The sequence below is a fragment of the Bartonella sp. CM120XJJH genome (genome assembly GCF_042194715.1).
In the GTDB taxonomy this organism is placed as follows: domain Bacteria; phylum Pseudomonadota; class Alphaproteobacteria; order Rhizobiales; family Rhizobiaceae; genus Bartonella.
Map to the genome: position 1 here is coordinate 115344 of NZ_JBHINE010000001.1, position 57671 is coordinate 173014.

Sequence of the window (57671 nt, forward strand, 5' to 3'; positions counted from 1 at the left end):
TGAATAACGGTTGTAAAGGCAATTCTATCGCCATTGAAAATAAGGTTAGGATTGATAAAGTACCACCCTTGTCGTAAATGTTTAGCGATGATTTGAGCGCTTTCTAGTTCGGTTAAACCACATGCGAAAGTAGGAAGAGAAAGTGCTATTTTTTTCTTTATTGGCTTCGAGAAAGTCGTCTAAAGCTAGTTTATCTAATGGTACTAGATCTTTGCTTATTCCTTTTTCCTGCAACATCCAGACTAGTACTCCAAAAGCTTTTATTCCTGCTGTTTTTAATTCAAAAGTTAGAGCAATATTATTTGTGAATAGTTTTATAAACTCTTGCGAATCCACTCGTCGAAAAGTCGTTACATGAGTGCCTTGCATTTCACCAGTTGATTGATTGATTAAAACATTATCGTCACGTCCTAATCTTGATAATCGTATTCGTTGATTTTTTATAGGAACAGTCATTCCCTCAATAAATGGATTTTCTTCATATCGAATAGCTTTTATTTTTTTCATATAACGAATAGCCCTCCAAACAGAATACTCCAAAATATAACGCTATTGTGTTGCAAGTTCATGTGCTTGTTTTAAAGAAACATTTCTCAGTGTGCGCTTGAGCCTATTTCATAAGATTGCTTGTGAAATGGTATAAAGTACCTCTTATGAATGGTATAAAATCCATACTACCGTTATTAATAAAGGTATAAGTATTTATTAAGGATATAAGTTGGCATTATCATTCTATTTTCCAGCTTCTCATGTTGCCGACAATTTTTTCACTTGAAAATGTAGAGGTATTTTTATTTCTTATCTTGAGGGTTTTTATGCATACACCAATATCGCTTATGACACACAACAAGTGCTGTTGATTGATTCATCATAAATATAAAGAAAATTTGCAATAAGCAAATTACACCTTATCTTTTATTTAAGATATAATATAATAAATTATTATTATAAATCAAAGCATTAAGATGCATGCCAAAAAATATTTTTTGTAAAAATATTTATCAGAGTTATATGTCGTATTTTTCTATTTAGGTGGTTAAAAGAAAGAGGGATGTCATTTTACTTTCATCTGTTTTTTTGCATATTGAGATCATAGTCTTATATAAGCACTAACGTTGTGCATTTATAAACTCTTAAAGAAGTTAAGGTATTGGAGGAATATCACTTTAGTTTCTAAATATAGAAAAAACAGCAAAGCTTGCTTTAAAGCAAGCTACAACAGTAAAAAAGTTTTATAATAAATCCTCTCTTATTTTTTCAATGTTTTTTTCATGCTGAGTGTAGCTATAATTTGCAGCACAATTTATAATTGTCAGCCTATCCTGTTGTACCATAAAAGACTGACATTTGAGGTGCGATAACATAAGGCATGTAAGTTTTGACAAAGTATTTTGAAAGCACATGGTGAATATCTAGGGTAAGCCTTATATAATTGAATCACATAAGTTGTTATCAAGTGGAACGAACTCAATAAAAATCTGGATTGTTTACAGATCAGATTGGGTAGAATCTTTGTCCTTTAAGATGTGTGGAGAAAAAATTGTCAGTGTAGGGATAAACACGGATAAAGGTTGTATTAATCCAGATTCATCATCATAATCCGTGGCAATTTTTTCAAACCTTGATGCTCTCTCTTTTAGGATTCACAACACTTATGAATGTTTTAACACTTATTTGAGGAAGGGATTTTTGAAGTTTCATTGTTAGAGGCAATTACATTCAACAAAATAGCGAGTAAAGTTTTCATCTAAATTCAAGAAGTTTATTTTCAATAAACCATAAAATTCTCTGCCAATTCTTGGTTGAAGTAATACTGTTTCTTGGTAACAAGTCTTTTTTATAAATGGAGCATTACCTTCTATCCATTTTTTATTTCAAGTCTTATTTAAGGATCTAGAAATTAGGAGGTATGTTTTTTGAACTGGATATTATGAAGTTTTTTATAAAACCCATGTTCTTTTTCTAGCAATTCTTTTTGAGTACCTTGTTCAATCAGTTGTCCATTTTGTATGACCACAATTTTATGAGCACGAGCAATCGTTGAAAGGCGATGAGCAATAATGATCGTTGTGCGTCCTTTGGTAAGGTGATGAATGGCTTCATTAATTTGTGCTTCGGTGTGTGAATCGAGCGCACTCGTTGCTTCATCAAGAATCAGAATTTCACTATCGTGAATCATTGCTCTAGCGATAGCAAGTCGTTGTTTTTGCCCCCCTGAAAGATTACAGCCATTATCACCTATCTGTGTATCATAACCATTTGGCAAACTTATAATAAAGTCATGAGCATTTGCTGCTTTTGCTGCTTCGATAATTTCGTCATCACTAGCTCCTTCTTTTCCAAGCCCGATATTATATTTAACAGTTCCCTGAAAGAGAAAAGTATCCTGTCCTACATAGGCCATCAGATTTCTCAGAGAGCGAAATGTTGTGTAGCGGATGTCTTGATCATTAATCAATATGCGTCCTTTTGTGGGGTCATACAGGCGCATAATAAGGTTGATAAGGGTTGATTTTCCCGAACCGGATGGTCCCACCAATGCTGTCATTTTTCCGGCTTCTATTTCTAGGTTGATGTCTTTCAATACCATTTTCTTATCAGTGTAGGCAAAAGAAACATGTTCGAAACGAATAGTTCCTTGTGTTTTATTCAGATCTTTAGCTTCTTTATGTTCTATAACTGTAAGGGGACAATCAAGTATTTCAAACATCGTACGGATATTGACCAAGCCAGATTCAATTTTAACACGTACATTTGCTAGTCTTTTTGCGGGTTCATAAGCTAAAAGTAAAGCAACGATAAAGGACATAAATTCACCTTGAACACCTGCGCGTTGGGTTGCAAGATAACCGGAAAAACAAATAATACCTGCAATGGCAACACCTGTGAGTGTTTCCATAATCGGGTTGGTAATAGCTTCGAGTGTTGCAATATTGTTTGTTTGTTTTTCAACATCACAAATGGCTTTGTCCATCCGTTTTTTCATGACTTCTTCTAGTGAAAAGGCCTTGATGATTCGAATACCAACGGCCGTTTCCTGTACGATTTTGATAATTTCACCAAGTGAAAGGAGCTCTTTTTCCATCAGGCTGCGAACGCGTTTTAAAGCCATTCGAACGCCTAAAAAAGCTAGTGGTCCTACGATTAAAGTAATGGAGATTAACACAAAGTTTTGAATGAACATGACAAGCAACAGACCACTAACGGAAAGCAAATCACGTACAAAAGTTGTGATAATAGTATCAATTATATTACGTACGGCTGTCGCATTATGAGTGACACGAACAAGAAGATCAGATGAAGTGTTATTATGATAAAAAGAGACTCCTTGTTCCATAAGTCGTGCAAAAATTTTACGCTGTTGTTCAGCAATGATACTATTTCCTGCTTTGTTTAGAAAGTAAGTTTGGGAAAAAGTTGCAACTCCTTTGAGAATAAAGATAAAAGCAATGAAGCTAGAAATCAAAACAATCATAGGAAAATTTTGTGCATCAATAATCTGATTAACAACATCACGCATAATCCATGCACTGGTTGCCGTGGTACAAGAAATGATGATCATTGAGAAAATAGCCGCACTGTACCAACGCATATGTTTACGAAAATTTTCTCGCAAAAGGCGGATAATAAGATGTTTATCAAAAGAGGAAATTTGTTTTTTAGCCATGAAGTGCTTCTATATTCTCTCATTATTTTATGCAAGATTGGAACACTCTTAATTAAAAAGTCCCTTAATTTTTTTTACAAAAATAACCTTTTCTTTCAAGGTTCATTACATCGATTTCACGACGTAGAGAGTGAAGAATGTAGTGCAAAGTTTCTGTGACAGGTATAACGAAAATTCGTTGTTCATCATTATCTTTAGTTCAATAAAAAGCGCCGGCGAGTTTCACCATTGTATTTACCAATTCCCATATTGTGATAGCCTTTGGTACTTGAAATGGATCACAAAAAATATTTCTGCTTTTTTAATAATTTTTATGTATCATCTCCATTTGTGATGTATAAGCAAACAATTCTGCTGCATTGCATGATAAGAGAGCTTAAAATAAGCAGACCTTACGATGTTTAAGCTTTCTCATTTTATATGCAAAATAACGAATTCTTCTTATAAATCGATAAAGCATTATTAAACTCTTAAAAGAATTTATACACATTTATAAAACCTTAAAAGCACCACAAAAACTCTATGTGGTGCTTCTAAATAATACCATACGCTCATGTTGACGCGTTGCATGCAAATATTATTCCAATGCAAAACTATTTAGGTGCTATCACCATCATCATTTGCCGGCCTTCAAGCTTTGGCTCCAATTCAATTTTGGCAATTTCACTTGTATCTTCTTTCACACGCTGAAGCAGCTTTAATCCAAGATCTTGGTGAGCCATCTCACGACCACGAAAACGCAAAGTAATCTTTACTTTATCACCATGATCAATAAAGCGATGAACAGCCTTGAGTTTGACTCCATAATCATGGACGTCAACATTCGGGCGCATCTTAATCTCTTTGATTTCGATGACTTTTTGCTTCTTACGTGTTTCAGCAGCTTTTTTTTGGGTTTGATATTTTAATTTGCCCAAATCGATGATTTTACATACAGGCGGCTCCGCATTTGGTACAATTTCAACCAAATCAAGTCCCGCATCTGCAGCCATAGCAAGAGCTTCTTGTATCGCAACAACTCCCTGATGTTGTCCCTCATCATTGATAAGCTGAACATGAGGTACCCGAATATCCTGATTTGAACGTGGTCCGTCTTTTTGGGTAGGTGTCATTTTAAACGGTTTACGAATGGTTTATGCTCCTTAATTTTGATTCAACTACAGTTAATTTAATATACAATATATGCATCTAAAAACAACTATAATTCGTGTTATTTTCATTATTTGATTTATTACTTTTTGGAATGATTTAGATTATAAAAGTTTTTCTCTTAATTTAAAGAAATTGTTTTATGGAGGATAAAGAATCATGGATCAAAATATTCCTTGTCAGTTTTTTTCGTTTGAGAACACTCCACTTGCAGTACGCTATCGCAAGGGGCGCCAATCTCTAGGTTTGGTTTGGCTTCATGGCTATCAATCCGATATGTTGGGAAGTAAGGCAACGTTGGTTGACCAGTTTGCTCAGAAGAATGATTTGTCTTGTTTACGTTTTGATTACTCTGGACATGGAGAATCTGAAGGTGATTTTTTTCAAGGAACAATTTCGCGTTGGGTTAAGGAAAGTTTAGCGACTTTTGAAACTTATTGTGAGGGTCCACAAATTTTGATTGGTTCTTCTATGGGCGGGTGGATTGCGCTAAGGCTTGCTATGATACTAGCACAGAAAAATAAGAAGCTTGCTGGTATGATATTAATTGCTCCAGCACCTGATTTTACACAAACATTGGTGGAACCAAAATTAGGCCCAGAAGAATGGAAGATTTTGGAAGAAAAAGGCTATATTGAACGACCTGCTGTTGGTGATACAGAGCCAATGCCCTTTACAAAAACATTGATTGAAGATGGACGCGAAAATTGTGTTATGAAAGGATGCATTGATGTTGGGTGTCCAGTCCATATTCTACAAGGGATGGAAGATGAAGAGATACCCTATCAGCATACATTGACTTTACTTGATCATTTACCTCTCCATGATGTAACATTGACACTTGTTCGTGATGCAGATCATCGCTTTTCTCGTCCACAAGATTTAGATTGCCTTGAAACAGTATTGAGATCTTTTATTAATCAGATTAATGCAAAATAAGGGGTACATTTATTGATGAAGATAAAAATATATGAGCATTTCTAAACAGCATTTTATTTTTTCTGATCGCTCTGTACCTGTACGGGTGCGGGAAAATAAGTATGCGCGCCGTCTTACCTTACGTATTGATGCCAGCAGTCAAGAGATTTGTGTAACAACACCACCAGCGATAAGTCTCTGTACGATTCAAAGTTTTATTGAAAAGCATCGATCTTGGATTGAGGCACGTCTTGCTCGTATACAAATCTCTCATGAAAAGGCTTATCTCAAAGAGGGGGCAATGATCCCTTTATTAGGTGTTTCCCATACCATAAAGCATAGAGAAGGGCGTGGGGTAACAGAAATTATTACAGCAGATGCAGAACAAGAACCTCAAATTATTGTTTATGGTCTATTAGAATACCTCCCAAGACGCATTGCTGACGTTTTGAAAAAACAAGCAGCACTTATTATAACACCTTTGGTGGCACATTATGCCCATAAAGTAGAGCGTAAAGTCAAATCAATTTGTTATAAAGATACGAGAAGTCGTTGGGGATCTTGTTCAATAGATAAGCGTCTTTCTTTTTCTTGGCGCCTTGTTATGGCACCAAAAGAAGTTGTGGAATATGTTGTTGCTCATGAGGTTGCTCATCTTGTTGAAATGAATCACGGTCCAAGATTTTGGGCTCTTTGTGAAGAACTATGTCCTGATAGTAAAACGTATCGTGCTTGGTTGAAGGAAAATGCTCATAGATTGCAAGCAATTAATTTTGATTCATATAATTTAGAGGCGTAAAAAACTTTCAAATGAAGGTAATATTTAACGGAACTTTTTGTTGAGTGTTTTGTTGTGTGTGTACTTGCTCATGCATAATGAGGAAGCCATTGAAGCTCTCAGCACGATTGTTCTCCCCTGCTTGGTTTGCTGAGTGTCTTCAATGTTTTTACTTTATTTTTTTGTAATTCAGTGTAATAATTTTAAGTTCCGATGAATTATAACAAATGGGAAGGGCTCCTATGCCTGTTCTTACAGATCCACTTCAGCTGTTAAAGAGACTTATCCGTTGTCCTTCTGTTACACCTCATGAAGCAGGGGCTTTATCAACTTTGGAACAATTTTTGAAAAAAATGGGATTTCATGTCGAGCGCCCTATTTTTACGGATAAAAATACAGATAATGTTGAAAATCTTTATGCAAAAATGGGAAATGAAGGACCCCATCTTATGTTTGCAGGTCATACAGATGTCGTACCACCAGGTGCATTGGAAGATTGGACTTATTCACCTTTTGAAGCTGTCATAGATCAGGGGAAATTATATGGGCGGGGTGCTGTTGATATGAAGGGCGGAATCGCTTGTTTTATTGCGGCGCTAGCGCGAGTTCTTGAGAAACAACCCATTAAAGGAATGGTAAGTTTTTTGATTACTGGTGATGAAGAGGGACCTGCTGTTAATGGGACCGTCAAACTTCTCAAATGGGCAGAAAAAAAAGGAGAAAAATGGACTGCGGCTCTTGTGGGGGAACCAACAAGTGTAAAGACTGTTGGGGATGTCATCAAAATTGGTCGCCGCGGATCGATTTCCGGTGTTATTACCGTGAAGGGTCGCCAAGGTCATGTTGCTTTTCCAGAGCGGGCTGCTAATCCCTTGCCTTTGGCAAGTAAGCTTATTCAAGCATTGACACAAACTGCTTTAGATAAAGGGACAGAGAATTTTCAGCCTAGTAATCTAGAGTTAACAAGCATCGATACCGGTAATTTAGCGGTCAATGTTATCCCAGCGCAGACAACAGTTCATTTTAATATACGCTACAATGATCTTTGGACAAAAGAAACACTGATGAAGGAAATTGAAAAACGTCTTGCTTTGGCGCAATCAAAAAACAATGGTGAACAATATCCCTTTTATCAGCTTGAATGGATTCCAAGTTTAGGAGATGTTTTTTTGACCAAAAATGATAAACTCATTCAAACTTTATCCAACGCTATTAAAAGTGTAACAGGGAATATACCAGAATGTTCCACTTCTGGTGGTACTTCAGATGCGCGATTTATTAAGGATTATTGCCCAGTGGTCGAATTTGGCTTACCAGGGCAAACGATGCATATGGTAGATGAGTGTGTAGCCCTTGATGCAGTGGAAGCTCTTACTACTATTTATGAGCGTTTTATTATTGAATTTTTTGCATAAAGAAATGATTGCTGGTTCAAAAATACCTTTATCTTATTGTGCCATAAGATATTGCCATTTAAGGTGTGGTGATATAAGACTCGTAAGACTTAATATATTAAGTGGTTTTAGAGTAAGTGATGAATATTCTTAAGTTGGGATTCTTGCCTGTAGAATCTTTCGTTAAGTGAATTACATAATTGGAAAGCCAAGTGAGACCTGCTTGAAGAAGCAGAACTTTTTACAGACCATATTGGATTAAAAATATTCGTTCTTTCAAGTGTAGAAAGGAAGTCAATATGCAATCATATATGGAAAACAATGAATATTATATCATCATTGTGTGATGACAGGTTGAAGCCATAAAGACACACAAAAACATGCTGCTATTGTAAAAAGTTCGTACAACATAAATGCGCTCATTCACAGTTCATGTCTTAATATGGTTTCTGCACTCTCATAAAAGGTACTTCTTGTTTCAATTAGCCTCTCTTAGAATAAAGCCCATAGGAAACGCGTTTTAAGTTTGTTTTATTTCATATATTTTGCCTTGCTTTTTTGTCTCCAAGAACTTCCATTGCAAAATCATTACGAGATAGAAGGTGAGCTTATTTAATCAGCTTTAATATTGGTTATGATAAAGATACACAGAAATTCTTTTGTAGCATCACGTTGACTTCTTTAGCCAAGGATTGTCCTAGTATTATTCTCAATTTTTTAATAAAATAACCTTAAAGGACGCGTACAGACACTCATAAGCATGTACGCATACGAGTAAAATCATATGGGATTAATGTCGTTTCGCTCGCTAACAAAGAAATCTCGATTCATATCTGGTATATTTGCCATTTGAGTGCATTATTTGTGTAATAAAGCTCATGATGTTACTGTTCCCTATAAATCAACACAATCATACAGCCGCGTATCTCAAATAAATATTGGCTCAGTATTTTTGCGACAACAGCTTTTACATGCCAAAATAGGATAAAAGTATTGTGTATATCTATTTTTTGTAATCTCTGAAACAGACATACAACCACAAACTCATTGAGGGAAAATATAAAGGTATAAATATAAAAATTAGCGTGCTTTTTTACACTCTTTTTTTATTCGGTTTTACGGTTTTCAAAAGTATCTAGAGCAATATCTTTTTAAATAATCAGAGATCGATACATGGTTTTATGCTTATTTCTCTGGTTCTTTTAATGGTCCACGATTTTATAAAGAACAATACATTATCGTATGATATATTCACATACTTATTTTAAAGAAATTTTCTCAGGGTTTATCACATTCGTGCCACTACGGTGCTTATGAATAGTATAATATAAAATTTTCCGTGAAGTATACAAGATCTATAGTGCCTTACCATCTTTACGTTTATGAAAAAGAAAGTTAAATCACCATGCACTTTCTAGCTCAAAATATTGCAATAGCTTTTAACACTTAAGGGTGTTCATAAGAGGACTTTTTACTCCTTTTTTATAGTTTTTATCCACACGCTTCTCTATTTTTAAGGTGTAAGCAAATGGTGGTGACTAATTTACTATAAATAGTTTTGAAATGAGAGAATCTCAGGATATTCTAATCTCACCTTTGCTATGAAAAATGATGATTATGATTAAAACAAGTATGTTGTTATAAAAACTTTAGTTTGCGAGTTGGCTGATGATGTGATCAAGAACAATACGTCCTTTGGTTGTTGCTTTTAAGCGTTGGTTATCTACCATTTCTATCAATTCTTGGTGTTGTAAATCGATCAGTTTTTCCATTGGGATGCGTTTAGGGCTTAAGATTTCATAGCGTATAAGTTCTAAGCCTTCGCAAAGGCGTAATCCCATAAGGAGCATTTCATTTGCCTGTTGTTCAGTGGTTAAATGTTCCGTTTCAATACAGCCATGTCCTGTTGTTTCTACCAAATTAAGCCACTGTTCAGGATGCTTTTCATTTATTGTGACATAACGTTCGCGGTTTTCAAGGTGTGATGACAATGTTTTTGAACAGGAAGAGGAATGATTCGGTGCGTGCTCAATGAAACGTCCATGTGCTCCTGGACCAAAGCCTGCATATTGGTGATAACGCCAATAAAGAAGATTGTGTGCTGATTCAGCACCGGGCATTGCGTGGTTTGAGATTTCATAGGCAGGAAGTCCATGCAGTGTCGTTATTTCTTGGGTAAGATGATACAGATCTGCTGCTAGCTCTGATGGGGGAAGGATAAGTCTTCCTGCATCATGAAGCCGTTTAAAGGCAGTTCCTTCTTCGATTGTCAATTGATAAAGAGAAAGATGGTCCGCTGCCAAATCAATTGCTTGTACAAGTTCAGATTTCCATTGTTCAAGGGTTTGTTCGGGACGGGCATAAATGAGATCAAAGGATAAACGTGGAAAAATTTGTCGTGCTAAAGCAATGGCACAAAGAGCTTGTTCCACATTATGGAGTCGGCCAAGTTTGCGCAATGCTTTATCATTGAGCGCTTGTATCCCTAGAGATAAGCGATTAACACCTGCCGCACGGTATCCACGAAAGCGCTCTGCTTCCACACTGGATGGATTAGCTTCTAATGTAATCTCAACTTTATCATCGACTCCCCATTTTTTTGCAAGTGCTTGCAATAGGGCATCGACAGTTTGCGGCTCCATAAGAGAAGGGGTTCCTCCACCAATAAAAATACTTGTAATATGGCGTGGGCCTATTTTGTGGTATTGCGTTTCTATTTCGCGCTTAAAGGCGGTGACAAAACGTTGTTGATCAACACCATGGATGCGAACATGCGAATTAAAGTCACAATAAGGACATTTAGCTGCACAGAAGGGCCAATGAATGTAAATGCCAAAAGGTTCATTCATGAGAATGCTAAGAGGTTTTCTGCCAAAAGTTTGAAAGCACGTGCGCGATGTGAAAGAGGCGGAATATCATTACTTTTCCAGTTGTGTTTTTGCTCTGTTGACATTTCTCCAAAGGTATTTTCATATCCATCTGGTAAAAAAATAGGATCAAAACCAAAGCCTTTGTCTCCCCGTGGAGGCCAAATGAACGTTCCTTCAACGCGTCCGCGGAAGTAATCTGCATGAGCATCAGGCCATGCAATGCAAATGACGGATATAAAACGGCATTTTCGTTGGCTTTTTTCTCTCGCTCCGATTTTTTGGAGTTCGTTTTCTATTTTTTCCATAGCTTTGGGAAAATTACGTGTACCATCGGCTTGAATTGTCCAATCAGCGGTATAAACGCCTGGTGCACCCTCCAATGCATCTACCTCTAAGCCTGAATCATCAGAGAGGGCAGGAAGTCCTGTTTTTTTTGCTGCTGAAAAAGCTTTAATATAAGCATTTTCTTCAAATGTTTTTCCCGTTTCTTTTGGTTCTGGCAAGCCCAGTTCTTTTGCCGATTGTATTATTAAACCGAAAGGCTTAGTTAAAGTAGTGATTTCATGCAATTTGCCGGTGTTATGTGTAGCAATGACAAGTTTTTTATCTGCGATGCTTCTCATATAGATTTCTCCAAAAATGAAAGGGGAATTGTTTTTGTGCTAAAACCGGCTTAAATGCTCATATACGCATATTCTGCTTGATTTTACATGATATGATTATTTTACACGTTTTATGATATTTTATTCCAATAAAATTTTTTATCTTGTATGAAGATAACCTTGCAAAGATATGAAAGACATGTCTTTTTTTTATGATAGCATTTTTATGGTAAATTTCCAATTTCTTGTTTGCTCTAAAGGGTGAAATTTTCTATTTACAGCGGTTTTTGAACAATCCAGATTATCTTGGCAAGTTCCTACAGCAGACCACTTTACAGATCAACTCTTAATCTTAAATATTTCTCACACACTCTAACAAAAAATACCTCCTGCGTAATTTATCAATCGTCACTCTGAAGCTAGCATTTTACGGGTCAATAGGATAATATGTTTTTATACTACTTTAGACTATTTGACCAAACCTTGGCAAAACTTATATAAGAGATGAGGATTTTAAAAGTAGTGAAACAATTGTGATGAAGCACAAACCTATTGATAATGAACTAAAATATCTTGATGAACGTTCGCGTGATATTTTTCGCCATATTGTTGAAGCTTATCTTAATGATGGTGAACCTGTGGGGTCACGCAATCTTTCGCGGCTTTTACGACAGACATTATCGCCTGCGACGATTCGCAATGTGATGAGTGATCTTGAACATCTCGGTTTGATTTATGCACCACATGTTTCTGCGGGCAGAATGCCGACACAATCAGGTTTACGCTTTTTTGTGGATGCATTTATGGAAGCTGGTGATTTGCCAAACGAAGAGCGAGAAAATATTGAAATGCAAGTCAAAGAAGCAGGTCACGCACAATCGGTTGAACATTTTCTTGTTCAAGCAAGCCGAGTTCTTTCAGATCTTTCACGTGGGGCAGGGCTTGTTTTAGCAACAAAACAAGAAGGAACATTGAAACATATTGAATTTGTGCGCCTTGATAGGGAGCACGCTCTTGCCGTTTTGGTGACTCAACAAGGTGAAGTTGAAAATCGTATTGTTCATTTACCAGAAGGGGTTACCCATGCACAATTGACGGAAGCAACGAATTTTCTCAATGCCCATATCCAAGGGCGTACATTGAGTGAAGCTAAAGGGGAAATTGCCCGCTTATGCGCAGAAACACGGGCTGCACTTGATGATTTATCGCATCATCTTGTTGAAACGGGATTAGCTCTTTGGGGAGGGGAAGGTGCTGATCATAAAATACACCTCATTGTTCGCGGGCGTAGCAATTTACTTGAAGATGTGAAAGCAGAAGAAGATTTAGAACGGTTACGCCATTTGTTTGATGATCTTGAAACGCGTGAGAGTATGGCACAGCTTCTCGATTTAACGGATGAAGGTTCTGGGGTTCGAATTTTTATTGGTTCAGAAAATAAGTTATTTTCACTTTCTGGTTCTTCTTTAGTTGTAGCACCTTATCGTGATTCACAACAAAGAGTCATTGGTGCTTTAGGCGTTATTGGTCCTACACGGCTTAATTATGCAAGGATTGTGCCCATGGTTGATTATACAGCTCAACTTGTGTCACAGTTATTGCGTTAAAACGATGCAGGTAAGTATTTGTACTATAAAAGCTCATTGTATTATATACATCGATACCCCTTGATTTTTGTCTATAGAATTTCGATATCGAGGATAACGAATCTTATGAAGGAATAAAATTTTTATGTCTGATGAAAAAAACAAATTTACTGACGCTTCATTTGAAAATTGTGATTTAAAAAATCCAGCTGATCGTAATACACTTAAACAGGCAGCCGATGAATTTTTAAAAACACATAAAACAGAGGAACACGAAGACGTTGAAAAAGAAAGCAATGAGGTTAGTGATCTTTTAGTGTCTTTGCAGGATGAAAATAAAGAACTGAAAGATCAGCTTTTACGTCTTGTTGCAGATATGGAAAATCTTCGACGCCGTACTATGCGAGATGTGGCGGATGCAAAGGCTTACTCCATTGCTAATTTTGCACGGGATATGTTATCGGTTTCTGACAATCTCAATCGTGCTTTGGGAGCTATTCCAGAAGGGGCGCGGGAAAGTGATGCTGGTTTGAAATCATTAGCAGAAGGTGTTGAAATGACTGAACGTGCCATGATGGCAGCATTAGAACGTCATGGGGTGCAAAAAATCCATCCAGAGGGGCAAAAATTTGATCCTCATTTTCATCAAGCGATGTTTGAAATTCCTAACGCTGATGTTCCAGATAATACTGTTCAACAAGTTGTTCAGGCAGGTTATATTATCGGGGAAAGGGTACTTCGTCCAGCTATAGTGGGTGTAGCTAAAGGAGGAGCAAAAGAAGCTTCTGTTGAAACTGATTCGGCTTAAAACACATCAATAATAAATCTCTAACATAAAATGCAGTATTCTCTGCAATTACACATATATGAGGTCTTTTCTCAAAGAGTTTTTAAAGGGTGTGATAAACACCCTTTTATCTTTGAAGCGCCCAACTTCCTTTTACAAGATACACGGACTCACTTGAGGGAGATGACGATGAAAATAAAACAAAATGATCAACCTCAAAAGGAGGAACAAAAAAATCATCTTGAGAAGATAGATAAGAAGAAAGATCGTCAAGATTAATATCAAATATTCGTGCAAGAGTAATATGCGGAATAAATTGTCTTTCATCAGGTTTTAACTCTAATTTATTCCGGATATATTTCATCTTTTCATGTAAAAGATTAAGCTTTTCACAAGGTTCAATGCGAACCACAAGAGAATGAGGAGTCTTTTCTGAACCAAAAACTTCAAAACTCTTTATCTGTAGCGTAAAAGAAGGAAGTTCTATAGTGTTAAAGGTATGCATAATTTCATCTGCTAGGGAGCTTTCAACTTCGCCAAAAAAAGATAAGGTGACGTGAAAATTTTGCGGGTTGATCCATTGAGCTTTTGATAAGCCATTTTGCAACGATACAAGTTGTTGTGTTGTGTGTTGAGGAATCTGAAGGGCACTAAATAGACGACTCATGATATTATCTCCTTATAATGAAAGATGCTATCCCAAGCGCAATATAGATAATAAGGGCGGGCACATACCACAGAAAACAAGGCAATAGTATAGAAAAAGAATGTCTAAAAAATGCTTACTATAATTATGAGTGTACAAAGCTTATTCGTTTTAAGAAAAAGGTTATGATATCGATAAAAATCGTGTTTTCATGATCTGTATTACAATGATGTGCAATGAAAGATTACTTATGTATTATAAAGGCTACAAAGTGAGCAGAAAAATAAAAAAGTTGGTAGATTTTTGATGTGCGAAATTATTTTGACATTTATCTTGAGCTTAAAATAAAGCGTATTCTAATACAAAGTGAAGAGTTCTCTTTTTTGTAAAGATTTAATTATACGATTAAGTTGGGATAGTCATAACACGCAAAACTATTCAAATTGGTCAAATAATGTTAGGAAAGGAAGAAAAAAATCCAGTATAACAAAATTACTATAAGCTTTTACATTTATGATAATTATGCCAATCCATAATGGATATGAATACTGGTATAAAAGCGGGAAGAGAAATTAAAATTCAAAATAATGATGGAAAGTTCCTATTTTCTAAGAATCATCATCCTTGTTTATAGTGAGAAAGCGCTAGCTTTCCTCTCCAAAGTTGTTATTGATGAGCTTTTCAAGAGCATTAAGAGCATCTGTTGCTTCTGGTCCTGAAACACGAATGGTGAGATTGCAACCAGATGAAGCCGCTAGCATCATAAGTCCCATAATTGATGATCCGCCAACGATTTTTCCGTCCTTTTCAACTTCAACAGTAACATTAAAATTGTCAACAGTTTGTACAAATTTTGCAGAAGCACGCGCATGCAACCCACGTTTATTACAGATATTAAAATGACGACTTATACATGGGAGGGTATCTTTGGAAAACATGGGTATTTTATTATCCGCTATAAAATCATACTTGGTACATTAATATATTTACGCCCTGCTTCTTGTGCTATTCTTAACGCGTCTGATAATGAAATATCAGGACATTTGCGAATAGAAATCAGTTTAATAAGCATGGGCAAATTAACACCGGCAATCATTTCAACGCGTCCTTTTTCAATAGCAGGAATAGCTATATTTGATGGTGTCCCACCGAACACATCTGTTAATATGATGACGCCATGATCCGTATCTGTATCGGTTACTGCGGCTATAATATCACCTCGGCGCTGATCTATATCGTCATCGGGATAAACGCATATTGTTGCGAACTTTTCTTGTACTCCAACAACATGTTCCACGGCATGTAAAAATTCGACAGCCAGCTCACCGTGCGTTACAAGCACGAGTCCAATCATTTACGCAAACTCCTGTTAACTAATAAGATCCAACCATATTGGTGGGAAAGACATTGTACAAGGCTTTGTCTTGCTGCCAAGAAAAATTTGCAAAAAAAAGGCAAAAATTGTGATTTTTTTATCTTTAGAAAAAAATTAGACAGATTTTTGCCATATTTTTCTAAACAAAAATGCTTCAATAGCTTGACAAATGGCTGTACAATCGGCTTCACGAAGAGAGGGGAGTTTTAAAAGAGGAATGTGCAAATTTTCAAATTGAAAAGTTTTATTTGTGGAAAAACGTTCATATTCCGGACCAAGAAAAATAACACAATCGATAATTGTGTGCTTTTCGAATTCTATCATATAAAGACCAACGCCACGAATCTCGATACCGCCCTCTAAATTATCAGGAGTGTATCCGTGAAGCTTTCCATTTTCCGCACGCAACATTGTATAATCATCACTGATAAGCTTCGCTTCACGTTTTGACCACTCAGCGCGGTCAAGCAAAGAAAGGGTAAGGGTTGATTTTCCTGATCCTGATGGACCTATAATTAACAGCCCCTTGCCGCCCAGTTGAAGGCAATTTGCGTGGAGTATTTCACATTTTGTTTTCATGCCTTTTACTTTAGATAAAAGATTTATTTAGCGAGGGGAAGCATAATAGTAAAACGTGCACCAGTTTTACACTTCCCAAGTGTAGAATCAATAATATTTTCGGCTGTAATTGTTCCGTTATGAGCCTCGATGATTTGCCGACTAATAGAAAGGCCAAGTCCAGAGTTTTGTCCAAAAGCATCTTCGTTTGGTCGATCTGTATAAAAACGCTCAAAAATGCGTTCAATATTTTCTGAACGAATGCCTGGGCCATTATCTTCAATGGTTAAAATAAGGGTTGAAGCATGACTTTTCATAGTAATGCAAATTTTGCCACGATTTCGAGGAATAAAAGAACGTGCATTTTCAAGAAGATTTGAAATAACTTGCCCTAAACGGAGTTCATGCCCCAATACAAGATAGGCTTTTCCATGAGGACGTGGGACAATATTAAGGCTTATATCAATGGTTTGCGTATTACGATACACTTCCTGAACAGCATGAACAAGACTTTCCAAAAGTGGTTTCATATCAACAATCTCTGCGGTTTCTCGTGCAAGCTCTGCATCGAGACGCGATGCATCAGAAATATCTGTAATCAACCGATCAAGACGGCGCACATCATGTTGAATAATTTCAAGCAATTTCTCTTGTGCTTCTTCATTTTTAGCCAGAGGGAGCGTTTCAACAGCACTGCGTAGAGAGGTGAGAGGATTTTTTAATTCGTGGCTTACATCAGCAGCAAAGCGTTCAATGGCTTCAATACGCATATAAAGGGCATTGGTCATATCACGAATAGAAGTTGAAAGGTGACCAATTTCATCTTCACGCATTGAAAAATCAGGAATTTCTACACGCTGATTATTGCCATTACGCACTCGATTAGCTGAGGCAGATAATTTACTTAATGGATGGGCAATCGTATGGGCCAAAAAGAGAGAAAGAACCAAAAGTACGCTACCTACAACGGCAAAAACTTTAAAGATAACCAGTCTTTCGCCTTTTACAATGTTATCAATATCGGAACCCGTGGTTGAAAGAAGAAGAGCTCCAACCACTGCACGATAGCGTTGAACAGGAACGGCAACAGAAACAATTAATTGACCTTGTCTGTTGCGTCTTTTAGCCGTAGCAAGAGATCCGTTTAATGCGCGGTACACTTCTGGATAAGCAATACCACTGATTTTGGTTTGTTCTCTGTCAAGAGCAATACCTTTGCCATAAAATGCGCTTGAATACCATGAAGTAAGGCGATCCCACATGTTTTGTTCTGTTTTAAGTGGGGGTAAATCATAACTAAAAACTTCTCCACTAGAATAAAGAACGCGCGAATCAAGAAGGAGAGTAGCATCACGATCATAGATACGTGCTCTTGTCGTTTTAGGTGTGATGAGACGCCGTAAAAGAGGGGCAACTTGCTCAGGGTTAATAGGAAAATCCCAAGAATCGGTTGATTGAGGGGCGGGTGTAATGCTTTCACCAGTCTGTAACTCTAAGAGTTTTTGGGGGTCAATGAGGATAGAATTTGTATCTACTGTTGCAGAAGCAGCAATAGCCCCAGCAATAATTTTTCCTTGGGTACATAAACTTTTAATTTTTGCTTCAATTAAACCATCACGAAATTGGTTAAGGTATAAAATGCCTGTAACTAAAACGGCAAGAGCAGCAATGTTTAATATAACAATGCGACGTGTGAGGCTGGAAAAAAGCAATTGTCTAAAGAGACGTTGTGTTCGAAGATGCAAACGAGCAAACATAAGAAATGGTGTTGAGGATGTACCATTAACGGTTGTTTTTTGTAAAGCTTCCAGTTGAGAATTGTCTGTCATCGATTTGATTGCCGTTCAAATTTTTGCGACAAAGTAGTTTTAAACCTCGTGGAAACGATAACCTACACCATAAAGTGTTTCAATCATTGCAAAATCATCATCCACTTGTTTAAACTTTTTACGCAGACGTTTAATGTGACTATCAATGGTGCGATCATCTACGTAGACTTGATCACTATAGGCGGCATCCATTAAAGCATCACGACTTTTTACAACTCCTGGTCTTTGTGCTAAGGTTTGCAGAATCAAAAATTCCGTAACAGTTAAAATAACAGGTTTATCTTTCCATGTACAGGTGTGGCGTTCTTGATCCATCACAAGATCTCCACGTTTGAGAGAAGAGGTGGAAGAAGTTCCTGTAGAAAGCGGTTGGTTACGTGCATTAGAACGGCGCAAAATGGCTTTCACGCGTTCAATAAGAAGACGTTGGGAGAAAGGTTTAGTAATAAAATCATCAGCTCCCATTTTGAGACCAAATAATTCATCAATTTCATCATCTTTAGAGGTAAGAAAAATAACTGGAAGATCAGATTTTTGACGCAAACGACGCAAGAGTTCCATTCCATCCATTCGGGGCATTTTAATATCAAAAATAGCTAAGTGTGGAGGGTGAAGTGTGAGACCTTTAAGTGCAGATGCTCCATCTGTATAGCTTTCAACCCGATATCCTTCTGTCTCAAGCGCAAAAGATAAAGATGTCAAAATATTGCGATCATCATCAACAAGTACAATCGTTTGCGTGATTGTTGGTGTATCTTTCATGGTTTCTTAGACCTTTCTATTGCTGTGGTAGCAAATTACCCACACTTATTTATATGGGAGTTCATATTTTTTTTGCAAAACAAATATGATACAAATTGTAGTAAAGTAAAAAACCTTTTGTCATTACTGTAAAATCTTGTTTTGCTTTCATAATTTATAATGTTTCTACCTCTATTAAGATCCTTTCGTTTGAGAGAAAATTTTCATAAAGGCTTTTTTTATCAAAGTTTATTATTGTATTTGTTCCATAATTGAACAGGTATAGTTTTGATTATTGAAGTTTAGAAAATCTGCCTATGTGTTTTAAGAGCAAAGAAAAGAATGTGGCAACATATGCACAAAAATTTGTTTCTGCTACACGAAAGGAGGTTGTAATGGGATTTTTTAATTTTATTAAAACTGTAGGGGAAAAGTTAGGTATTGGAGACCATGAACCAAAAGAAAAAGATTTTAAGACAGCATTTGATCGTTTGCAACTCGGTACAGAAAAAGTAAATATTAAAGTTGAAGACGGTAAAGCTATTTTAAGCGGTGAAGTTCCAGACAGGGAAACACTTGAAAAAGCGCTGCTGGTTGTTGGCAATTCACAAGGTATCTCTTCTGTAGATGTTGATCAATTAAAGGTTATAGATACAACGCCTAGAAAACCTTCTCGCTTTTATGAGGTTAAATCTGGTGATAATCTTTGGAAAATTGCTGAAGACGTTTATGGAAAAGGACAAGGTAATAAAAACACATTCATTTTTGAAGCCAATAAACCAATGCTAAAATCTCCCGATAAAATTTATCCTGGACAAGTTTTACGTATTCCTGAAATTGACCATAGTTAATTCATCAAAGGGGATAATTTTTACTGATGGCATTAAACAAAAAATGAAGAAGCGTAAAAAATTCATGCTTCTTCATTTTATAAGTATGTATTTATAATAAAAGGAACTTAGTGAACAGGAGAGGATTTAGAAGGTGATGGTGCTTTTATAGCGTTTACAGAGAAATCAACATCAATCGTTCCCGCTTTCTCAAATGTCAATTTTGCACTAATTTTATCACCTAACTTGAATGGTTGTGAAAGTCCCATAAACATAATATGATCACCGCCAGGCTTAAGCGTAATTTCGCCATTTCCCGGAATTTCAATGCCATTGTGCATTTTTTCCATTTTCATAATATCATTAACGACAGCCATAGAGTGTATCTCAGTTGTTTTTACTCCGTTTGTGGATATAGAAACCAAACGGTCTGGGGTATTACTGTGATTAATAATGTAGAGATAACCGCTACCAACTCTTATACCTCTAGGTGTTTCGCGTGTCCAAGGATTGAGAATTTCTATGTCGCCAAGTTTATATTGCTGAGCACCTGCTGGAAGGGTTATACCAGCAAAGAGAAGAGCACACACGATATTTATGATAACCTTTTTGTATGGATATTGTGTATGTGTTATATTCTTAAAGATGAAATTTGTTATTTTCTTAATAATAGATGTCATCATTGATTTACCCTCCTTCATAAGATTCACACTTTGAATATTTTTTTATTTTAGCAGAGCTTTTATTTAAAATATATTTTAGCAGAGTTTTTATTTAAAATAAAAGAAAGAAATGCCAGAATGAAATTGATTTGAATATGAGAATAAAAATCATAGAATTTTTGGATTTTAAAGGAAGAAAATAAGGTTTACAATGGCAACACACCTCTCAACGCTTCCATGTTCATCTCATAAATAGTAATGGTATTTGTAAATGGTATAAAATCTATGATGCACTACTATTTTACTTAATAAAGATATAATATAGAGCAATCATCAACCACTTTAACCAATTTTTAATATTATGACAGCTCTTGGCATTGTAAAGCGTTTATACAGAGGCATTTTTATATATTTTCAAAGTTCAAAATTATACAGTTAAGAAAAATGCTTTAGTGAGTTTAAAGCACATCTTTCAAATAGCAGTAAACAATGAGACCGTTAGAAGGAGAATTTTTGAAAGGAGGTTGATAGATAATACCTTTACTGATGTGCGCATTAGATATGATGATTATTTTAGTCCAAGGACAATTTATAATATTCGTGATATAAATTATTCACCTTTCAAAAAGCTTTTACGTGAGTATCTTTTATTAATGATGAGAAGATCAAGAACGAGAGTGCAGTCACTCTTTTATTTTTTTAATTATAGAAAGATATATTTGTTGAGAATTGCAAGAAAAATATATTATGATCTCAAATCTCTCATAAATATGGTATTTATGGGTCATTAGAGCGCCTATTTTAAAATAAATTTTTTATTTTGGAGATGTTTCTCTCATTATTCTCTTGTAGCAATAAAAGCCTGTTCTTATATACGAGGCAGCAAGGCTTGTTGCGACTTGCAGTTTATTGTTATTTTATTGTTGCTTGAAGCAATATACGGGCTTTAGGTGTTATGAGGAGCTATCTTAAAAAGATGCTTTATGAAGGTTGAGGTAGCTTGCTGAATGGAGATTATAATATGGCAAAAGTAATTGGTATTGATTTGGGGACAACAAACTCTTGTGTGGCTGTCATGGACGGCAAAAACGCAAAAGTTATCGAAAACTCAGAAGGAGCGCGAACAACACCTTCCGTTGTTGCCTTTACTGATGGGGGGGAGCGGCTTGTTGGGCAGCCTGCTAAACGGCAGGCGGTGACAAATCCTGAAGGGACAGTTTTTGCAGTTAAACGTTTGATAGGGCGCCGTTTTGATGACCCTATGGTTGAAAAAGACAAAGCACTTGTGCCTTATAAAATTGTTAAAGGTGACAATGGTGATGCATGGGTTGAAGAAGCGGGTAAGAAATATTCTCCATCGCAAATTTCAGCTATGATTTTGCAAAAGATGAAGGAAACAGCAGAATCTTATCTTGGTGAAAAAGTTGAACAAGCCGTTATTACGGTTCCTGCTTATTTTAATGATGCACAACGTCAAGCGACTAAAGATGCGGGTAAAATTGCTGGACTTGAAGTTTTACGGATTATTAATGAGCCAACTGCTGCTGCTTTAGCTTATGGTTTGGACAAAAAAGACGGAAAAACAATAGCTGTTTACGATCTTGGTGGTGGTACATTTGATATTTCAGTACTTGAAATTGGAGATGGTGTTTTTGAAGTTAAATCAACCAATGGAGATACGTTTTTAGGGGGTGAAGACTTTGATATGCGTTTGGTTGGTTATTTTGCAGATGAATTCAAAAAAGAGCAAGGAATTGATCTGAAAAATGATAAACTCGCTTTACAGCGCTTAAAAGAAGCGGCAGAAAAAGCAAAAATAGAGCTTTCTTCGTCGCAGCAAACAGAAATCAATTTACCATTTATCACGGCAGATCAATCAGGTCCCAAGCACTTAACAATGAAATTGACTCGGGCAAAATTTGAATCTCTAGTTGACGATTTAGTGCAGCGTACCATCGAGCCTTGTAAAGCTGCGTTGAAAGATGCTGGATTAAAGGCCGGTGAGATTGACGAAGTTGTTTTAGTGGGTGGTATGACACGTATGCCCAAGATTCAGCAAGTCGTGCAAAGCTTCTTTGGTAAGGATCCACACAAAGGCGTTAATCCTGATGAAGTTGTTGCAATGGGTGCTGCCATTCAAGGGGGTGTATTGCAAGGCGATGTCAAAGACGTGTTGCTTCTAGATGTAACACCTTTATCTTTGGGTATTGAAACCTTGGGTGGGGTTTTCACACGCCTCATTGAGCGTAATACCACTATCCCAACGAAAAAATCGCAAGTTTTTTCGACAGCTGATGATAATCAGAGTGCTGTGACTATTCGTGTTTTCCAAGGTGAACGGGAAATGGCGAGTGATAATAAGCTATTGGCTCAATTTGATCTTGTTGGTATTCCTCCAGCACCGCGTGGTATACCTCAAATTGAAGTTACTTTTGATATTGATGCGAATGGTATTGTTAATGTTTCGGCCAAAGATAAGGGAACTGGTAAAGAACATCAAATTCGTATTCAGGCATCAGGTGGTTTAAGTGATGCTGATATTGAAAAAATGGTACAGGATGCGGAAGAGCATGCAGCTGAGGATAAAAAACGCCGTGAAGGTGTTGAAGCCAGAAATCAAGCGGAAGCTCTTATTCATTCAACTGAAAAGTCACTCAGTGAATATGGCGATAAAGTATCAGCTGAAGAAAAAGGACAGATTGAAACAGCAATATCTGATTTGAAATCTGCGCTTGAAGGCAGTGATACTGAAGAAGTAACAACAAAGATGCAAAAATTAGCTGAAGTCAGTATGAAGCTTGGACAGGCTATGTATGAAGCTTCACAAGCAGCGAGCGCTGACACTGAAACAGAAGCAAAGAATGATGATGTCGTTGATGCTGATTTTGAAGAAGTTAATGATAAGAAGAAATAGTGTCGGCATATGTGTTGATTAATTTATAAACCCGGCCTTTGAAATATAAGGCTGGGCTTTATTATTTGAGTGAGTTGCAACTTTGTTGCTAAAAATATACATTAAAAGCAATCTTATCCATAAAGATGGATGACAGAGAAATTATCAGGAATACATGATGAAGGTTGACTATTATGAAATTCTTGGCGTGACTCGTGACTGTGATGATAAAAAGTTGAAATCTGCTTTTCGTAAGTTGGCAATGCAATATCATCCTGATCGCAACGCTGGGGATAAAGAGGCAGAGCGAAAATTCAAAGAAATTGGCGAAGCCTACGAAGTCCTTAAAGATCCCCAAAAGCGTGCTGCTTATGATCGATTTGGTCATGCGGCTTTTGAAAATAGCGGTAGTCAAGGAGGAGCAAATCCCTTTGGAGGTTTTGCTGCGGGTGGTGGATTTGCTGATATTTTTGAAGATTTTTTTGGCGAAATTATGGGAGGTGCGCACCGTAAGCGTGGTGATGGTCGCGAACGTGGTGCAGATCTGAGTTATAATATGGAAATAACCTTAGAAGAGGTATTTTCAGGAAAAACTGCAGAAATTACTATTCCCAGTTCTGTTACATGCGATGCTTGTGAGGGATCAGGAGCGAGAAAGGGCTCTAAGCCGCAAGTTTGTGGAACATGTCATGGATCTGGTCGTGTGCGTGCTGCACAAGGTTTCTTTTCTATTGAGCGAACATGTCCTTCATGTCATGGACGTGGTGAAACTATTACGGATCCATGCCCAAAATGTCATGGGAAACGACGCATAGAGAAAAAACGTTCATTGAGCGTGAATGTTCCAGCTGGTATTGAAGATGGAACGCGTATTCGCCTTTCTGGTGAGGGTGATGCTGGTATTCGTGGTGGCCCCAATGGTGATCTTTATATTTTCCTTTCCGTTAAACCGCATGAGTTTTTTCAGCGAGAAGGAGCCGATCTTCACTGTCGTGTTCCTATTTCAATGGTAACAGCTGCTTTAGGAGGAGAGTTTGAAGTTTCCGATCTTGATGGCGTTAAAGCGCGTGTTAAGATCCCAGAAGGAACGCAAAATGGACGTCAATTCCGCCTTAAAGGCAAGGGTATGCCCATGTTGCGTCGGCAGCAAGCAAGGGGTGACCTTTACATCCATGTCACGATTGAGACACCACAGAAATTAACGCAAGAGCAACGTGAACTATTGCAAAAATTTGAAAAACTTTCAAATCATGAGAATTCACCGCAATCACATGGCTTTTTTTCACGTATGAAAGAATTTTTTGAAAATATTTCTGGTTAAAATATATGAATGTTTTCAGAATAAATTAGAAAAAACTTTTGGAAAGTTATTTTAATTAAGCTTTCTGTAGTCTTGTAATTTTTGAAAAACATTTTTTATCTTGAAAAGATAAAGAGAGAAACGATTAATTTAGAGTAAGTTCCTGCCGCTGATAGTTTTTTACATTTCACGAGTTTTATGGATAAGTCTTATTTTTGAGTGTCTATGATATTTTAAAAAGGGCTTATCTGTAAGAAGGGTGCAATTGAGTAACTGATTTCCAGTGTCATGATAACTGCTTTTATGCATTCAGCATTTTTTGTATTTATTGTTTTACTCAAAATTCCTATACTAAAACTGTAAAATAGGTAGTAGCTTGCCAAGAAACGCTAAATAAGCTGTTAGGCAAACCATCTTATTTCAAATAAAGCATCAACTTTTTATAACCGATTTTATTTTTGGCATTTTGATAGTCTTAGCTACTGTCTCTCTTTAAAAAGGCAAATAAGGGGTATTTTATTCGGAATAGCTTTTACATGCCTCATACCAGCTTCATTTTCTTTTAGATTACGGATTTTGTTTTGTATTTCTGGTGTCATAAAATACTTCTTCCAGATAATAAAAAAACGCTATAACCAGATTTATTTTGTTCCAAAGAAATTATGAAATGGGATAATGCATGTTGAATACTAAAGAAGACATAACAAAATATGTCTTGAGATGCTTGATGCATCTCTCTTTTGGAGAAACAGATTCCATGGAATTCACCTAGTTGAACTTATCGGCATGATAAAATTTGGTGGGGAGAAAAAAGAAAAAATAAATACAACAAAAAATGGCACGATATATTTAAAAAATAACACATTAAAAGAATTAAAAATTCTAAAAGACATTGAATAATCCAAGCATGTATTGCTGTGCAGAAAGAAAAACTTAATGACAGATCATGAAAATGAGAAATTTTATAAAATCTTACGAAGAGAGTAATCTAAACAATTAAATGCTTTTATGAAGATGCCTCTGAAGAGCTATTCGCAATAAAGTCACAATATATGATAATTTTGCAAAGCATTTTTTCGATTTTACGATATAAAAAGATAAATTATTATTATAAATCAATCCCTTATGATTCTCCATAAGGAGCGTTCAATTGACATTTTCTCATGTTTAATGATTGAGAAAAAGTCAAATTTTTAAAACCAAATTTATAGTTTATTGAGATAAGCTATAAAGCGGTTGAGTGATTTCTTATCTTGGCAATATGTTAATTTTATTATTATAAGAAATTTTGTTTTATCTTACAAAATCAATGGTTGTATATATTCCTATTCATTGTTAAGTATCCATAGGGATAAACTAATGAGTTGAATGTACGGCGTAGCTTCAAAATTTGGCTTTTCAATCTTATATATAAGATCATAAAATAATGACGTTTTTTTACGTCTATTTTGTTTAATTTTTCGCTGTCAATTTTTAAAGGAAGTTTTTTGTATTTCATTTCGCTATTCCTTTTTCATAATTTAGAGGAAAATTGACGATTTTTAGGGGGGGGGGATAGAGTAAGGCTTTGTTTTATTGTTTTCACTTTTCCTAAATTTCATTAAGAGGTGGTAAAAAGTGATGAGGAGGCTCTATTGATGGATGATGCTAAAAACGGCGCTGTAGATGTTTTGGAAAAACAAGCAGCATTTTTATCGTCTGCTTTACCATATATGCAAAAATACGAAAATGAAACGGTTGTGGTAAAATATGGCGGTCATGCTATGGGTGATCCTGCCTTGGGGCGAGCATTTGCGCGTGACATTGCTCTATTAAAGCAATCGGGGATTAATCCTGTTGTTGTTCATGGTGGAGGACCTCAAATTGCTGAAATTTTAATGAAAATGGGGATTGAATCACGATTTGAAAACGGATTACGGGTAACTGATGAGCGGATCGTTGAAGTCGTTGAAATGGTTTTGGCTGGTTCCATAAACAAAGAAATTGTTGCTCTCATCAATGCAGAGGGTGAATGGGCAATAGGATTATGTGGCAAGGATGGCAATATGGTTTTTGCCGAAAAGGCTTATAAAACTGTCATTGATCCTGATTCGCATATTGAACGTGTTTTAGATTTGGGTTTTGTTGGCGAGCCTGTTGAAGTTGATCGCACATTGCTAGATCTTTTAGCATGTTCTGAAATGATACCAGTTCTTGCTCCTGTGGCTCCAGGACGCGATGGTAAAACTTATAATATTAATGCTGATATTTTTGCTGGAGCTATTGCTGGTGCATTAGAGGCTAAACGCCTTTTATTTCTCACTGATGTTCCTGGTGTTTTGGACAAACATGGTAAACTTTTAAAAGAATTGACTGTTTCTGAAGCTGAAAAATTTATTAAAAATAGAATAATTTCAGGAGGCATGATTCCAAAAGTAGAGACTTGTATAAAAGCCCTTCAAAACGGCGTGGAAGGTGTTGCCATTTTAAATGGCAAAACTCCTCATTCTGTTTTACTAGAGCTGTTTACCGAACAGGGAGTTGGAACGCTTATTGTTTCATAAATTGTAAGGAAAATTGGAAGAGAAAGTTTTTCATGACGAATATAAAACAGTTTAAATATCCTTTATTAAGTAAGCCAGAATTAGCAATATTTACCGCGACAATATTGTGGGGCATTACATTTTTAGTCATTCATATTGCGGTACGCTATAGCGGTCCTCTGTTTTTTGTTGGATTTCGTTTTATTGTTGCATCTCTTATATGTGGGGTAGTTTTTTGGCGTTCTATAAAAGGTATAACTGTTTATGAAGTTTTCGCTGGGATGGCGATTGGTTTAGCCATGTTTTTTGGTTATGCTTTTCAAGCAGCTGGACTTCAAACAATTATTAGTAGTCAGTCGGCTTTTATTACAGCGCTTTATGTGCCTATGGTTCCAATCTTGCAATGGATTGTTTTTAAAAAACCTCCTCGTTTTGCTTGTTGGGTTGGTATTGTTTTCGCTTTTATAGGGCTTGTACTTATTTCAGGACAAAAGCCGGGAAATTTTGATTTTTCAAAAGGCGAAATTTTGACTTTGTTAGGTGCTTTAGCGATTGCTGGAGAAGTCATACTTATTGGAATTTTTGCCAATAAGGTTGATAGTCGGCGTGTGACCATTATACAGTTATTTTTTAGTGGTTTTTTTTCATTTGCTTGTATGCCTTTGATGGGTGAAAGCATCCCTGAATTTTCGTGGGTGTGGTTTAATATTGGTATAGGATTGGCATTAATGAGTGCCATCATTCAATTAGCTATGAATTGGGCACAAAAGTCCATTTCCCCTACGCGTGCGACACTCATTTACGCAGGTGAACCGGTATGGGCTGGTATTGTTGGGCGTTTGGCTGGAGAACATTTATCTCCCTTAGCTTTATTGGGCGGTTTGCTTATTCTGATTGGGATCATTGTGGCTGAATTACAACCTTCACAATGGCGTAAAAAAAATAAAGCAATTAAAAAAAATGATTAGCTATGCACCCTTCTAGTATGATTTTATTGCATGAAATTTTTGCTTGTAGAGTTTTCATTTTTGAAGCTTTTTTAATATGAAGATAAGGAGGCTTTATAAGCTATTTCAGCTTTTGTATAGCAAATTGGAGCAATAATATTTATCTGTTTGCCTAACTTCTGAAACGGGAAGACAACCTTCATTGAACCAAAGCATGAGGTGATATAAAGGTAAAAATTAACGCCCCTCGTTACGATCATTTTTAAATTCGGCTTTACAACTTTCAAAAACACCTACGGTAATGTTTTTGCATAACGAAAATTATGCATTATTGCACGTTATTCCTTTTGTTCTTCACGGGATCACGCTTTTCACGTAAAATAGAACGCCTAAAGCAGCCTCCCATAATGTTATATATTAACGCGTTTTTTAAAAAGATAATTTTCTCAATATGTATCATATTCATTAACGGTCCGCGTGAAGTATATAAAAACCACAAAGCATCATTGTTTACTTAAAATAAAAGGCACTAGCATTTTCTTTGTCCGTTCTCAATATTACGACAGCCTTTGGCATTTGAAAAAGAGAGAGGCATTTTTACTCATTTCTTAAACGTTTTTATCTATATACTAGCCCTGTTTTATGATGGGGAAGCAAAAAATTTGATTGATTCACTATGAGAAGATTTAAAATGAGAGGGGCTCGCGATATTCATGTTGTTTTATATAAGATTACTAAAAAAGCAGATTATTGCGTATAAATAAAAAAGCATTTCTTGCGAATTTTATTGCAAGCCCAAGTGATATATACGCCCATCATGTAAATGTTATAACACATTGATTTATAATGCTAGTATAGCATTATTCATATTGAATTAGAACCCTGAATACTGTAAAACTTTCTCACTTCAAATCGTTTTCATGTTAAATCAATCCAAATCTACTTGCTTACACGTCACAAGCGGGCGGGCCATGTGGGTAAAAACTGTAAAAGAAAGGCATATCTCTTATAAACTTTTTCACGTGTAAAGGATCGTCGCAACATTGGATATTGGCAAGGTGTGATGGTACCGGCTTATCCAGTATATGAGTCATCAAATAAGATGTGAAAAGATTATTTTAGCACCCTTGGATTTAATTTAGCAAATAAAAACCTCATTTTTTAGGTTATGAAAAATTGTGTTTTGAGAAGCTTTTTAGGTTTATATTCTTTTGATAGAAGCCGGAGCATAATTGGTCTTTGCGTTTTTTGTTATTCTTTGCTAAATCGCCTTATATGACAATAGATCGTAATTATATTCGTAATTTTTCCATCGTGGCGCATATTGATCACGGAAAATCCACTTTAGCTGATCGTTTGATTCAAATAACAGGTGGGCTTGATACACGTGAGATGAAAGAACAAGTACTCGATTCCATGGATATTGAGCGTGAACGTGGAATTACTATTAAAGCACAAACGGTACGTTTACACTATAAGGCAAAGAATGGCGAAACCTATATTTTAAATCTTATGGATACACCTGGTCATGTGGATTTTGCTTATGAGGTTTCGCGTTCATTGGCAGCTTGTGAAGGTTCTCTGTTGGTGGTGGATGCAAGCCAAGGCGTAGAGGCGCAGACGTTAGCAAATGTTTATCAAGCCATTGATAATTCCCATGAGTTGGTCGTTGTGCTCAATAAAGTTGATCTTCCAGCAGCAGAACCTGAGCGTGTTAAAGAACAAATTGAAGATGTGATAGGCATTGATACATCTCAAGCAGTAGAAATATCAGCAAAAACAGGCTTAGGTGTTCCTGATGTTTTGGAGGCAATTGTTACACAATTACCACCTCCCCATACAGGCGATGTTGCAAATCCCTTGAAAGCAATGTTGGTTGATAGCTGGTATGATGCATATCTTGGTGTCATTGTTTTGGTACGGGTGATAGATGGCATTTTAAAAAAAGGCCAAACCATTCGTATGATGGGTACAGGAGCAAAATATCCAGTTGAGCGCGTTGGGGTGTTTACACCTAAAATGGTACAGGTTGATGAGTTAGGACCAGGCGAGATTGGTTTTATCACGGCCTCTATCAAAGAGGTAGCAGATACACGGGTTGGGGATACGATTACTGAAGAGCGTCGTCCTTGTGAAAATGCTTTGCCTGGTTTTAAGCCGGCGCAACCAGTTGTCTTTTGTGGTCTTTTTCCAATTGATGCTGCCGATTTTGATGATTTGCGTGCAGCCATGGGCAAATTACGCTTAAATGATGCGAGTTTTTCTTTTGAAATGGAAACGTCTGCGGCTTTGGGATTTGGTTTTCGCTGTGGCTTTTTGGGACTTCTTCATCTTGAAATTATCCAAGAGCGATTAGAGCGTGAGTTTAATTTGGATTTAATCGCGACAGCACCTTCGGTTGTTTATCGCATGAATATGAATGATGGTTCTGTTAAAGAGTTGCACAATCCAGCGGATATGCCTGATGTGGTTAAAATTTCTTCCATTGAAGAACCATGGATTCGGGCGACAATCATGACTCCTGATAATTATCTTGGGTCAATTTTAGAACTATGCCAAGAGCGGCGGGGGGTACAGGTTGGTTTGTCCTATGTTGGAACCCGTGCTATGGTAACGTATGATTTACCACTGAATGAAGTTGTTTTTGATTTTTATGATCGGCTAAAGTCAATCTCAAAGGGTTATGCTTCTTTTGATTATCAGATGACCGATTATGCGGAGGGGGATTTAGTTAAAATGTCTATTTTGGTAAATGGAGAGTCTATTGATGCATTGTCTATGCTTGTGCACCGCACGATTGCAGAAAAGCGCGGGCGTTCCATGTGTGAAAAACTGAAAGATCTTATTCCCCAGCATATGTTTCAGATTCCAGTTCAAGCGGCTATTGGTGGTAAAGTTATAGCGCGCGAAACAATTCGTGCTTTGCGTAAAGATGTAACAGCGAAATGTTACGGGGGCGATGTCACGCGTAAGCGCAAACTTTTGGAAAAACAAAAAGAAGGCAAAAAGCGGATGCGCCAATTTGGAAAAGTAGAAATTCCACAATCGGCATTTATTCAAGCGCTCAAAATGAACAAATAATGAAAAAAGGAGTATTGTCTCTCATTGATTGTGCTTTTGCTTTTGTCGATTGGTTCAGATGCTTAAAGAACACTTTTAAATAGAATTGCGCGGTGCTTCATATTTTTGTGTATTGCGTAATGGTGTCATGCTTCTCACGTAAAAAAGAATGCTTTAAATGAAATACATTTATGGTGCATATTGGCGTGCTTGTTTTAGTGAATCATCACTCAATGCATCAAATTCCATTTCACAATGGGGGCTGTGAAAAATATAAAGTAACATATACTATGAATGATATAAAATCCATTTGGCATCACTGTTTTTACGCGTCATAAAGGTGTAAAGCGCCCCCATCATACTCTTTTCTAGCTCAAAATATTATGACAATCCTTATCACTTAAGAGAATTCATTAAAGGTATTTTTACTCTTTTCTTAAAGTGCTTCTTACCCACACACCAACTGCATTTGTAATGTGCAAGGGAATGATAGTGACTGATTCACTATGAAAGAATTTGAAGTGAGGGAATCTTTGTATTCGAGGTTATTATTCAAGTTAAAAAACGATGAAATATTATTATGAATTAATCTTGTGTCTAAGAACGTAAAAGATCGTTAATGGATGTTTTTTCTCGCGTTTTTTGATCAACGCGTTTTACGATAACAGCACAATAAAGGCTTGGTCCTGCTTCACCATTTGGTAAAGGTTTTCCAGGGAGAGAACCTGGTACAACCACTGAATAGGCTGGTACTTCACCGATAAAAATTTCACCTGTTGTACGATCAATAATCTTTGTAGATTTTCCAATAAAGACTCCCATTCCCAAAACAGCACCTTCACGGATAATACAGCCTTCAACAATTTCAGAGCGAGCACCGATAAAGCAATGATCTTCAATGATCGTTGGATTTGCTTGCAGTGGCTCCAAAACACCTCCAATACCAACACCGCCAGAAAGATGGACATGTTTACCAATTTGTGCACAAGAACCAACGGTGGTCCATGTATCAACCATTGTGCCCTCATCGATAAAAGCACCAAGATTGACAAAGGATGGCATCAATATAACGTTGGGTGCAATGTAAGCAGAATGACGTACAATGGCTCCAGGAACGGAACGGAAATCAGCTTTTTTAAAGTCAACTTCTTGCCAACCAGAGAATTTTGAAGGAACTTTATCCCACCAATATGTTCCATTTATCCCACCGGCAATAATTTGCATAGGATTGAGCCGAAAAGAGAGAAGGACGGCTTTTTTCAACCATTGGTGAATATGCCATTGTCCATTTTTTTGGCGTTCCGCTACACGGACTTCACCTTTGTCAAGAAGGTTCAATGCATGTTCGACACTCTCACGGATTTCGCCTTTTGTGGTAGTATCGATAGAATCGCGATCGTCAAAAGCTTGTTCGATAATAATTTCAAGTTGTGTGGTATGGGTCATGACGAGAGTTCCGTTAAACAAGTTGAAGCTTCAAGATTTATTCTCTATGAACTACGCGAAGAAAAGTGTTCAGTCAATAAAACGATGAAGAAGTAGGACAAGTGCATGAAAAAAAATTGTAAAGAAAAAAGAAAAGCAGAGCAAGAAAACTGGACACCACTTCTCCATACGAAGGATGCTCTACAACAAATACATAAAATCTCTAATTCAGCACAAATGCGTTCGTCTACTTATCGTTTAGCCTATATCGATCAAGATTTTATGATGCGTCCAGAGCTGCGCTCACAACGTATTGGTCTTGAATTTTTAAAGCCGGAAATAACCCTTAAAGAATATGATATTCAATCAACAGTTGTTTTGTTTGGTGGTGCGCGTATTCCTGAACCTGGGCAAGCAGCGTGGGCTGCAAAAAATGAAATACAAAAGAAAAATTTGCATGCTATGTCACATTATTACGATGAAGCAAGAGAGTTTGCGCGTTTGTGCTCACTTTATTCTGCTACGACAGAATATCGTGAATTTGTGGTTGTTACGGGGGGCGGACCAGGAATCATGGAGGCGGGAAATCGTGGTGCTTGTGATGTTGGTGCCCCAACGATTGGCTTGAATATTATTTTACCACATGAGCAAGAGCCTAATTCGTATGTGTCGCCGCATTTGTGTTTCAATTTTCATTATTTGGGGATGCGCAAAATGCATTTTTTAGTACGAGCGAAAGCATTAGTTGTTTTTCCTGGAGGATTTGGGACTCTGGATGAACTGTTTGAGACGTTAACTTTAGTACAGACGGGGCGTATGAAACAGGTACCAATTTTATTGTTTGGCAAAGAATTTTGGAGCAATACTATCAATTTTGAGTATCTGTCTGAACAAGGTACAATTTCTCCTACTGATGTTAATTATATGAAATTTGTCAATACAGCAGCAGAAGCTTTTGAAGAAATTCGTTCTTTTTATAAACTGCCTTAAAGACTTTTAAGACGTTCATTCTTGAAGGATAATTAGTACTCTACTTTGGTTAAATAAAGTCCTGAAGGAGGAGCAACAACACCACAACGTTTACGATCTTTAGCATGAAGAGCTGCTTCGAGATCTTGAGCTGTCCAACGTCCAACACCCACTTCCATGAGGCTTCCTGCGAATGAACGGATTTGATGATGAAGAAAAGAACGAGCTTGCGCATAAAGGAAAATTTCTTCACCTTCTCTTTGAATATCAAGGCGTTCAAGGGTGCGAATAGGGCTTTTGGCTTGGCAATGTGCTGAACGGAAAGTGGTAAAATCATGTTTTCCTACAAGCTTTTGAGCAGCTTCATGCATGGCTTCAGCATTAAGAGGCTTTGGCAACCACCACACGCGTTTGGCATTTAAGGCTGGTGGAGAGCGACGATTAAGTATTTTAAAAAGATAATGGCGTTTGGTTGCGGAAAATCGTGCATCAAAGTCATCAGGGACATTTTGTACGTTTAAGACTGAAATTGCTTCTCCTTGTTTACGTAAAAGAGCATTGAGCGCATCACGTACAGTATGGGGATGCCAGTTTTTTATGAAATCAACATGCGCAACTTGTCCCGTAGCGTGTACTCCTGCATCGGTTCTTCCTGCTGTTGTTATAGTCAATTGTTGTCTACTAAAGGAAAAGATTGCCTGTTCAAGAGCTCCTTGTATAGTGAGAAGTTTTGCTTGACGCTGCCAACCAGCATAATTTGAGCCATCATATTCAAGAGTGAGTTTAAAACGTGGCATCTTAAAAAACAGCAGAAATATGAGCGCCTCGCAAAAAGGCTGCGCTTTCAAGGACTTTACCGCCAGATCTTTGGAGAGAGGTTATTTCTATCCGTCCTTGCCCACAATGGATAATCAAAGAACTTGGTTCTATCCGTCCAATTTCAAGAGAAGGACCTGTTGTTAAACGACTATCAAGAATTTTTACACGTTCTTCTCGTCCCCCAATATTCATGTTGCACCAGCAACCAGGAGAGGGAGAGAGCGCACGGATATGCCTATGAATAAACTCTGCAGGTTTTGTCCAATCAATGCGGGTTTCTTCCTTTTTGATTTTGTCAGCATAGGTAACGCCTTCCTCTGATTGTGGGGTCAGTTTAAGTTGTCCTTTTTCAAGAGTTGATAAAGTTTCTACCATAAGTTCTGCGCCAATATGTGAAAGTCTGTTTGAAAGCTCAGCAGTGGTGGTGTTATCAGTAATGGGGATGGAGCGAAAAAGAGCGATAGGTCCGGTATCAAGTCCTTCATCCATTTTCATGATCATGATACCTGTTTCTTTATCACCAGCCATAATTGCTCGTTGAATAGGCGCAGCACCACGCCAACGTGGTAAGAGTGAAGCGTGGGCATTAAAACAACCAAAACGCGGCGTTTCGAGAATAGCTTTGGGTAAAAGGAGTCCATAAGCCACCACAATAGCAGCATCAACAGAAAGTGCTGCAAATTGCTCCTGTTGTTCGATTGTTTTGAGTGTTTGAGGCGTGAAGACAGGAATGGCCTTTTCTTTTGCTACGTTGTGAACAGCTGAGGGGATTAATTTAAGTCCTCGACGTCCTGCTGGGCGAGGGGGTTGACTATAAACAGCAACAACATCATGACCTGCATCCAATAAAGCATGTAAAATAGGAACAGAAAAATCTGGTGTTCCCATAAAACTTAATCGTAAAGCCATTACAAAACTGCTTCCTGCATGTTTTTTTCTTTTGCGCGTTTTTTAAATTTTCGTATTACCATATCGCGTTTGATCTTTGAAATGTAATCAATAAAAAGGCGCCCATCTAAATGATCAATTTCATGCTGCAAGCAAGTTGCTAAGAGATCGTCTGCTTCAATTTCTGTTTGTTTTCCTTCACGGTTCTGATAGCGAACACGAAGGCGTTTAGGACGTTCAACCTCTGCAAAATAATCAGGAATAGAAAGACAACCTTCTTTGTAAATATTACGCTCATCTGAAAGCCATAAAATTTCAGGGTTGATAATAACAAATGGCTTTTTCTGCTCATCTTCAGAATTTCCAGAGACATCTATAACCAACATACGTAGCGGTATACCAATTTGAATAGCAGCAAGACCAACGCCCTTAGCATTATACATGGTTTCCAACATATCATCCGCAAGTTTTTGGAGAGCTGAATCGACCTGCTCAACAGGTTTGGACACTTCCCGTAAAATCGGATCAGGTAAAGTAACTAAAGATCTCATTGGCATAAGTAGAGATTAATCAATGGTTTGTTATTGGTCAATATTGAATAATGGATTCTTGCGTTTTTTTACAACAAGAGCGTTATATTACAATTTATGTTTGATTCGTTTTTTTCCATATTCGCTGGTGAGTTTTTTTCTAAACTAATGCTTTTGCTTTTATTTATACTTGTCTGTTTGGCATTTTTTATGTTGATACATTCTCATCGAAAAAAAGCATTTTTGGAAAATGAAATTGCTGAACGCGCACGTGAGGCACAAATGCAGATGGCTACCTTGCTGAAAACACAAGCTGAAATGCAAGGGCGAATGCAAACGATGGCGGAAATTTTTGGTCAACGGCAGGCTGAATTGAATAAATCACTCAGTGAGCAACTCAATGGGATGACAACAAGCTTGGGCCAAACACTTCAGGTACAGACCAAATCCACTTATGAAAATTTGAATCGTTTGCAAGAGCGTTTAGCAGTGATTGATGCGGCACAAAATAATATTCAATCGCTTACGGGACAAGTTGTTCAGTTGCAGTCCATTTTAAGCAATAAGCAGACACGTGGTACTTTCGGTCAGGGGCGAATGGAAGCCATTATTGCCGATGCCTTACCAACAAATGCTTATGCTTTTCAGGCTGTTCTTTCCAATGGAAAGCGCCCAGATTGTCTCATTCATATGCCCAATAAAGCCCCTTCTCTTGTTGTTGATGCTAAATTCCCTCTGGAGGCTTGGAATGCTATGCGTAAGGCAGAATCAGCACAAGAGCGTCAAGAGGCAGAACGCCAATTTCGTACCGATATGGAAGTCCATATTCGTGATATTGCACAAAAATATTTGATTCCTGGAGAAACCCATGACACTGCTTTCCTTTTTGTGCCATCCGAATCGATTTTTGCAACAATTTATGAGGACTTTGAGGCATTGGTACAAAAATCCAATAGAGCCCATGTGATTATTGTTTCACCATCTTTGTTGATGCTCTCTGTCCAAGTGGTACAAACCATTATGAAAGATGCACGGATGCGTGAACAAGCGCATTTAATTCAATCAGAAGTAGCAAAATTGATGGAAGATTTTGGACGAATGGATATGCGTGTTCGCGCACTACAGAAGCACTTTCACAAAGCAGGTGAAGATATAGAGGGAATTTTGATATCGTCCTCCAAAATTATGAAACGGGCAAATCGCATTGAAACTGTTGAATTAAAAGAAAATTACTCTGAACCAACAAAAATGACAACATTGGCTCAGTCGCAAACATTGCGTTTTGCTGATGAGGAATAAAGCAAAGAAAGCTTCTTAAATATCACAAGTCAGAACATGTTCTTTATTGATTGGTAATACTTTTTTAGTATCTCTATCTTGTTTTATTTCTTAAACGAGAGGAATAGGGATATGCGACACCTTTTGTTTTTAGGGGCACTGGTGTTTCTGCTAGATGGATGTGCAACAACTACTCCCATACACACAAACAATGCTTGTGCTATTTTAGCACAAAAAAATGGTTTTTTTGATAATTGGGGTAAGGTGTCTCAAAGAGCAGAAATGCGCTACGGAATTCCTATGCCGATTATTCTTGCAACTATTAAGATGGAATCGAGCTTTCGTCACAATGCACGTCCTCCACGCAAGAAACTACTTGGTTTTATTCCATGGAAGCGTCAATCGACAGCTTATGGTTATTCTCAAGCGCTTGACAGTACATGGGCAATGTATCTTCGCTCTACGGGCAGATCTTTTGCATGGCGTACGAATTTTGCAGATTCTGCTGATTTTGTTGCTTGGTACCATCGCCAAAGTGTTCAACGCAATGGGGTGAGATTTGATGATGCATATAGCCTTTATTTAAATTATCATATGGGACATGGTGCTTATGCGCGTAGTGGCGGGCATGCCTCTGCTGCACTTTCACAGGCAGCACAGCGCATGGCAAGGATATCGAGGCTCTATGAACAGCAATTAAAGAGATGTGGATGGCGTTAGGGAAGATTTTTGAAAATCTCAATTAGGAAGTTGTTGTGGTAAAAGTATTTGAGAGCAAAATTTCTTATGGTGTGACAAGGGGCTGGATCATTTTTCCGATTGTCAAATGAAGTGAATTGTTATTTTTTAGAATAAACTCAAGAGACCGAAGCTTTTGCAATGCACAATATATTTGAGTGCACTTTCGATGTTTTGACTTCCTGTGTTTAAAAAATTTACAATGGAAACTATCTTCTATTTGGCGCTGGCATTTCGCACTGGGCTAAGTACTAGAGATTATTGAAGAAAAATTTTGAAATATAATATCATTTTTTATTTTCATTATGCGTATTACTGGCTGATTATTACATAAATATTTTCTTTGTTAAGCGTATAAAATAGTAATCAAAAAAATGCAATTCGAGCATCATATTAAAGTGAGAATCTCGAATGGCGTAGGGTTTTATCGTTTCAGATCTCTTGAGGTTGAATCAATAAAAAACATTGGCTTGCACATAACAAGTGCAATTGGCATGTGGATAAAAGCTGTGAAAGAAAAGACTAAAAATGTCTCTTACGAACATTCTCAAATGTAAGAATTATCGGAAACATTGGGAATTAGCACGTATAACGGTGGCGCCACTTTGCTCTCATACCTCAATCTTGCTTGTGACGTGCAAGGAAAAAATTAATTGATTCAATGTATTATTTAAGCATTAATATACCTTAGTATTGAGCAGGTAAATGCTACTCAAGGTAGGTAATTTTTTAATTGGCAGGACATCTGATCAGGCAAAAAATACTCGAAAAAAGTTTTGATTCGCAATAATTGAGAAGAATATTTTATTCTCTAATTTTTGTTTAGGTGCTTCGTACCTTTTAGATACCGATAATCAACATATTATGATTTTGTGGAAATATTGTGATATAAGAAATGCAAATTTTGTCTTTTAAAACAAGGCGTGAGTTAAACAGCTCATTTTCTGTTTCTGTGCAAAGCATAAAAAATTATCTACTTTCACAGTTACAACAGTAAAATTTTATAATCCAACAAATGATTAAAAATGTATTATAATATCATTAAAATGCAAGGAACAGGCGCTATTGGAATGATGATTAAATAGAACATAGACCTTTTAAATTGATGCACACATCCTTTATTTGATTCCCTTGATAGAACAGTTGGTCCTTTTGGTGGAGCTAAGCGGGATCGAACCGCTGACCTCTTGCATGCCATGCAAGCGCTCTCCCAGCTGAGCTATAGCCCCTATAAAAACAAATTTTCCCAAAAGGTAAAGTATACAATTCCAGCTTTTCTAGAACGATCAAAATTGAAGATCAAGAAGAATTTACATTCAATGGAAAAGATGTCCTCTTTTTACTTTTCTTAAGCATCGTCATCATTAGAAACACCACCTCCGAGAATATCAGTAACATCATCATCTTCGTCGTCACCATCATGAGACAAAAATGTATCATCATCATCACCAAGATCTACATCACTATCTTCTAAATCAGGAAGATCGTCATCTTTAGGATCCTCATCATCATCTTCAAGAAGCATAAAAGCAGATTTTTCAAGTGCTGTATCAAGCTCTTCAGTATCAACTTCTTCCTCATTGTTTGCTTCAGCTGCTGCAACTTCAAAGTAAGAACGTGGATAAGAAATTCCTGTATAGGGCGATACAATAGGATCGCGATTTAGATCGTAAAATTTTTTTCCTGTTTCTGGATCAACACGTTTAGTTCCAAGTTCTTGTTTTGCCATAAACCGTGCCTCTTTGATTATATTATTCCATTAAAAGATAGATTTTATGGTGCTTAATCGAAAAATAATGCCTTTGTCAAAGATAAATACACTGTTCCACAGTGATTTTTTCATGACGTCCTTTAAAGCATGTGCTAAAGGATGCACAATTTCATAAAAGTTAGATAGAATTAAATAGAATTTCCATGCAAAAAGCAATCCCTATAACTACCTATAAATCGAGTAGTCTCTCTGGAAAAATTCAAATACCAGGAGATAAATCAATCTCTCATCGCTCTCTTATATTGGGAGGATTAGCAAATGGTGAGACATATATTCATGGATTACTTGAAAGTGCTGATGTACTCAATACAGCTACTGCTATGCAAGCTATGGGGGCCTGTATTATTAAAAAAGATGACTTCTGGATCATACGAGGAACAGGGAATGGTTGCCTTTTAGCTGCACAAAAACCTTTAGACTTTGGAAACGCTGGAACAGGTGCTCGTTTGGTTATGGGAATGGTTGGTCCGTATCATATGAAAACAACCTTTATTGGTGATGCTTCTCTCTCTAAACGTCCAATGGGACGTATCCTTGATCCACTGCGTCTCATGGGGGTAGAAATTGAGGCAACGCACGACGATCACCTTCCTTTAACGCTTTATGGTCCAAAAATGGCCAATCCGATACGTTACCGTGTTCCAATAGCTTCCGCCCAAATTAAATCAGCAATCCTGCTTGCTGGACTTAATACCGCCGGCATTACAACTGTTATTGAACCAGTTCTGACACGAGATCATACGGAAAAAATGTTAAAAGCATTCGGTGCGCAACTTGAAATAGAAAAAGATAACGAAGGTGCGCGTTTGATTCATCTTAATGGTCAGCCCCATCTTACTGGGCAAACGATTCATATTCCGGGTGATCCTTCTTCTGCTGCTTTTCCAATTATCGCAGCCCTTCTTGTAGAAGACTCTGATATTACCATTGAAAATGTTTTGATAAATAATTCTCGAATAGGACTTATCGAAACATTATGGGAAATGGGTGCTCAAATTGAATTTTTGAATCGACGTCAAACAGGGGGAGAAGATGTTGCTGATTTACGGATAAAATCATCGGTCCTTAGAGGTGTTACGGTGCCCAAAGAACGCGCTCCATCGATGATTGATGAATATCCTGCTTTGGCAGTAGCAGCAGCCTTTGCAGAAGGCAAAACAGTGATGTTAGGAATTGAAGAATTGCGTGTAAAAGAATCAGATCGGCTGTCTGCTGTTGCTCAAGGACTCAAAGTTAATGGCGTAGACTGTGAAGAAGGTCAAGATTTTCTTATTGTTTATGGGAAAGGTTCTGCCAAAGGTTTGGGGGGTGGACATGTTTCCACACATCTTGATCATCGAATTGCTATGTGTTTTCTCATTTTTGGGCTTGTATCAGAGAAACCTGTTACCATCGATGATAAACGAATGATCGCTACGAGCTTTCCGGAATTTATTCCTTTTATAAAACAACTTGGGGGGAAAATCGCTTGAAGCCTTTTGTTATTGCCATTGACGGACCCGCAGCCTCAGGCAAAGGAACCTTAGCACGCAAAATTGCTGCACATTATCGTCTTCGCCATCTCGATACTGGTCTTACTTATCGTAGTGTTGCTCATACGCTTTTACAACAAAATTTAGCTCTTAATAATGAAAAAAATGCTATTATTTATGCTAAAGAACTTGATTTTAATACCTTAAATCCTGCTCTTCTTTCTTCTCATGAACTTGGTGAAGCGGCTTCAAAAATAGCGATTAACCCTTCTGTACGCAAAATTCTTGTCGAAAAACAACGCAACTTTGCTAAAGTTTTGCCCGGCTGTGTGCTTGATGGGCGTGATATCGGAACTATTGTTTGTCCTGATGCCGATATCAAGTTTTATGTTCTAGCCAATGTTCAAACACGCGCCAAACGTCGCTATCAGGAGATTTTAAAAAAAGGTGTTCAGGCAAATTATCATGAAATCCTAGCTCAACTTGAACAGCGCGACAGTCGCGATATAACGCGCAAACAAAGTCCACTAAAACCAGCAAAAAACGCCCACTTGCTTGATACGTCAGAATTGAGTATAGAAGCAACATTCGAAATTGCATGTAGTTTTATTGATCCAATCATAAAAATGCATATAATTGGATAAATTCGTTAAGGTGACTTCTAGCCTAGCGCTAACTTTTCTTCCTTTATTCAAGGAAAAAGGCTAAGGAGTTGCTTATGTTAACACTAACCTAGCGCTCATACCTTATAATACAAGGTATATATTAGGAGTTCTTATGTCACAATACAATCCCACAACAGCGGATTTTGAAGCCCTTTTAACAGAATCTTTTCAAACTAATGATCTTAATGAAGGATCTGTTGTTAAAGGTCGTGTTATTGCAATCGAAAAAGACATGGCCATTATTGATGCTGGTCTTAAAGTCGAAGGACGTATTCCTCTCAAAGAATTTGGAGCTAAAGCAAAAGACGGTTCTTTGCAAGTTGGCGATGAAGTTGAGGTTTACATTGAACGCATTGAAAATGCGATGGGTGAAGCTGTTTTATCGCGCGAAAAAGCACGACGCGAAGAAAGTTGGGTCCGTTTGGAGGAAAAATTCAATGCTGGTGCACGCGTTGATGGAGTGATCTTTAGCCAAGTAAAAGGTGGTTTTACAGTCGATCTTGATGGTGCCGTTGCTTTCTTGCCGCGCAGCCAAGTTGATATTCGTCCCATTCGTGATGTTTCACCTCTCATGCATAATTCACAGTCCTTTGAAATTTTGAAGATGGATCGTCGTCGTGGTAATATTGTGGTTTCACGTCGTACTGTTTTAGAAGAAAGTCGCGCCGAGCAACGTTCAGAAATTGTACAAAATCTTGAAGAAAACCAAATCGTTGAAGGTGTGGTGAAAAATATCACAGATTATGGTGCCTTTGTTGATCTTGGTGGGATTGATGGTCTCTTGCACGTTACAGATATGGCATGGCGGCGTGTTAATCACCCATCTGAAGTACTCACAATTGGTCAAACGATTAAAGTTCAGATTATTCGCATTAATCAAGATACGCACCGTATTTCTCTTGGAATGAAACAGCTTGAAAGTGATCCTTGGGAAAGCATCAGTGTTCGGTATCCGATTGGTAAAAAAATTACGGGTGCTGTTACCAACATTACTGATTACGGTGGTTTTGTTGAAATTGAGCCAGGAATTGAAGGGCTGATCCATGTTTCTGAGATGAGCTGGACGAAGAAAAATGTTCACCCTGGAAAAATTCTGTCTACATCACAAGAAGTAGAAGTGGTGGTTCTTGAGATTGATCCTTCTAAACGGCGTATTTCTCTTGGCTTAAAGCAAACATTTGAAAATCCATGGGAAGCTTTTGCCAATAAATTTCCTGTCAATTCGCAAATTGAAGGAGAGGTTAAAAATAAAACAGAATTTGGTCTGTTTATTGGGCTTGAAGGCGATGTTGACGGTATGGTTCATTTGTCTGATCTTGATTGGAACCGTCCTGGTGAACAAGTTATTGATACTTACAATAAAGGCGATATCGTTAAAGCTGTGGTCCTTGATGTTGACATTGAAAAAGAGCGCATTTCCCTTGGAATTAAGCAGCTTTCCAGTGATAAAGTTGGAGAAGCAGCTGCTTCTGGCGAATTGCGAAAAGGTGCTGTTGTAACATGCGAAGTGATTGCTGTTAACGACAATGACATTAGTGTGAAATTGATTGACCACAACCTTGAGACAACCATTCGACGTGCTGATCTCGCGCGTGATCGTGATGAGCAACGTCCTGAGCGTTTCGCAATTGGGCAAAAGGTTGATGCTCGCATTACAGCATTTGATAAAAAAACACGTAAAATTTCAGTATCGATTAAAGCTTTAGAAATTGCAGAGGAAAAAGAAGCTGTTGCACAATATGGTTCTACAGACTCAGGTGCTTCTCTTGGTGATATTCTTGGTGCAGCTTTGAAAAAACAAGAACAAGATTAATCATCAATCACTAAAGTTTACGGTGTTATTAAGGTCACTCATTTTAGGGTGACCTTTTTATTTTCTAAAAAATTGTCTGCTTATTTTCTAATTATTGGCGTCAAAAATTATAAATGCTTGCAAATAAAAACAAAAAGTTTGTTTTTTGTCTGTCAACGGTTCACTATTCAGATAAAATGCTTACAATTTAAATAAAAAACGATGTAATTAGATAACAATGGGACATTATGACGTGCATAATACCTTTCATAAAGTGCTTTTTTTCTCAAAAAGAGAAAAAAGACTATTTTATTAATACGAATTTTCCTCTTCGTGCAATTTATAAGGTACAGGAAGATCTTTATAACTTAGGGCATGATATAGCTTCTGGTAAAGAAATTTTACTCCCTGAATATGACGGAGTAGAAGATTTTCGCAAGAGATTGAATGAAAATGCTAAACTTATTCTTCATGCCTTTCATATCAGTGATTTTGCTGCCCGAAATGATGAAATCATCGCACCGTCTGCTCAATGGCTCATTGATAATCATTACACCATTGATAAAACCATACAAAAGCTACGTCGTAATCTGCCCAAGTCATTCATAAAGCAACTTCCTCTTTCTACATACAAAGCGGGAATACCACGAATTTTTGCTTTAACTTGGCTTTATATTGCGCATACCGATAGCAGCTTTTCACAAGAAACACTCACTGCTATAACCAACGGATTTCAAGAAGTTTGTGCGCTCACAATTGGTGAATTGTGGGCTCTTCCTTCTGTTATGCAAATGCTGCTCATTGAAAATGTCCGTCGTCTTTCAGTCCGTATCGAAAAAGCGCGACATATGCGCCATCTTGCTCGTCAAGTGGCTGATAAAATTTCTCTTGTAGAAAATAAAACAAATCTACACTCTCTTTTTACGCAGTATAAACCATTTACTGTTGATCCAACTTTTTCAGCACATTTATTCTATCGTCTGCGCAGTGCATCTGTCGATTCAACCCTAGCATTAAATTGGCTTGAAAAGCAATTGAAAAGCCAAGGCAGTAGCTTAGAGATTGCAACAGCTGATGAACATACCAGACAAGCAGCAGATGGTGTGACCATGGGAAATATTATCCGTGCTCTTAAAGCTATAGATGATGTTGATTGGACAGCATGGTTTGAAACAGTGAGTTGTGTCGATTCTATTTTGCGTAAAAATAGTGATTTTTCTGAAATTGATTCTCACTCACGCAATATTTATCGACAAGTCATTGAAAAAGTTTCACGCTTTTCGCTTCTTAGTGAGCTGGAAATTGCACATAAAGTTGTAGAAATGGCAAATTCCACTTCTAAAGATATGCCTCATCATTCTTGTGTGGGGTGGTATCTTGTTGATGATGGTCGTGGCATATTTGAAAAGGCTTGTGGATATATCCCGCCCTTTCTCATAAAATGGACACGCGCTTCCTGTTGCTCAAAATTGAGAGTCATCGCCATTCCTGTCTCTTTTCTGACGCTCGCTCTTTTGCTTGTAATTTACGCCCTTTTACAAATATCTGGCATGACACAATGGCTGTCTTTTTGCTTTACTGTATTGGCGCTTTTTCCTTCTATCGATGCTGCTTTTGCTTTATTTAACACTGTTGTTTCGTGGTTTGTCCCATCAAGACAACTCATTGGCTATGAATATAAAGAAGGTATTCCAAAACATGCACGGACAATGGTTGTTGTACCTACTTTGATGACATCACGCGATGATATTGATGAGCAAGTGCGCAATCTTGAAGTGCACTATCTTTCCAATCCTAAAGGTGCCATTCATTTTGCACTCATTACAGATTGGGTGGATGCTCCATTGAGAGAAACGCAAGATGATCTTGATTTATTGCACTATGCGCAAAAGAGTATTGATAAACTCAATAGTCGGTATCATCGTGATGAACTTCCTCTTTTTTTCCTTTTACATCGCCGACGCCTTTATAATGAAAGCGAAAAATGTTGGATGGGATGGGAACGAAAGCGAGGAAAACTTCATGAACTCAATCGACTCTTAAGAGGCGATAAAAACACAAGCTTTTATCCTCCCAATCCACATCTTCCTATGGATTGCCGTTTTGTTATGACGCTGGATTGTGATACACGTCTTACTCCAGAGAGCGTCGCGAAACTTGTTGGAAAGCTTAATCATCCACTCAATCATCCTGTTTTTGATCCACAAAGTGGAAAGGTTGTAAAGGGCTATAGCATTTTACAACCACGCATTATTCCTTCGCTTACAACAGGAAAAAAAACATCAATTCTCCAACGGGTTTTTTCTATCAACCGTGGCATTGATCCTTATGTTTTTGCTGTTTCTGATACTTATCAAGATCTTTTAGGAGAAGGCACCTTTATCGGTAAGGGTCTTTATAATATTGATGCATTTGAACAAGCGCTTGATGGCAAAATTAAAGAAAATACTATTCTTAGTCATGATCTCTTAGAAGGAGGTTATGCTCGTACTGCTCTGGTAAGTAGCATAGAAGTCATCGAAGATTATCCAACTGCTTATAATATTGATGTTATGCGTTATCATCGTTGGGTCCGCGGTGATTGGCAGCTTTTGCCTTATCTTTTTTCCCACCGTCAAATAAGTTCCGTGACGTGTTGGAAAATGCTGGATAATTTACGTCGTTCTCTCACTCCACTTATGTGGTTAATCGCATCACTTGCAGGATGGGCTTTTTTGTCTTTAAAGAGTGCAATCGTTTGGCAAATATTCTTGTTGGTTAGCTCCTTCATTTCACCCATTCTATGTGTATTAAAAACGCTTGTCTCATCCAATATAGATCATTCTTTGCGGGGACATTTTCAATTAATTTGGAACAAAACTGCTCTTACAAGCGCTGATATATTTCTTAAAACGACGTTTCTTGCTCATTCGGCGTATTTTATGACCGATGCGATTATTCGTACACTCTATCGTATGATGATTTCAAAACAGCATCTTCTTGAATGGAAAACTTCTGCCGCAACAAAATCAATGCCCAACAGTTTGCTTTTCTATGTTTTTACAATGGCACCAGCATCGCTTATTGGTGTCCTTACTATAGCACTCCCTCTTTTTTCTGATAGTTTTGCAAGCTTGATTGCTTTGCCTTTTGGGATAGCATGGTTTTTTTCACCCTTCATTGCTTGGATTGTGAGTCAACCTTCAACCTTTCAAGATAGCCTTCATCTTTCTTCAAAAGATGAAAAAAAACTCCGCTCTATTGCACGGCGGACATGGCTTTATTATGCAACTTTTGTCAATGCACAAAACAACTATTTGCCTCCCGATAATTTTCAAGAAGATCCTGAACCTCTTGTTGCTCAACGTACATCTCCTACGAATATTGGCGTTTATCTCCTTTCTATTATTGCAGCACGTGATTTTGGCTGGATTGGTTTTGAAGAGACTATTACCCGCATTGAATGTACATTACGCTCTCTTACAAAAATGGAAAAGTTCCGTGGTCATCTCTATAATTGGTATGAAACGGATACGCTCAGGCCTCTTTTACCTACTTATGTATCAACTGTTGATTCAGGAAATCTTGCTGGTCATTTGATAACACTCTCTTCTGCCTTAAGTGAATGGGCTGAAAAACCGCATCTTTTTTTTCAAATTGATCGAGAAGGCTTATCAGATGTTCTTACTATTCTTGAAGAAACTGTCAGAGAAATTCCAGATTATCAACCTAGGTTACGCTCTTTACGCCAAAAAATCGAAGAAAACATCACTCGTTTTCATGACTCTGTCTTCACTTTTGCAGAACAAGAAAATACGCTCCCTTCTCACATCATAGATCTTTCACTTGTAGCCCACGATATTGTGCGCTTAGTCGGTGAACTTGACCATGAAATTCAAACGATAGAATCTGCGCGTGCGCTTTCTTGGGCTAAATGCCTTATCGATACCTGTAACGCTTATCATCATGATGAGACTGCTCATTGTGATCCTGAAAAATTACATACAAAACTAAACAGACTGGCTATAGTGGCACGGCAAATAGCCTTTGATATGAAATTTGATTTTTTAGAACAGCCTAACCGGCATCTCTTATCTATTGGATATCGTGTTCAAGAAAACAAACTCGATGAAAATTGTTATGATCTACTTGCTTCAGAAGCACGTCTTGCAAGCTTTTTTTCCATCGCAAAAGGAGATATAAAACTTAAACATTGGTTTCGTCTTGGTCGACTCCTCGTCCCCATAGGTTGGAAAGGTGCGCTCCTATCATGGTCTGGATCGATGTTCGAATATCTGATGCCATCTCTCGTAATGCATGAACCTTTAGGATCTCTCCTAGATCAAACAAATCGATTGATTATTCGTTGTCAAATACAATATGCCCATAAACGGGAATTGCCATGGGGCATTTCAGAAGCCGCATTTAATGCTCGCGATCATTTAATGAATTACCAATACGCTCATTTTGGTGTTCCAAACCTCGGACTCCAACGTGGTCTTTCACGCAATGCTGTCATTGCTCCCTATGCCAGCCTTCTAGCGGCACAATATGCTCCTGCTTGCGCTGTCGCTAATTTAAAACGACTCCGTGATCTTGGAGCTTTAGGAACATATGGTTATTATGACTCTGTCGATTTTACCCCTTCACGCGTGAAAACAGGGGAAAAATACGCTGTTGTACGCAATTATTATGCGCACCATCATGGCATGTCGATCCTTGCTCTTAACAATGTTATTTTTCAAGGACGAATGCGTGATCGTTTTCACCGTGACCCCGTTATTGAAGCAACGCAACTGCTGTTACAGGAAAGAGCGCCTCATCTTATTCCTATTATTCATACCAAAGCTGTTAATCGTATGCGCAATAAGTCTCAAGCATTTGACGCTGCCCCTTTGCGCATTATTACAAATCCGTTGCTCAAACCACGAGCAACCTTACTCTTGTCTAATGGATTTTATTCTACCATGTTAACAGCGAATGGTTCTGGTTACAGCCGTTGGCACGATTATGCGATTACGCGCTTTATTCCTGATGCAACAGAAGATCAACAAGGTACTTTATTCTTCTTACGCGATACGCATAGTGGACGGTGGTGGTCTGTTACTGGTGAGCCAACACGTGTTATTGAAGAAGAAGCTGTCAGCATTTTTACAGATGAAAAGGCTGAATATACAAAAATGGTTGATGGTATAAAATCAACACTTGAATGTCTTATTACATCTGAAGGATGTGGCGAAGGTAGACGTATTCAACTGATGAATACGACAAATAAAGAGCGTCTCATTGAAGTGACTTCTTATGGTGAATTAGCGCTTGCCACAATGGGCACAGACCAAGCTCATCCTGTTTTTTCCCGTATGTTTATAGAGACAGAAATTGCTGAAGAAGGTAAAACAATTTTTGCCAAAAGGCGTAAACGCTCACCTAGTGATCCTGAAATATATGTTGCCCATTTTGTCTCCAGTACAACAGATACTCTCCGAGAGACAGAAGCTGAAACGGATCGCTCTCTGTTTATTGGGCGGGGGCGATCCATTCATCGGCCTGTTGCATTTGACCAAAATGCTCGTTTCAGTAACAGTCAAGGTTGCGTTCTTGATCCTGTTATGTCATTGCGATGCCGTATAAAAATTCCAGCCCATGAAAAAGCAGAACTTATTTTTTGGACTTTTGCTGCTCATACAAAAGAAGCGCTAAATAATCATATTAAACATTATCGACAACCTGATATGTTTCAAAAAGAACTTTCAATGGCATGGACGCGCTCACAAGTCGCACTGTATCAGAGCGGAACTGAGCTTAAAGAAGCTATTGTCTATCAAAAATATGCAACACCACTTATTTATCCAGAACGAACGTGGCGTCTTCCTTCTGAAATATTAGCAAAAACGCTAGGAAAACAGTCTGATCTTTGGCCCATGTCTATCTCAGGAGACAATCCACTCTGTCTTCTTAGGTTAAATAACGAGGGAAATATAACCGTACTGCGCGAGCTCCTTAAAGCACACGAATATTGGCGTATGCGTGGACTCATTGTTGATTTGGTCATTCTTAACGAACAAACATTTTCCTATATACAAAATACACAACGCGCTCTTGAGTGGGTCTGTGAATCTTATTATCACCACACGCAAAAAGCAGATGAACGCCAACATATTTTCATGCTTCGACGCGATCAAATGAGTGAACAGAGTTTTAAAACGCTTCTTGCATCAGCGCGCATCGTTCTTGATGCCCAAAATGGCTCTTTATCTGAACAACTTAAAAGACTTGATGAGAATAATTTTAATCTCACAATTCGTAAAAATTATCAAGAATCTTATGATCAATTAGATTTGCCAAGATATAACGAAGGAAAGCAATTTACAACACAAACTGAACAAAATCTTTTTTCTTCCATTGGTCTTATTAGTCAACAAAAATCCTCCTCTTTTCTCCCAAATGGAGAAGATCTAAGATATTGGAATGGTTATGGCGGTTTTAATCAGCACAATCATTATATAATACGTCTACATGGACGTACCACACCGCATCCGTGGATTAATGTCATTGCTAATCACAGATTTGGTTTTCATGTCTCTGCTGAAGGTGCAATTTTTACTTGGGTTAACAATAGCCGCGATTATCAACTAACTCCTTGGGCGAATGATCCAACGTCTAACCGGCCAGGAGAAGCTCTTTATCTGGTTGATCGCCAGTCTTTAAAACGTTTTTCACCCGTTTCTGCTGTAGAATGTGATGAAAATATTGTCTATGAAGCTTGTCATGGTTTTGGATTTTCAACTTTTAAATCGACACATTCAGAAATTGCGTTAGAACTGACTCATACAGTCGATCCCGAAAAACCTATTCGCTTTTCACGTCTTACCCTCACGAATGAAGGGGAAAAGCCACGTAGTTTACGCCTTTATAATTATGTTGAATGGGTTTTAGGAAATGTCCGTACAAAATATGCCCCTTTTATTGTTTCCTCTTATGAGGCCAGATGGGGTGCACATTTTATTCAAAATCCCTATAACATCGAGAAATCTCAACAAGTTACATTTTTATCAGCATCCGAAATGCCAACCAGCACCACGACCAATCGCGCTGAATTTATTGGTGCAATGGGAACCGTAACGCATCCAACTGCGATCCGTAAAGCCGATGCTCTTTCGAATACCATTGAAGCAGGATGTGATCCTTGTTCAGCATTCGCCTATGATATTGATCTTCAACCAGGGCAAACAAAAGAAATCATCTTCTATCTTGGCAGTGCTGAAAACAGACAAGAAGCTGAAAAATTACTCAATCAAGTGCGTGCAAGTGATTTTGAAATTCTGCTCACAAAACAAAAACAGCAATGGAGTGATTTTGTTTCTCCTTTCCAAGTCAAAACACCTGACGCTTCTTTTAATCTTATGGTCAACCATTGGCTTCCTTATCAAATCTACGCATGCCGCATCATGGCACGCGCAGGCTTTTATCAAGCGAGTGGTGCATTTGGTTTTCGTGATCAGTTACAAGATAGCTTGTCTTTGTTATTGCTGGAACCACAATTAGCACGTGAACAATTGTTAAATGCAGCAGCGCACCAATTTCTTGAAGGTGATGTGCAACATTGGTGGTTGCCTGACACAAATGCTGGTGTTCGTACGCGTATTTCTGATGATATCGTTTGGTTTGCATATGCAACAGCTCTTTATGTTAATACCACTGGCGATGATGACTTTCTTGATACGCTCATTCCTTTTATTGAAGGTGATGTTCTCAAAAGTGAGCAACAGGATGCTTATTTTCAACCTATCCAATCCTCAAAGGGTGCAACAGTTTATGAACATTGTGCTTTAGCTTTAGACCTTGCCATTAAACGCTGCGGACCACATGGTCTCCCTCTTATTTTAGGTGGGGATTGGAATGATGGCATGAATTTGGTAGGTGTGGAAGGAAAAGGCGAAAGCATTTGGTTAGGATGGTTTCTTGGGTACACATTACAAGCTTTTATCTCTTTAGCAAAAAAACGTGGTGACAATAGCCATATGCAAATATGGAGTACGTACCTTGAACATTTAACAAAATCCCTAGAAGAAAACGGTTGGGATGGTGCTTGGTATCGACGTGGTTATTTTGATGATGGAAGACCTCTTGGCTCTAAAATCAATGATGAATGTCAAATCGATACCATTGCTCAATCTTGGGCTGTCATTTCTCAAATGGCATCGCCTGAACGTCAAAAACAAGCGATGAAATCAATGTTGGAACATCTCTATGATAAAAAAGGCGGACTCATTCGCCTTTTTTGGCCACCGTTTGATAAAAGTACACTCGAGCCTGGTTATATAAAAGGTTATCCTCCAGGAATCCGAGAAAATGGTGGTCAATACACGCATGGTGCCATTTGGAGTATTTTTGCGTTGGCTGAAATGGAACAAAACGATAAAGCTTATGCTTTATTTTCTATGATAAACCCAATTACTCATGGACAAGATCCTGAAATTTATCGTGTTGAACCTTATGTGATGTCCGCAGATATTTATTCTGTTGAACCACGGTGTGGTCAAGGCGGTTGGACTTGGTATACAGGTTCAGCCGGTTGGTTTTACCGCGCCGCAACACAAGCTATTCTTGGAATACAGCGTCAGGGAGATCTGTTGTTTTTACAACCACATTTACCCTCTATTTGGCCAAAATATGAAGCAACAATGAAGTTTTATGATGCCGTTTATAGCATTAAAGTAAAATGGGGACCTAAAAATATGCTCCATGTTAATGGCAAAGAATATACCGAAGTTCATACAGGGATAAAGTTACAAAAAACAGGTCAGCATGAAATTATACGTATTGTCAAATCTTAGAGATGAAAGATGAAAAAAGAGAGAAGACTTTTTATTCTTGCTCAAAACTGTATAGTTGCTATATTGCACCGCCTATATTAGCCGTGTTGGTGCATAATATTTTAGATTTTATGAAACTGAAAGAAAAAGGTTATGAATCATCCGGATATTGCTAGACGTGTTTACAATCACACTTGGAAACTTGATCCCATTATTCGCTCACTTCTTGATACGGATTTTTATAAGCTTCTTATGGTGCAGATGATTTGGGGGTTATATCCTAATGTTAATGTTACTTTTTCCCTCATAAATCGCTCTAAAACAATACGTCTTGCCGATGATATTGATGAGAGTGAATTACGTGCTCAACTTGATCATGCTCTTAGTTTGCGCTTTACAAAAAAAGAAATGATCTGGCTTGCTGGTAATACATTTTATGGACGCAAACAAATTTTTGAACCGGATTTTCTTCAGTGGCTTGAGAGTTTTCAACTCCCAGAATATGAACTAACCCGTAAAGATGGCCAGTATATTCTTCATTTTTATGGTTCGTGGGCTCATAGCTCTATGTGGGAAATTCCAGCCCTTGCTATTATAAGTGAATTACGTTCACGTGCTGCTCTCAAAAAACTAGATCGTTTTGCTCTTGATGTACTTTATGCGCGTGCTAAAGCAAAAATGTGGAGTAAAGTTGAACGTCTCAAAAAATTGCCTGATATTAAAATATCTGACTTTGGGACAAGGCGCCGCCATTCTTTTTTATGGCAGCGCTGGTGTGTGGAAGCATTAAAAGAAGGCATTGGTAATTCTTTTACTGGAACTTCTAATGTTCTTCTTGCCATGGATACGGATTTAGAAGCTCTTGGAACCAATGCACACGAATTGCCCATGGTTATTGCGGCTCTCAGCAACAACGATGATGAATTACGCAGAGCTCCATATCAAGTCTTGCAAGATTGGAACCGTTATTATGGTGGAAATCTTCTCATTGTTTTACCTGATACCTTTGGTACAGAAGCATTTTTACGCAATGCACCAGATTGGGTCGCTGATTGGACGGGTTTCAGACCCGATAGTGCGCCCCCTATTGAAGGTGGCGAGCGCATTATTCAATGGTGGAAAGAAAAAGGAAAAGATCCACGCAAAAAACTTTTAATTTTTTCTGATGCTCTTGATGTCAATACAATTGAAAAAACCTATCATCATTTCCATGGTAGAGTGCGCATGAGTTTTGGATGGGGCACGGATCTTACCAATGATTTTACAGGCTGTGCACCTCAGGAAATCGAAACTCTTGATGCTCTTTCCCTTGTTTGTAAAGCCACACATGCCAATGGTCGACCAGCCGTAAAACTTTCAGATAATCCTGAAAAAACGATTGGTGATCCAAAAGAAGTACAACGTTATCTCAATTTTTTTGGTAATAAAAAGAGAATTGCTAGACCTATAAAGACATAGTTCCGGTTCTTTAAAACAAGTGTATTGAATCATCATATTGTTTATAAGATTGATTTTTATCCTGCCCTAAGAATGAGGGTTCTTAACCTTTGCTGGTCTGTAAATAGTTTGGCTGTTTTTTGAGCAGATTCTACTTGGTCTACCACGCATACGCTTCACTTACATAAGGATCGATAAATAAGACTTAAAAATATTCACTACGCATTAAAAAATACTTAACGTGCTGGGCAGTTTAACCAAGGAGGCTTTCTTATATCATTGTCATAAATAACGGTGTTATACGGCATAACAAGATACTATCATTTTGCATGTTGAATGAGCGTGCGCGAATATCATAAGTTTCTCTCATTTCAACCCTGTTAAATAAAGCACATTCGTCTCCTTACATATATGAAGGTTTTCAAGTTTTAAGGGCTATTGTTGTAATTTGACAGTAGGTTTGGTACTAAGTGGGAAGAGGTGGGATTAAGTATGAATACGTGGTAATTTGTTGTTTTTATGTACAATTGTTACCATTAAATGTGCGTTTTATCAAAATAGATTTTGACACCTCAAATTACAAAAATTACCGAAAATTAGAAAAAAGTGCGTTTCCATAGTAAAAATGAGAAAAGGTTTTGCAAACCCTTTGAGAACATCTTTAAACTCTTTGAAAAAAAATAAATTGGTACAAAATCTAGTGTCAAAATATACAAAACAAGATGACAAGCTACAATTGTAACATTAGGAATTACTAAGGCAACATTGGAGGATGACAAATAGCATGGTGACTGTCGGTGTGCATTTTTCAAGGCAAGGATGATGGTGCTCAAATAGACTTTATACATTTTACAGGAGATTTTACTTTATCCATGAATGGTCTGCTACCATGAAATGAGTAAAGCGTTGAGAAATGTTTCATTAAAATAAATGTGTAAATAACATGTTTTAGGAGCCCTTTTGTTTTACGTGAGGAGCATGACCTCATTAAAAAACAGAGAATGCAATAATATTTTTATTTCGAATAAGCTTTATACAAAGACAGAGAATTTATTTATTCGCATATTATAATAAGAATGCGTGTATGCATAAAACCATTTGAAAAACTCTGTTGTTTCTTATGAATTATTCTTAAGCTAAGAACAGATGTAACATTAAAGATTGATATAATAGACCGTCTGCTTAACTGTATAAGTATAAAAATGATGGTGTTTAGTAAGCTTTGTACTATATCCTCATTAAGAGATATAAAAACAAACGAAATGTCTTTTTAGAAAGAAGTGGCTATCATATCAATGACTTTTCAATGATGTATATATAGAGATTCATACAAACATGCCTTACAAAAAGAATGACTCTCTTCCATGAATGTGGTTTATCATTGTTTACCAAGTGAGAACATTTTGAGTGTTCGTAAACAGTCTTCTTTGTTCATAAAAATTATTTCACAAACATATTATTAATTAATTGCTTTCAAAAAGCTCGCTATTTCATATGCATTTTGGATATGGAGAGCTTATAATCACAACTTAAAAGTCCGCATAGTTTTTACAAATAAGTCGAAGCTAAAAAGAGTATCTCATAAAGCCTTTTTTATCATTATGAAGATGGACGTGTTCCAATATAAACGGCAATCAGCAATAATATAACCGCAATAAGTAAGGAAATCCATAAAGGAGGGTGTACCATTACGAAAAAAGATAAAAATCCTCCTGTCATACTCATCATTGCAACAACTTTAACAAATGGAGAGATTGCTTTTTTTTCTTCCCATCGCTTAATAGGAGGACCAAAAATACGATGATTATTCAACCATTGATGAAAACGTGGAGAAGAATGCGTAAAACACCATGAGGCAACCAACAAAAAAGGCACGGTTGGCATAATAGGTAATACTACACCGATAATACCTAATATAACCATTATCCACCCTGCTATATAATAGCAGATACGTAAAGGGTGCGATATCTTAAAATCTTTTTTCATTTTCTCGTACTATTTTCCTCTACGCAAAATCCTATACAAAAACATTGTATCTGTTTTTTTGTTTACATGTCTGAGTGAACAATTACACTCTACCCCTTCATGCGTAAGCGTCTTTTCTGTTATAAGTTCCTTGAAAATATCGAATAGCTTACGCAATATGATAATTATTTTAAATGATTTCAAGAAAAGAGAAGAGATTTTAGAAAAACAAAAAAATAAAAAGGCTGCAGAAAAAATCAATGCAGCCTCTTAATTAAGAATGCAGCATTGGGGGGGGGAGAAAATGTACTGCATTCACCTGCTAGATATTAGGAGGAAAAATAACCTAGCACCCCGAACTCTAATTAAAATAAAGATGAGAAACAATATATAAAAATGCATGGCTGATATGCATGAATTTTAACATTTTCAAGTTTCTTGAACTGTGCTTCGACGAAAGAAAATCATCATGAAAATAGCCATAAAAATCAACGTCAAGATCAACACAATTGTAGAAGCAGAATCAGAGCCGATAAATAAGCTGAGATAAATCCCTAAAAAACCAGAAAAAGCTGCAACAAGTATCGCGATCATTAACATAAAAGAAAACCGCTTTGTAACAAGATAGGCAATTGCTCCTGGTGCTATCAGTAAAGAAATAACGAGCACGATACCTACAGCTTTCAAAGCCGCAACAATTGTAAGAGAAATCATCGTTAGAAGGGTATAGTGGAGTAGAGATATTGGTAACCCCATTGCACGTCCTTGAACTGTGTCAAAAATATACAGCATAAAGTCACGCCATTTTGCTGCTAAAATAAAAGTGACAATAGCAGAAATGATCGCCGTCTGCGTTATGTCAAGCCAATTAACACCCAAGAGATTACCAAATAGAATATGATTCAAATCTAAGCTACTATAAATAGACGTGGCTAAAACAAGCCCCAAGCCAAACATCGAAGAAAAGACCACACCCATTACCGTGTCTTGTTTGATACGGCTATTGCTCCCTAAAAAACCCGTTAATAGTGCACACACCATTCCTGCAACAAAAGCACCGCAAGTAATCAAAGTCATTGTAATATTCTCTGGACGCATATGCTGAAACCAAGCAAATGGCAAAGAAGTTAAAAATGCGATTACCCATGGTGTTGTCATATAACCAACAACAACACCTGGAAAAACTGCATGAGAAATAGCATCGCCTAACAGCGCCCATCCTTTCAAAATAAGAAAACAGGAAAGCATTGCCATGGGAATAGAAAGAATCATGACAATAAGCATACCCTTAAGCATAAAAGAAAACTGAAACGGAAGCAGTAATTGATCAATCATGATAATATTACACCCTTTTTTGCCGCATTTATGCGTAAGCGCGCAGCAATATACCCATGTTTAGGAGCAAAAATAAAAGCCAAAACAAATAAAGATGCTTGAAAAAGCACAACAACCCCACCTGTTTGTGCATTTAAAAAATAACTCACATAAACACCCAAGACACTTGTGAATGTTCCAATTACAACTGCAATAACCAAGATGTTCACGAAACGATCACTTAAAAGATAGGCTGTTGCTCCAGGTGTCACAACAAGACAAATGACTAAGAACGCTCCAACGGTTTGCATAGCAGCAACAGTACAAGCGGCAAGCAATGTGAAAAAGAGAATCTTTAAAAACTTTACGTTTAATCCAATGGCATGCGCATGCGTTTCATCAAATAACGAAACAAGAAGATCTTTCCATTTCAAAAGCAATATAAGCAATGAAACAAAGCCAATAAAAGCCAATTGTAGAATATCTGATGAACTGACGGCTAATATATTTCCCAAAACAATCGTATCAATATTAACAGCCATTGGTTTTAATGATTTGAGAAACAGCCCAAAGGCAAAAAAGGAAGAAAAAATGAGCCCAATAATGGTATCTTCTTTAAGCTTTGTCCGGTGGTTAAAAAAGAGCATTGCTGCTGCTGCAAGACCACCGGAAAAAAAAGCACCGAGTGAAAAAGGTAAC

General features: G+C 37.4%; 40 protein-coding genes and 1 tRNA gene (2 of these 41 cut by a window edge). 19 read left to right on the forward strand and 22 right to left on the reverse strand.

The window, feature by feature from the left end:
• From ACFIKU_RS00445 to infC, 4 genes are all read right to left on the reverse strand, one after another.
• A protein-coding gene (locus ACFIKU_RS00445; protein ID WP_342752785.1) for a replication/maintenance protein RepL crosses the window boundary here: on the reverse strand, positions 1–161 show its 5' portion. 64 nt of this gene lie to the left of the window's left edge; only the first 161 of its 225 coding nucleotides appear in the window; the start codon lies at positions 159–161; its stop codon lies off the left edge, out of view.
• Positions 82–507 (reverse strand): hypothetical protein, encoded by a 426-nt coding sequence (locus ACFIKU_RS00450; RefSeq protein ID WP_375656363.1) that lies wholly within the window; start codon positions 505–507, stop codon positions 82–84. Before ACFIKU_RS00450 ends, ACFIKU_RS00445 begins: the two co-directional genes overlap by 80 nt.
• A 1393-nt stretch (positions 508–1900) precedes the next feature.
• Entirely contained in the window at positions 1901–3667 is a 1767-nt protein-coding gene (locus tag ACFIKU_RS00455; RefSeq protein ID WP_375656364.1) for an ABC transporter ATP-binding protein, read from the reverse strand.
• A 593-nt stretch (positions 3668–4260) separates the two neighbouring features.
• A complete protein-coding gene (gene infC / locus ACFIKU_RS00460; protein WP_026500140.1) occupies positions 4261–4779 on the reverse strand; it encodes a translation initiation factor IF-3 in 519 nt (172 codons plus the stop codon).
• A gap of 196 nt (positions 4780–4975) precedes the next feature.
• On the opposite strand from infC, the gene ACFIKU_RS00465 reads away from it, so the two are divergent.
• The 3 genes from ACFIKU_RS00465 to dapE all read left to right on the forward strand — a co-directional run bounded on the left by ACFIKU_RS00465 (position 4976) and on the right by dapE (position 7927).
• A complete protein-coding gene (locus ACFIKU_RS00465; protein WP_375656365.1) occupies positions 4976–5755 on the forward strand; it encodes an alpha/beta hydrolase in 780 nt (259 codons plus the stop codon).
• Positions 5756–5786: 31 nt separating this feature from the next.
• Positions 5787–6533 carry a M48 family metallopeptidase gene (locus tag ACFIKU_RS00470; RefSeq protein WP_375656366.1) on the forward strand — a complete coding sequence of 249 codons (747 nt, stop codon included), beginning with the start codon at positions 5787–5789 and terminating at the stop codon, positions 6531–6533.
• Positions 6534–6754: 221 nt separating this feature from the next.
• On the forward strand, positions 6755–7927 hold the full coding sequence (gene dapE / locus ACFIKU_RS00475) for a succinyl-diaminopimelate desuccinylase (RefSeq protein WP_375656367.1): 1173 nt from the start codon (positions 6755–6757) through the stop codon (positions 7925–7927).
• A gap of 1628 nt (positions 7928–9555) precedes the next feature.
• On the opposite strand, the gene hemW is transcribed toward dapE, so the two are convergent.
• Together hemW and rdgB are read right to left on the reverse strand one after the other, a co-directional pair.
• Positions 9556–10755 carry a radical SAM family heme chaperone HemW gene (gene hemW / locus ACFIKU_RS00480; RefSeq protein ID WP_375656368.1) on the reverse strand — a complete coding sequence of 400 codons (1200 nt, stop codon included), beginning with the start codon at positions 10753–10755 and terminating at the stop codon, positions 9556–9558.
• Complete coding sequence (rdgB, locus tag ACFIKU_RS00485) at positions 10752–11399, reverse strand: RdgB/HAM1 family non-canonical purine NTP pyrophosphatase (protein ID WP_375656369.1); 648 nt, start codon at positions 11397–11399, stop codon at positions 10752–10754. The genes hemW and rdgB overlap by 4 nt, the downstream gene beginning before the upstream one ends.
• A gap of 515 nt (positions 11400–11914) precedes the next feature.
• On the opposite strand from rdgB, the gene hrcA reads away from it, so the two are divergent.
• Together hrcA and grpE are read left to right on the forward strand one after the other, a co-directional pair.
• The gene (hrcA, locus tag ACFIKU_RS00490; RefSeq protein WP_375656406.1) at positions 11915–12985 is read left to right on the forward strand and encodes a heat-inducible transcriptional repressor HrcA; all 1071 of its coding nucleotides are present in this window, start codon (positions 11915–11917) and stop codon (positions 12983–12985) included.
• Between the two features lie 124 nt (positions 12986–13109).
• A complete protein-coding gene (gene grpE, locus ACFIKU_RS00495; protein ID WP_375656370.1) occupies positions 13110–13772 on the forward strand; it encodes a nucleotide exchange factor GrpE in 663 nt (220 codons plus the stop codon).
• 106 nt (positions 13773–13878) lie between these two features.
• On the opposite strand, the gene thpR is transcribed toward grpE, so the two are convergent.
• The 6 genes from thpR to ACFIKU_RS00525 all read right to left on the reverse strand — a co-directional run bounded on the left by thpR (position 13879) and on the right by ACFIKU_RS00525 (position 18921).
• Positions 13879–14418, reverse strand: coding sequence for an RNA 2',3'-cyclic phosphodiesterase (thpR, locus tag ACFIKU_RS00500; protein ID WP_375656371.1), 540 nt, complete (start codon positions 14416–14418; stop codon positions 13879–13881).
• 623 nt (positions 14419–15041) lie between these two features.
• Positions 15042–15335 carry an HPr family phosphocarrier protein gene (locus tag ACFIKU_RS00505; protein ID WP_273722488.1) on the reverse strand — a complete coding sequence of 98 codons (294 nt, stop codon included), beginning with the start codon at positions 15333–15335 and terminating at the stop codon, positions 15042–15044.
• 17 nt (positions 15336–15352) lie between these two features.
• Positions 15353–15751 (reverse strand): PTS sugar transporter subunit IIA, encoded by a 399-nt coding sequence (locus ACFIKU_RS00510; RefSeq protein WP_375611386.1) that lies wholly within the window; start codon positions 15749–15751, stop codon positions 15353–15355.
• A gap of 135 nt (positions 15752–15886) precedes the next feature.
• Entirely contained in the window at positions 15887–16351 is a 465-nt protein-coding gene (locus ACFIKU_RS00515; protein WP_375641341.1) for an HPr kinase/phosphatase C-terminal domain-containing protein, read from the reverse strand.
• Between the two features lie 23 nt (positions 16352–16374).
• Positions 16375–18159: a stimulus-sensing domain-containing protein gene (locus ACFIKU_RS00520; RefSeq protein ID WP_375656372.1), complete on the reverse strand. Its 1785-nt coding sequence runs from the start codon at positions 18157–18159 to the stop codon at positions 16375–16377.
• Positions 18160–18198: 39 nt separating this feature from the next.
• Positions 18199–18921 carry a response regulator transcription factor gene (locus ACFIKU_RS00525; protein ID WP_005774392.1) on the reverse strand — a complete coding sequence of 241 codons (723 nt, stop codon included), beginning with the start codon at positions 18919–18921 and terminating at the stop codon, positions 18199–18201.
• Between the two features lie 374 nt (positions 18922–19295).
• On the opposite strand from ACFIKU_RS00525, the gene lysM reads away from it, so the two are divergent.
• Positions 19296–19751 carry a peptidoglycan-binding protein LysM gene (gene lysM / locus ACFIKU_RS00530; protein ID WP_375656373.1) on the forward strand — a complete coding sequence of 152 codons (456 nt, stop codon included), beginning with the start codon at positions 19296–19298 and terminating at the stop codon, positions 19749–19751.
• Between the two features lie 107 nt (positions 19752–19858).
• On the opposite strand, the gene ACFIKU_RS00535 is transcribed toward lysM, so the two are convergent.
• Entirely contained in the window at positions 19859–20413 is a 555-nt protein-coding gene (locus ACFIKU_RS00535; protein ID WP_375656374.1) for a copper chaperone PCu(A)C, read from the reverse strand.
• 1000 nt (positions 20414–21413) lie between these two features.
• Here ACFIKU_RS00535 and dnaK point away from each other — a divergent pair.
• The 5 genes from dnaK to lepA all read left to right on the forward strand — a co-directional run bounded on the left by dnaK (position 21414) and on the right by lepA (position 31135).
• Positions 21414–23306 carry a molecular chaperone DnaK gene (gene dnaK, locus ACFIKU_RS00540; RefSeq protein WP_375619241.1) on the forward strand — a complete coding sequence of 631 codons (1893 nt, stop codon included), beginning with the start codon at positions 21414–21416 and terminating at the stop codon, positions 23304–23306.
• Positions 23307–23463: 157 nt separating this feature from the next.
• Positions 23464–24606 carry a molecular chaperone DnaJ gene (gene dnaJ / locus ACFIKU_RS00545; RefSeq protein WP_375656407.1) on the forward strand — a complete coding sequence of 381 codons (1143 nt, stop codon included), beginning with the start codon at positions 23464–23466 and terminating at the stop codon, positions 24604–24606.
• 1616 nt (positions 24607–26222) lie between these two features.
• Positions 26223–27128, forward strand: coding sequence for an acetylglutamate kinase (argB, locus tag ACFIKU_RS00550; protein ID WP_375656375.1), 906 nt, complete (start codon positions 26223–26225; stop codon positions 27126–27128).
• Between the two features lie 32 nt (positions 27129–27160).
• Positions 27161–28075, forward strand: a complete 915-nt coding sequence (locus ACFIKU_RS00555) for a DMT family transporter (RefSeq protein WP_375641347.1) — start codon at positions 27161–27163, stop codon at positions 28073–28075.
• A gap of 1254 nt (positions 28076–29329) precedes the next feature.
• The gene (gene lepA, locus ACFIKU_RS00560) at positions 29330–31135 is read left to right on the forward strand and encodes a translation elongation factor 4 (RefSeq protein WP_375641348.1); all 1806 of its coding nucleotides are present in this window, start codon (positions 29330–29332) and stop codon (positions 31133–31135) included.
• A gap of 576 nt (positions 31136–31711) precedes the next feature.
• Here the strand turns inward: lepA and dapD are convergent.
• Positions 31712–32560: a 2,3,4,5-tetrahydropyridine-2,6-dicarboxylate N-succinyltransferase gene (gene dapD, locus ACFIKU_RS00565; RefSeq protein ID WP_375656376.1), complete on the reverse strand. Its 849-nt coding sequence runs from the start codon at positions 32558–32560 to the stop codon at positions 31712–31714.
• A 105-nt stretch (positions 32561–32665) separates the two neighbouring features.
• Between dapD and ACFIKU_RS00570 the strand changes: the two genes are divergently transcribed.
• On the forward strand, positions 32666–33529 hold the full coding sequence (locus ACFIKU_RS00570; protein ID WP_273790239.1) for an LOG family protein: 864 nt from the start codon (positions 32666–32668) through the stop codon (positions 33527–33529).
• A gap of 32 nt (positions 33530–33561) precedes the next feature.
• On the opposite strand, the gene truA is transcribed toward ACFIKU_RS00570, so the two are convergent.
• Genes truA through def form a run of 3 tightly spaced genes read right to left on the reverse strand, consistent with a single transcriptional unit; the run spans position 33562 to position 35772 of the window.
• Positions 33562–34305 (reverse strand): tRNA pseudouridine(38-40) synthase TruA, encoded by a 744-nt coding sequence (truA, locus tag ACFIKU_RS00575; protein ID WP_375641352.1) that lies wholly within the window; start codon positions 34303–34305, stop codon positions 33562–33564.
• A gap of 1 nt (position 34306) precedes the next feature.
• Positions 34307–35236 (reverse strand): methionyl-tRNA formyltransferase, encoded by a 930-nt coding sequence (gene fmt / locus ACFIKU_RS00580; RefSeq protein ID WP_375656377.1) that lies wholly within the window; start codon positions 35234–35236, stop codon positions 34307–34309.
• Positions 35236–35772, reverse strand: a complete 537-nt coding sequence (def, locus tag ACFIKU_RS00585) for a peptide deformylase (protein ID WP_375656378.1) — start codon at positions 35770–35772, stop codon at positions 35236–35238. Before def ends, fmt begins: the two co-directional genes overlap by 1 nt.
• 90 nt (positions 35773–35862) lie before the next feature.
• On the opposite strand from def, the gene ACFIKU_RS00590 reads away from it, so the two are divergent.
• Both ACFIKU_RS00590 and ACFIKU_RS00595 read left to right on the forward strand, forming a co-directional pair.
• Positions 35863–37044 carry a DNA recombination protein RmuC gene (locus ACFIKU_RS00590; protein WP_375656379.1) on the forward strand — a complete coding sequence of 394 codons (1182 nt, stop codon included), beginning with the start codon at positions 35863–35865 and terminating at the stop codon, positions 37042–37044.
• A 111-nt stretch (positions 37045–37155) separates the two neighbouring features.
• Positions 37156–37743: a hypothetical protein gene (locus tag ACFIKU_RS00595; protein WP_375641357.1), complete on the forward strand. Its 588-nt coding sequence runs from the start codon at positions 37156–37158 to the stop codon at positions 37741–37743.
• Positions 37744–38914: 1171 nt separating this feature from the next.
• Here ACFIKU_RS00595 and ACFIKU_RS00600 read toward each other — a convergent pair.
• Both ACFIKU_RS00600 and ACFIKU_RS00605 read right to left on the reverse strand, forming a co-directional pair.
• Positions 38915–38990, reverse strand: a tRNA-Ala gene (locus ACFIKU_RS00600).
• Positions 38991–39109: 119 nt separating this feature from the next.
• Complete coding sequence (locus ACFIKU_RS00605; RefSeq protein WP_375641359.1) at positions 39110–39490, reverse strand: TIGR02300 family protein; 381 nt, start codon at positions 39488–39490, stop codon at positions 39110–39112.
• Between the two features lie 185 nt (positions 39491–39675).
• Here ACFIKU_RS00605 and aroA point away from each other — a divergent pair, with 185 nt between their 5' ends.
• The 5 genes from aroA to pncB all read left to right on the forward strand — a co-directional run bounded on the left by aroA (position 39676) and on the right by pncB (position 53714).
• The gene (aroA, locus tag ACFIKU_RS00610; RefSeq protein ID WP_375641360.1) at positions 39676–41004 is read left to right on the forward strand and encodes a 3-phosphoshikimate 1-carboxyvinyltransferase; all 1329 of its coding nucleotides are present in this window, start codon (positions 39676–39678) and stop codon (positions 41002–41004) included.
• Entirely contained in the window at positions 41001–41648 is a 648-nt protein-coding gene (gene cmk, locus ACFIKU_RS00615; RefSeq protein WP_375641362.1) for a (d)CMP kinase, read from the forward strand. The genes aroA and cmk overlap by 4 nt, the downstream gene beginning before the upstream one ends.
• A 133-nt stretch (positions 41649–41781) precedes the next feature.
• Complete coding sequence (rpsA, locus tag ACFIKU_RS00620) at positions 41782–43482, forward strand: 30S ribosomal protein S1 (protein WP_375641363.1); 1701 nt, start codon at positions 41782–41784, stop codon at positions 43480–43482.
• 227 nt (positions 43483–43709) lie between these two features.
• Positions 43710–52277, forward strand: coding sequence for a GH36-type glycosyl hydrolase domain-containing protein (locus ACFIKU_RS00625; RefSeq protein WP_375656380.1), 8568 nt, complete (start codon positions 43710–43712; stop codon positions 52275–52277).
• A gap of 132 nt (positions 52278–52409) precedes the next feature.
• Positions 52410–53714 (forward strand): nicotinate phosphoribosyltransferase, encoded by a 1305-nt coding sequence (gene pncB, locus ACFIKU_RS00630; RefSeq protein WP_375656381.1) that lies wholly within the window; start codon positions 52410–52412, stop codon positions 53712–53714.
• Between the two features lie 1578 nt (positions 53715–55292).
• On the opposite strand, the gene ACFIKU_RS00635 is transcribed toward pncB, so the two are convergent.
• The 3 genes from ACFIKU_RS00635 to ACFIKU_RS00645 all read right to left on the reverse strand — a co-directional run.
• Entirely contained in the window at positions 55293–55679 is a 387-nt protein-coding gene (locus ACFIKU_RS00635) for a YbaN family protein (RefSeq protein WP_375656382.1), read from the reverse strand.
• A gap of 408 nt (positions 55680–56087) precedes the next feature.
• The gene (locus ACFIKU_RS00640) at positions 56088–56993 is read right to left on the reverse strand and encodes a metal ABC transporter permease (protein ID WP_375656383.1); all 906 of its coding nucleotides are present in this window, start codon (positions 56991–56993) and stop codon (positions 56088–56090) included.
• Positions 56990–57671 carry the 3' portion of a metal ABC transporter permease gene (locus ACFIKU_RS00645; RefSeq protein ID WP_273722439.1) on the reverse strand. It continues 185 nt past the right edge of the window, so the window shows 682 of its 867 coding nt (coding positions 186–867); its start codon lies beyond the right edge, outside the window; it ends in the stop codon at positions 56990–56992. The genes ACFIKU_RS00640 and ACFIKU_RS00645 overlap by 4 nt, the downstream gene beginning before the upstream one ends.

Excerpts from the sequence above, each read along its gene's own strand:
- rpsA (WP_375641363.1), top strand. The coding sequence starts at position 41,782 with ATGTCACAATACAATCCCACAACAGCGGATTTTGAAGCCCTTTTAACA.
- argB (WP_375656375.1), top strand. The coding sequence starts at position 26,223 with ATGGATGATGCTAAAAACGGCGCTGTAGATGTTTTGGAAAAACAAGCA.
- ACFIKU_RS00535 (WP_375656374.1), bottom strand. The coding sequence starts at position 20,413 with ATGATGACATCTATTATTAAGAAAATAACAAATTTCATCTTTAAGAAT.
- ACFIKU_RS00450 (WP_375656363.1), bottom strand. The coding sequence starts at position 507 with ATGAAAAAAATAAAAGCTATTCGATATGAAGAAAATCCATTTATTGAG.
- grpE (WP_375656370.1), top strand. The coding sequence starts at position 13,110 with ATGTCTGATGAAAAAAACAAATTTACTGACGCTTCATTTGAAAATTGT.
- ACFIKU_RS00520 (WP_375656372.1), bottom strand. The coding sequence starts at position 18,159 with ATGACAGACAATTCTCAACTGGAAGCTTTACAAAAAACAACCGTTAAT.
- pncB (WP_375656381.1), top strand. The coding sequence starts at position 52,410 with ATGAATCATCCGGATATTGCTAGACGTGTTTACAATCACACTTGGAAA.
- def (WP_375656378.1), bottom strand. The coding sequence starts at position 35,772 with ATGCCAATGAGATCTTTAGTTACTTTACCTGATCCGATTTTACGGGAA.
- dnaK (WP_375619241.1), top strand. The coding sequence starts at position 21,414 with ATGGCAAAAGTAATTGGTATTGATTTGGGGACAACAAACTCTTGTGTG.
- ACFIKU_RS00555 (WP_375641347.1), top strand. The coding sequence starts at position 27,161 with ATGACGAATATAAAACAGTTTAAATATCCTTTATTAAGTAAGCCAGAA.
- dapD (WP_375656376.1), bottom strand. The coding sequence starts at position 32,560 with ATGACCCATACCACACAACTTGAAATTATTATCGAACAAGCTTTTGAC.
- ACFIKU_RS00605 (WP_375641359.1), bottom strand. The coding sequence starts at position 39,490 with ATGGCAAAACAAGAACTTGGAACTAAACGTGTTGATCCAGAAACAGGA.
- hrcA (WP_375656406.1), top strand. The coding sequence starts at position 11,915 with ATGAAGCACAAACCTATTGATAATGAACTAAAATATCTTGATGAACGT.
- hemW (WP_375656368.1), bottom strand. The coding sequence starts at position 10,755 with ATGAATGAACCTTTTGGCATTTACATTCATTGGCCCTTCTGTGCAGCT.
- ACFIKU_RS00595 (WP_375641357.1), top strand. The coding sequence starts at position 37,156 with ATGCGACACCTTTTGTTTTTAGGGGCACTGGTGTTTCTGCTAGATGGA.
- ACFIKU_RS00625 (WP_375656380.1), top strand. The coding sequence starts at position 43,710 with ATGACGTGCATAATACCTTTCATAAAGTGCTTTTTTTCTCAAAAAGAG.
- lysM (WP_375656373.1), top strand. The coding sequence starts at position 19,296 with ATGGGATTTTTTAATTTTATTAAAACTGTAGGGGAAAAGTTAGGTATT.
- ACFIKU_RS00525 (WP_005774392.1), bottom strand. The coding sequence starts at position 18,921 with ATGAAAGATACACCAACAATCACGCAAACGATTGTACTTGTTGATGAT.
- infC (WP_026500140.1), bottom strand. The coding sequence starts at position 4,779 with ATGACACCTACCCAAAAAGACGGACCACGTTCAAATCAGGATATTCGG.
- ACFIKU_RS00515 (WP_375641341.1), bottom strand. The coding sequence starts at position 16,351 with ATGAAAACAAAATGTGAAATACTCCACGCAAATTGCCTTCAACTGGGC.
- dapE (WP_375656367.1), top strand. The coding sequence starts at position 6,755 with ATGCCTGTTCTTACAGATCCACTTCAGCTGTTAAAGAGACTTATCCGT.
- ACFIKU_RS00470 (WP_375656366.1), top strand. The coding sequence starts at position 5,787 with ATGAGCATTTCTAAACAGCATTTTATTTTTTCTGATCGCTCTGTACCT.
- ACFIKU_RS00465 (WP_375656365.1), top strand. The coding sequence starts at position 4,976 with ATGGATCAAAATATTCCTTGTCAGTTTTTTTCGTTTGAGAACACTCCA.
- truA (WP_375641352.1), bottom strand. The coding sequence starts at position 34,305 with ATGCCACGTTTTAAACTCACTCTTGAATATGATGGCTCAAATTATGCT.
- ACFIKU_RS00590 (WP_375656379.1), top strand. The coding sequence starts at position 35,863 with ATGTTTGATTCGTTTTTTTCCATATTCGCTGGTGAGTTTTTTTCTAAA.
- thpR (WP_375656371.1), bottom strand. The coding sequence starts at position 14,418 with ATGAGTCGTCTATTTAGTGCCCTTCAGATTCCTCAACACACAACACAA.
- ACFIKU_RS00570 (WP_273790239.1), top strand. The coding sequence starts at position 32,666 with ATGAAAAAAAATTGTAAAGAAAAAAGAAAAGCAGAGCAAGAAAACTGG.
- ACFIKU_RS00505 (WP_273722488.1), bottom strand. The coding sequence starts at position 15,335 with ATGTTTTCCAAAGATACCCTCCCATGTATAAGTCGTCATTTTAATATC.
- ACFIKU_RS00510 (WP_375611386.1), bottom strand. The coding sequence starts at position 15,751 with ATGATTGGACTCGTGCTTGTAACGCACGGTGAGCTGGCTGTCGAATTT.
- rdgB (WP_375656369.1), bottom strand. The coding sequence starts at position 11,399 with ATGAGAAGCATCGCAGATAAAAAACTTGTCATTGCTACACATAACACC.
- fmt (WP_375656377.1), bottom strand. The coding sequence starts at position 35,236 with ATGGCTTTACGATTAAGTTTTATGGGAACACCAGATTTTTCTGTTCCT.
- aroA (WP_375641360.1), top strand. The coding sequence starts at position 39,676 with ATGCAAAAAGCAATCCCTATAACTACCTATAAATCGAGTAGTCTCTCT.
- ACFIKU_RS00635 (WP_375656382.1), bottom strand. The coding sequence starts at position 55,679 with ATGAAAAAAGATTTTAAGATATCGCACCCTTTACGTATCTGCTATTAT.
- ACFIKU_RS00640 (WP_375656383.1), bottom strand. The coding sequence starts at position 56,993 with ATGATTGATCAATTACTGCTTCCGTTTCAGTTTTCTTTTATGCTTAAG.
- ACFIKU_RS00455 (WP_375656364.1), bottom strand. The coding sequence starts at position 3,667 with ATGGCTAAAAAACAAATTTCCTCTTTTGATAAACATCTTATTATCCGC.
- dnaJ (WP_375656407.1), top strand. The coding sequence starts at position 23,464 with ATGAAGGTTGACTATTATGAAATTCTTGGCGTGACTCGTGACTGTGAT.
- lepA (WP_375641348.1), top strand. The coding sequence starts at position 29,330 with ATGACAATAGATCGTAATTATATTCGTAATTTTTCCATCGTGGCGCAT.